Below are 45,463 nucleotides of genomic sequence, written 5' to 3'. Positions count from 1 at the left end.
CTCATCGTCGAATCCAACTGCCGCACCACAGCATCCAACGCACGCGTCGTCGACTCCGGCACCGAGAAACTTCGCGACAACCGCTCGGACGACACGCGCTCGGCCACGGCGTCGGCCCCGAGTGGATCGATGACCGTGGGTGTCTCGAAACCCGCGAACTTGTTCCGCCACACCATCTTCGAAGCGTCCGTGTCCTGATCGGAAAGCAATGCCAGATAGTTCCGATACGGCACCGGGGCGGCCATGCTTGCCCCGCGATACGCAAGCAGTATCTCCGCCAAGAGAATCGGCAGAGACCATCCATCGACAACAATGTGATGCATCGTGACGACGAAGCGATGTCGGCCGGGTGCCACTCGTACCAGGGAGGCCCGGAATGGGGGCTCCCGATCCAGATCACCGCAGGCGGCCCGATCCTCCCCCGCCAGTTCCCGTAACCGCGGCTCCCGCTCCGACTCCGGCACACCGACCATGTCCGCAAACCGCCACGGCACCTCGGGAACTCGCGACACAACCTGGACCGGCCGCGCGAACTGCCGGTAGACGAACCGCGCACTCAAGTGCGGATGCCGATGAACCACGGACCGCACCGCGGCACGAAAGCGGTCCACATCCAGCTCACCCGCGAGAATCAAATCCAACTGGGTGACATACAGATCCGCGCTGTCCTCGTACGCGACATGGAAGAGCAACCCTTCCTGAAGCGGAGCCAACGGCAGGATATCGGCGATATCGAACACCGACTCGAGCTCATCGATCTGCGATTGATCGAGCTCCCGCACCAGCAGATCAGCGGGAACCAGCGCGCTTCCCCCTGTCCGCGCGTATCGGCAAATCCCCCCGATCGCCTCGAGCCACAGTCGGGTGATGGACTCGATCTCGCTACGATCCAGCTTCGACGCCGCGTAGGTCATCGCGGCATGCAACTGGGGGCCTGCTCCGGTATCCACCATCGCGGCGTTGATCTCGATGGTGTGCAGCAACGCCATCTCCGGGGCCGCCGACAACTCCGAAGGCAACCGCGTCATGTGCCATGGGGTGGCGATTTCCGCCGAATGCGCGCCGTCACCCGTGCGACCGAGATAGTTGAACCCGACCTGCGGGTCGTCGACATTCAGCAGCGGTTCGTTTCGCACATAACGGAGCAAGCCGTACGTCACGCCGTCGGGTGTAACGCGCAGTTGTTGCTTCATATCCTTGATGACAGCACCCAGCGCTGCACCCGATCCCGTGACCTCATTCCAGCCGCACTTCGGAACACACAGCGACACAGGATATTTCGCCGTGAACCAGCCCACCGTCCGCGACAGATCCGCATCACCTCCGAATCGCTCCTCCCGGCCGTGCGACTCCACATCGATACCCACCGCGGACTCACATCCGGTGTGTTCGGCGAGCGCCAAAGCCAAAGCGGTCAGCAAGATCTCGTTCACACGCATACCCAGGCGAGCCGACGTGTCACCCAGCAGCGTCGCCGTCGTGTCGGCCTCGAGCGTAGCCACGTGGTGCTCGGCGGTGCGCACCACATCGACACCCGACTCAACCGGCGGCAAAATCGCAGGGGCCGAGGCGATTTCGCTCCACGCGGACAACTGAGCCGATACCTCATCCGAGAAGGCCGAGTCGTGCAGCCGCATCGACCATGTCCGGAACGACGTACCCGCCGAGGGCAGACGCACTTTCCGCCCGGAACGCAGCGCCTCCCAGGCCAGATTGAGGTCGTCACCGATAATCCGCCACGACACCACATCCACAGCCAGGTGATGAATGATCAACCCCAGTCTGCGCTCGACCGGCTCCCACACCGCCCGCAACACAGAACCACCGGCGATATCCAACATCCCGCGCGCGGCGATCAGATCCTCGACCGTGAACTCGGAAACCGTTGTCACACAATCCTGCGCACGCACCGAACCCGGCAACCCGACAGACAGCGACCAAGCACGCTCAAACTCGCCATGCCCATCGACCCGCAACCGCAACATCGGATGCGCATCCAACAACGCCTGCACAATCGCAAGCACATCCCGGAACCCCACACCCTCAGGACCGGTGAACATCAACGCCTGATTGAACTCACCAACCGGACCCCCAACACCCTCCAACCACGACACAATCGGCGTCGACAACACCCCACCCACTCCATCGTCGATCTCACCCACCGGTCCGGTGTGCCGAATCGCGACCCGCGCCACCGCGGCAACGGTCTTGTGGACCAGAATCTCCCGCGGCTTCACCAACACCCCGGCAGCACGGGCACGCGCCACCACCTGAATCGAAGAGATACTGTCGCCACCGATATTGAAGAACGAATCATCAACACCCACCCGCTCCAAACCCAACACCTGGCCGTATACCGCCGCCAGTACCTCCTCAACCGGCGTCGACGGCGCCCGATACCCCACACCCGCGTAGTCAGGTGCGGGCAGAGACCGCTTGTCCAACTTGCCATTCACCGTCAACGGCAAGCAGTCCAGGACCACCACCGCGGCGGGGACCATGTACTCCGGCAACCGCGTACGCACCGATTCCCGCACCACCGCGGGGTCAACTACACCGGTTACATACCCCACAAGCTGTCTACTGCCCGGCTGATCCTCGCGCACGACCACCACGGCCTGCTCGACCCCGGATACCGCGGACAACGCCGCACCGACCTCACCGAGCTCGATCCGGAAACCCCGAATCTTCACCTGATCATCACTACGACCCACATACTCCAACTCGCCCTCGGCATTCCACCGCACCAAATCACCCGTGCGATACATCCGAGAACCCGACAACCCGAACGGGCACGCCACAAACCGCGAGGCGGTCAGCCCCGGACGACGCAGATAACCGCGCGCCAAACCCCTTCCAGCGATATACAACTCGCCCACCACCCCGACCGGAACCTCGGACAAACCCGCATCCAAGACGAAGAACGCGAGATTGCTCAGCGGAACGCCGATCGGGCTGGCACCGCCGTTCGCATCCGCCTCATCGAGCTCGCGGAACGAGGCGTGCACCGTCGTCTCGGTCGTGCCGTACATATTGATCAACCGCGGTGCGTCCGAATACCGGCTCCACCATGAAGACAGCCGGTAGGGTTCCAGCGCCTCACCGGCAAAGACAACCGTGTCGAGCCGCAACAGTCGCCGGTCCGATTGCATCTCCTCGACCGCCTGCAGGGCATGGAACGCCGACGGCGTCTGACTCAATACCGTGACCTGCTCATCGACCAAGAGCGCGTGTAGATCCGTCGGCGATCGCACCACCGATTCCGGAACCACCACCAGCCGACCGCCATGCAGCAGCGCGCCCCACATCTCCCACACCGAGACGTCGAACGCGTAGGAATGGAACTGTGACCACACCTGCGGTGCCGCCGGGACAAACCCCGAACCGCGCACCGCCACGAACAACTGAGTCACGTTCTCATGCGTGACAGCGACACCCTTGGGAGTACCGGTCGTGCCGGATGTGTAGATGACGTATGCCAACGCCGAGGCCGGCGGAACCACCAGAGCCGTGTCGGATCGGCCGACAGGGGTATCGGATCGATCGGCCGGTACATGGTCGGCGACGTCGATCACGGCGAGGCAATGTCCGGTCACCCGGGACGCGTACTCATCGGTCGTGATCACCGCCCGCGGGGACGCGTCGGCGAGCATGAAACCGAGCCGCTCATGGGGATGACGCACATCGATCGGCAGGTACGCCGCCCCGGTCTGCAAAACCGCCACGATCGATATGACCGCCTCGGCCGATCGCGGTAGCAGCAGGGCAACAATGTCGCCGGCACCGATACCCCGCTCGATCAACACGCGCGCGAAGTATGAAGAGGCGTCATCGAGTTCGCGATAGGTCCACGACCGTCCTTCGAACACCATTGCCACCGCATCGGGCGTGCGCGTCACCTGCGCGGCGAATAGTGCCGGAATCGACACTGCCACAGTGTCTTCGGCCAGCGCGGCACGATTGGAGTAGCTCGCCAGCTGAGTCAGTTCCCGCTCATCGAACACCTCGATCGAGGACACCAGCCGCTCCGGGTCAGCGATGACCGCGACCAACACCCGCCGCAACCTGGCCACGAAATCAGCGAAGTCGCGGTTGTGGCAATACTCGAATGCGCTGGTCTGCCGAAGTGTTATATCGCCGGTGCCGTCGATAATCGCAAGACTGAAGGAATCTAGATCTCCGATATTCAGATAGTCGAATGTCCATTGCCCCCGCGCGCCAGTCAATGGCGGGAAACTCGGCATGACGTTGACAATCATGTCCAGCTTTGCGGACCCCAGGGTACGAACCGGGAATCGCTGATGGCGGGCACACTCCCGAATTCGATCGCTCACACCCTTGACGAATTCCGCGAAACCGAGATCGCTGTCCACGGTGATCCGCAAAGGTGCGACACCCGAGCACATTCCCGGAATGGCCTTCAATTCCGGAAGGGTCCTCCTGCCGACAGGTATACCCAGAATAATGTCGCGCCTACCCAGGTCGCGAGAAGAACACAAAGCCGACGAAGCAACCAGAATCGTGGTCCATCGCACACCGCATATCTCGGCAATGCGTTTGATGTCCTGAACAATCGATTCCGCCAACTTCATCGGCTGCGAATCGACGGGATCGGCGGGTGTCCGAATCGGTCGAGGAGTGGATGCATGGTCGGATTCCAGCAGTGCGAGTTCATTCAGCCAGAACTCGCGATCCCGGACGTACTCCTCCGATTTCTCGTACTCTTCTTCCAGACGAATCAAATCAGCGAGACCCAGGAAAGAACTCGGCGTCGGCTCGAGCCCCGCGAGGAATCGTTCATAGAGTTCGAATACTCGATATGTGAATATCGTGGCACCGAACCCGTCCAGAACAAGATGGTGCGAAGAAAAGAGAACGTATGTTTGATCGTCCCGCGTTCTGAAGTAGGCGAACCGATACAGCGGCCCAGCCAGCGGCATCGGCTTGTTCAACTCCGCATGAGCCAGTTCGAGCGCCTCGGCCTGCGGATTGTCGCTGAACCGAAGATCTACCAGCGGCCAACCCAGATCCTCGTCCACATCGCCCACCTGCTGACAGACGACACCATCCGATTCGAAGATGGATACACGCAGCGGATCCGACTCGAGCACCACCTGCCGAAGTGCACGATCCATCACCTGCGGGCTGAATTCGCCATCGACAATTACGAGCTGCCCGATAATCCATCCAGACCCCTCGCCTCCGACTATTTGTTGCCCCAGCCATACATCCAGCTGGGATCCGGTCAAGGGAAAAAGCTGAGATTGAATTGACATGTTAGACCCATAATCTACGCGGGACAGCACAATAGGCGGCAAGCCAGCAGCGCCCAGCAAGTCCTAATTCTTCATGACTGGCTACTCGACGAATAACCTGCGGTTTTCCTCAACCGTCGCCGAACACACCTCGGCTCATATAGATCCTCCCCAGCGGAGGCGTCAGCTCGACAGCAGCGATTCAAGGCGATGCTGCCGATGAATGCATCGCTTTTATGGACCAACCCAATGTTGATCCACGTACGCAATTCCATCCACCCTGGACAGGCCTTCGGCCTGAACGGTCCAGCCTTCCGGGACTGCCGAAAAATCGGGCCACAGCGAGTACTCGCCGAGATCATTACGGAGGACCTTGAAGATGCCATCTTCGTTATCGAACGGATTGGACACAATTTACCTTTCGAATTATTCGGATACGTGGGTTCAGGTCCCGACAACTCCCCGTCGATGGGACCGACCCAACCGCGAAAGACCATGGCACTGAGCCAATCGAATTTCGCTGCCCGAAGCAACTACCGTGAGGTTCTAACCGATACGCAGGACATCGAACCACCACAGATTGACCCATGCACAGGATCACCCCGCGCCGACCCGCTCCACAATGGTGAGTGCCGGTGCGTCGCTACATCGAGTCGTCGACTCGGCAATCGAACCGACTCATTGCCGCCATGGCGTCGGATAGCGCCGAACCAGGGCGAATGTTGTTGCCGCGGAGCTCAGTCCAGTCGAACTCAGGTCCGGGTCGCAAATATGGAACGTGCTGCGGGCACTCTACGATCGAGACACTCGCATGAACGGCTACTCAGCCTGCGCGGTCGCCCCGCGCGGTGTGTGTCGAACAACCACCCGCAACAGTTGATTTGAAATTACGGAACCCGCAAGCCCCGCCCCGGCGACAGTAACGTCGCAATCCATGTGGTCTCCCTTCCACCTGAGGAGAACTGTAACACGTTCTCGTTTCTCATGCTGGTCGAAGTCCACTGCGGCACAACAACTTCAGCTGAAGGATAGCGATACACTGCGCAATCCCAGCGTGGCTACGACCGGTCACAGCCGCCCGGCGCGTCATTCGACGTGGACCCGGGCGTACGCCGGGGCTGATTGCCCCGAATGCCCTGTGGCCCGGTCCTTCTCATGAAGGACCGGGCCACAGTCGTTGCTGCCGGATAATGGCTGTTCTTTTGTACCGCTCAGCCGAAACACGCTGTGCGGCAGCGTCAGACGGGTGTAACGGCTGTTGCGAGCCAGTGGCCGTCGTGCTTGACGAGCTCGACCCGCACGCGCGAGCTGGTGAGCGTGCCCTTGGGCAGGTCCGCACTGGTGGTCAGCTGGTTCGCGTAGACCAGCACGGTGGCGTGATCACGGGAGGCGTCGATCACGCCGGCCGCCTGCGAGGTGGCCTGTACGGTGATCCGCTTCTCCTTGGCGGCCGGGATCACCGATTTCGAGATCAGCGCCAGATAGGTGTTCCGGAAATCGCCGCTCAGATTGTCCGCGGCCTTGGGCAGTTCCTTGTCGACGGTGTTGTAGTCGTACGAGAACAACGACTCCACGGTGTGCTGCGCCGCGGCCACCGACTGGGCGCGCGCCTGCTCGCCCTGCCGGTCCGACCAGAACCGATATCCGGTCAACGAGGTCACGACAACGGCCGCGACGAAGAGCACGCCCGCGGCGGCGAACAGGATGGAACGCTTGTCGATCTTCTTCATGCCACGAACTCCAGTCCGGAGGCGGTCACGGTGTCGCCGTCCCGCTTGAGGGTGACCCGGAAGCGGTAGTCCTTCTGCTGCGGCTGATCGGTGCCCGCGTTCGACACGGTCTGCTGGGCCAGCACCAGGACGGTCGCCGAGTCGGCGTTATCGCTCTCGATCGCGGTCGCGAGCACCGTTCCGGTGGACTGCACCTTGATCTGCTCGAAGACCTTCTTGTACAGGTCCTTGTTCTGGGCGTACTCGGCCTTCAGCTCACCGGAGGCCACCGAGAGAATGCGGTCGATATCGGCGTCGACCGAACCGTCCTTCATCGTGGACAGATTGATGACGGCCTGCTTGGCGACCTGAACGTATTCCGCTCGCCGCTCCTGCAGCGCGTCGGCCCGATGCTGGTGGTAGAAGAACACACCGCCCGAGCCGATCAGCGCCAGGGTGGACACCAATGCGACCACCGCGGCCGCCCAGCCCAGCCGGTCGAGCGATCCGAAACGCTTGCGGGACTTGGGCTCGGCCTCGTCCTCGACATCCGATTCCGATGCCGCGGCGGCTGCGGGCCCCACGGTCTCGGTCTCGGCGATCGATTCCGCCGCTGCGGTCGCGTCCGACTTGGTCAGTGCGACGACCACGGCATCCTCGACCCGCGGCACTTCGACCGGCGCCGCCGCGGGCTCCGCGACGGCGGCCGGCTCATCGGCCTCGATCGGAGTTGATACCACGCTCGCGGCAGCCGCCGGTGCGGACGTGCGCACCTCGATGCCCGAGTGCTCGTCCTCGACGGGCGGACCCGCCTGTCGCAGAGCCCGCCGCCTGGGGCGGCCGCCGTTTGCTGTGGTATCGCTCATCGTTGTTGCTCCTCGAGCATTTCCTGCCAGGTTGACGGCACTGTACTGGACCCGTTGGCGTCGATATCCCCTCGCCGATAGGTGCGACCGTCAGGTCCGAGGAACGTGCCACTGCTCGGATCGTAATGACCTATGACGGCCGCCGGTTGGTTGCCCATCAGATTGCTGGTGGGCTTGCCGGTGTTGTCGATGGCGTTCGGCGCACCGAACGGCGGGTTATCACCCAGGGGGTAGTACCCGTTCGGATCGCGGCACAGCTCCGGGCTGGGAGCCCGCTTGCCCGGCACTTCCGCGCAGGGGGTGTTGCGGATACCGCGCACGGCTTCCTTGGCGTTCTGCGCCACCTTGCAGTACATATCGTCCGGGGTTTCGATCGGCGAGAGATCGGCCGGCGAGCGGCGCTGGTCCGCGGGCAGGAAGCCGGTGGTGCAGCCGGGCGGATCATTGAGCCCGAGCATGAAGTCCACCATGGCGCCGTAATCGGACGGCCCGCGAATGGCGGTGAGCAGCGCCGAGAGCAGCGGCGGGTAGACGACCAGAATCTGTTCCAGCCCAGCGTGATACGTGACGCCGACCTGTCCCACGCTGACCATGTTGGCGAGCAGGATCGGCAGCGTCGGCTTCAGGTCCTGGAAGGTCTGGTTCACCTTCTGCACGGCGGAGGGCGTGTGCTGCAACAGATTCCGCAGCGCCGGATCATGTTGGCGCAGTTGGTCGGTCAGCGTGGCCAGATCCTGGGTCCAGCTGCGGATGGAGTCCGCGGACTGGTTCTGGGTGTCCAGCAACGGGCCGATCTTGTCCAGCAGGTCCTTGGTCTGGTCGGTATTGGCCTTGGCCTCCTGCACCAGCAGTGACGCGGAGTCGATGAACCGCTGCAGATCCGGTCCCGCGCCGTTGAAGGCTACGAAGGCCGCGTTGATGACCTCGGCCAGTTTGGTGTCGGCCACGCTGGAGAGCAGCCGGTCGGCCTGGTTGAGCATATCGCCGACATCCTGCGGCAGCTTGCTTCGCTCCACCGGGATCACCGAACCGTCGTGCAGATTCCCGCCTTTGGGATCCTGGACCGGGACCAGATCGACGTACTGCTCGCCGATGGCGGAGACACTTTTGACGTAGGCGTCGACATCCGCCGGGATCTTGAAATCACTGTTGATGGAGAGTTTGGCGTCGACACCGTCCGGGGTCAGCGTGACCTCTTCGACCTTGCCGACATTGGTGCCTCGATAGGCCACATTGGCAGTCTGGTAGAGGCCGCCCGTGGCCGCCAATTTGACTGTGACGTCATACCTTCCGATACCGAACATGGCCGGGATCTTCACGTAGTTGCCGCCCATGACCGTCAGGCCGATCACCGTCAGGACCGAGAAGATGGCCAACTGCGCCTTGACGAACCTGGTGAGTTTCACTTGTCCGCACCCCCCTGCTGCGTATTGGGCACGGTGAGTCCCGGGATGGCGGGCAGGCCCGGAATCGGCGGCAGCCCAGCGATACTCGGTACCGGCGCGGTCGGCGGATTGATCGGATCCATCATTGGATCGCCCTTGCCGACAGCGGTCGGCGGCACCCCGGTGCCCAGGGTGGCCTGGGTGCCGCCGAGGCTGCCGCCCAGCGGTGTTCCCGTGAGGAAGTTCGAATCCAGCCGGGCCCCGGTGATATCCACCGTCATGAGCAGATTCATGTAGTCGCCCTTGATAACCCGGTCGATGTTCTTGATCGGGAAGGGGAAGGTCAGCAGCCATTGCAGCGAGTCGGCGAGCTTGCCGCCGGTATCGGCCAGGGTCTTGAGTACGGGCTGCAGATTGGCCAGATCGGCCTTCAGATTATCGCCGCCCTGATCGATGATGCGTTGCACGATATCGCTCAAACCACCGAGGGAGGTAATGGCTTTGGTGATGTTCTCGCGCCGATCGGCCAGCACCGTAAGCGCGGGATGGATATTGGTGATGGCGTTGGTGAGGTCGTCCTTCTGCCGGACGAGCGTTCCGCCGAGGCGGTCCAGCCCGCCCATCGCGGCGATGATGTCGCCGGTTTGCTGATCCAGGGTGGTGGTCAATTGGTTCAGCTGCGGCAACAGATCTCGGATGGCGTCAGTGCGGCCGTTGAAGGTGGCGTCGAGTTCCCGGGTGATGGTCTCCACCTGAGACATACCGCCGCCGTTGAGCACTACGGACAGCGAGGACAGCGTCTGTTCGGTAGTCGGGTACGCACCGGCCCGCTCCAGCGGAATGACGTCCCCGTCCTTCAGCGTTCCCTGTGCCGGTTGATCTTTCGGTACTGACAGTTCCAAATGATTACTGCCGAGCAGACTCGTCTGCCCGATTCTGGCGACGGCGTTGGCAGGCAGTTCCAGTCCCTTTTCGAGACCGACGGTCACCAGCGCATGCCAGCCCTCGACCTGGATATTGGTGACCGTACCGACGGATACGTCATTCACCTTGACAGGCGAATTACGGGTCAGCATGGTCACATTCGGCATCTGGATGCGCACTTGCCAGGAGCCGGCCCCAGTACCGATCGAATTGGGCATGGGCACCGAGTTCAGTCCGTCCCATTCGCAGCCACTCGCGCCGAGCAGCGCGACCAGCCCGACGGCGACACCGGCGAGACGAATGCGTCTGCGGCTCATCATCGTCCACCTCCGGGGATGGCCAGGTCGGTGAGGGACTTGGGCGCGGCGATCTGCTCGGGACCACCACCGGGCATCTGGTTGGCCAGATCCGGAGTGCTGTAGGTCAACTGGTTGGGGAAGGCGTTCTGCTGAGTCGCCGGGTTCACCAGCAGCGGCGGGTAATTCATCATCAGCGATTGAATGACCGGTGCCAGGTACTGCTTGCACAGGTCCGCGCTGTGGTCGGACTGGTTGTCCCCCTCGGCTTCGACCGCACCGCACAGGAAAGCGAACGGGTTAGCGAAGTTCGGCGCGACGACCGCACCGGTGAGGGTGCCCTGCGCGGGCTTGTACAGCTGGTAGAAATTCACCAGCGCGGTTGGACCGGAATGCATGATCTTCTCCAATTCCGGCCGCTTGTCGGCCAGAACTTGGGTGGCGTCGGCCAGTCGTTGCACGCTCTCGGTGAGCGCGCCGCCGCGGGAGTCCAGGAAGCGCTTCACATCGGTGACGGCACTGTCGAGGTTGTCCAGGCCGCTCCCGAGATCGTTGGAAACCCCGGCGAGTACGGAGGCCACCGAAGCCAACCGCCCACCGAACTGCACAATCTGATCATTGGACTTGGACAGCACATCGACGAACTGCTGCAGGTTACGAATGGTGCCGAATAGGTCGGTGCGACCGTCGGAGAGGGTGCCGATCGTGCTGGAGAGTTCCTTGAGCGTGTCCCGGAACGCCTGGGCATTGCCGTTTCCGAGATTCGCGTCCGCGGTGTCGATCACACGGCCGAACGAACCTTGCTTGTCCTCGCCGACCGGACCGAGCGCCTTCGAGAGCTTGGTCAGTTCGGCCTTGATGTCATCCCACTCCACCGGAATCGCGGTGCGCTCCAAAGGAATCGATGCACCGTCGCCCATTTTGGGCCCGCCCGTGTACGCGGGCGCGAGCTGGATGAACCGTGCCGACACGAGCGACGGCGAAATGATGACGGCCTTGGCGTCGGAAGGCAGATCGATACCCCGATCGACGGTCAGTTTCACCGTGGCCCGGTCCTTGCCTGGTTCGATCGAATCGATCCGGCCGATCTTCACTCCGAGCACCCGCACGTCGTCACCGGCGTAGAGACCCGTTGTCGACGGGAAGTACGCGGTGATGTGCTTCTTACCGATATCGGCGACCAATCCGTAGACCAGCCAACCGGCGAGTGCGACCACCGCCACTGCGGCGATGATCCGTGCCAGCCTGGGCACTCTGCGAATCGCGTTCATCGCGGCGGCTCCTGGATAGCGGGTCCGATTGACGGCGGTGCCGGGTTGAGGAACATGTTCTGCAGCGAGTCGGGGAGGTGATTCGGCCACACCATCGCGTCGACCAGAAGTTGCAAACCCTTACTCGTCGCGTTCGACACGTAGGCCTGGAAGTACGGACCACTGCCGACCTGCTCACCGAGCGCTGCCTCGAACGGCCCGAGCTCATCGAGCGCCTTGCCGATGTTGTCCTTGTTGTTCTGCAGCAACTGGAGCACCGAGTTCAGTTTGTCCAATGTCGGTTTCAGCTGCGCCTCATTGTCATTGACGAAGCCGGAAAGCTGCTTGGCCAACCCGTTGACGTAGACGATCAGCTGGCTCAGCGCCGTGCGACGGGCATCGAGCTCACCGAGCAGACTGTTGCCGTCCAACAGCAGGGCGTTGATCTGCCCCGCACGATCGCCGAGCACCTTCGTGACACTCTGTGCGTGCGAAAGCAATTCGGTGAGCGATTTATCGCGTGCGTTCAGGCTGCGCGACAGACCGGTGAGCCCGTCGAGCGCCGACCGCAGCGGGCCCGGGGTATCGGCGAACGCCTCGGACAGGGTGTCGAGGCTCTTGTTGAGCTGGTCGGTGTCGAGTCCCTGCACCGTGCTGGCCAGATCGCTGAGGGCGTCATTGAGCGAGTACGGAGAGATGGTGCGCTCGAGCGGGATCGACCCACCGGCACGGATCGTGCCGTCACCGGTCGGGGTCACCTCGAGCGACTTGCGACCGAGCATGGTGTTGGTCTTGATAGCGGCGGTTGTCTTGCCGCCCAGCACGATCGACTCGTTCAGGGAGAAGCGCACTCGCACTTTGGCGCCGTCCAACTTCACCTGTTCGACCTTGCCCGAACGCACGCCGGCGACCTGTACCGGATCTCCGGGCAGCAGACCACCCGCATCCGCGAAGTAGGCATTGAATTCGGCCCCGGACCGCATGAACGGCAACCGGTCCAGCTGCACGGTGGTCAAGCAGATCGCCACCACCAGCACGATGCCGACAATGCCCGCGTTGATAAGAGGAGAGCGTTGCTCTTTCATCAGTTGGCGCACCTTCCCGCGGTCTGCAGGCCGGGCAGTTTGACGAGCTGCTGCTTGCCGTCGGGTCCGTCTGTGAGGAAGTTCGTCCCACAGATGTACATATTGAGGAACGACCCGTACGAGCCGATGCGGATCAGCTTCTTGTAGGTCTCGGGCAGCAGGTTCATCACGTACTGCAGGTCGTCTTGGCGCTCATCCAGATTCTGCGAAAGCCGACCCAGATGTTCGATATCGCCCTTCAGGTCCGGGCGGGCCTCCTGCAGCAGCGAGGTGAGATCGCCGGTCACCCCGGCCAATCGGGGCAGCGCGTCACCGAGTGGATCTTTGTCTGCGGCCAGCCCGCTGACCAGACGTTGCAATTCGTTCAGCGTGGTCGCGAAGTCCGCGTCCTTCTGATCGATGGTCCCGAGCACGGTCTTCAGGTTCTCGATCACGCTGCCGATCAATGCATCCCGATCGGCGAGGGTCTTGGTGAAGGAGCCGCCGCTGTTCAGCAGCGAGACAAGCGTGCCGCCCTGCCCTTGGAACACCTGCAGCAGGGCTCCGGTCAGATCGTTCACCTGCTCCGGATTCAGGCCCCGCAGTAGCGGTTTGAATCCACCGAGCAGCATGTCCAGGTCGAGCGCGGGCTTGGTCTTGTCGACGCCGATGGTGGCGTTCTTCTTCAGCTCCTGCGCCGTGCCCGGTCCCTCCAGCAGCTCCATATAGCGGTCACCGACGAGGTTCTCGTATCGGATGGCCGCCTGGGTGCTCGCGTAAACGTGATACTGACGGTCGATGTCGAAGTCGACGTGGGCCATCCGGTCCTTGCCGACGGTCACCCGGCTGACCGAGCCAACCGGTACACCGGCGATGCGCACCTTCGCCCCGGGCAGGATCCCCGAGGAGCTGGTGAAGATGGCGTGATACCCGGTCGAGCGCGAGAAGCGCATCTCGCTGAAGATCACTCCAAGCCCGGCCAGGACCAGCACCATGACAAGCGCGAAGATCGAAAGCTTCACGGTGCTCGCGTGCGGTTTCATCCTCATGGGTTGGGCACCCCCGGCAATCCGGCGAACAACAGTTGGAATACCTTGGGCCCGTTGAGATGTGTGCTCAACGGTGGCGTCCACACCTCGCCCTCCGAGGTGTCGGTGACAAGGTAGTTGGAGTGGCTGCCCGGCACCCGGTCGAGAATGTTCTCGCAGTGCGGGCCACCCGTGGCGTTCACCTTCGGCAGATCCTTCGGATACTCGTAGGGGGTGCCGCCGGGCATGAAACTCGCGTTCAGTGTCACGTACGGTCCGTCGCCACCGAAGATGCGGTTGCCCAGCGGGAGCGCGTCGGCCGCTCCGACGACCAGGCAGTACAGGCCCGAACTGTATTCATTGAGCAGCTGGGTGGTGGGGCGCAACAGGTCCAGCGCGGTCACCAGCTGATGCTCGTTATCGCCGAGCACGCCACCGGTGGTGTCTGCCAGACCGATGAGATTGAGCAGCACACTGTCGAGGTTGTTCTTCTCGTCGACCAAAGTGTTTCCGGTAACCACGACATTGTCGGTAGTACGCAATAGATCCGGCACCGCGTCGGCATACAGATTGGTGACACCGACCGAGGTCTGTAGATCACGGCGCAGATCGGGCAGGCTCGGATTGATGTCCTTCAGGTACTGATCACTGTCGGTCAGCAGTTGTCCGAGCTTCTCGCCCCGCCCATCCAGCGCGGTACCCAGCGCGGTCAGCGTGGCGTTGAGCTTCGCCGGCTCGATTTTGTCGAGAACCTGATTGAGATGTTGGAACAGCGTATTGAACTCCACGGTGACTGCGTCGGCGTGCACGGTGGAGCCGGGCTTCAGCGACTGCGCCGAAGACTGTTGCGGCGCAACGAAGTTGATGTATTTCGCGCCGAACACGGTCGTGGAGCGAATATCCACGGTGGCATTGGCGGGAACCAGCTTCAGTTTCTCCGGATCGATCGCGAGCTCGATATTCGCACCATCCGCGGTATTCGTAATGCCTTTGACGACACCGATCTCCACACCGCGAATCTTTACTTTGGCGTCGTTGTCGAGCACCAGGCCGCTGCGCGGAGCGGAGACCGTCACCTTCACGGTGTTCTGGAAGCCGCCCGCGAAGCTGATCATGCAGATCGCGACCACGGCAACGATGCTCAGCACCAGTCCCGCCCCGCACAGGCGGATAACCCAGCCCTCTTCAAGATATCGCTTGGCTGTTGGTTTCTCGACGATGGGCGAGCCGATCGGGCCCGTCACCATCTCACGTGTTTGCGCCATGTCCGCCCTACCCGGAGAGATGGAAGTTGCCGGTGGTGCCGTAGATGGCGAGGGAGATCAGCAGCGTCACCATAACCACCGCGATCAGGGAGGCCCGCACCGCATTACCCACCGCGACACCGACGCCGACCGGACCGCCCGCGGCGTGATAGCCGTAGTAGGTGTGGATCAGCATGACGGCCATGGCCATGAAGATCGCCTGCGCGAACGACCAGAGGATGTCACTGGGAATCAGGAAGGTCGAGAAGTAGTGGTCGTATACACCGGCCGACTGCCCGTAGATCACCACTGTCGCAAAGCGGCTCGCGATGAACGAGGCGATGACCGCGAGCGAGTACAACGGAATGATCGCGATGATGCCCGCGAGAATCCTGGTACCCACCAGGAAGGGAACCGGCCGGATGGCCATCACCTCCAGGGCATCGATCTCCTCCGAGACGCGCATCGCTCCCAACTGCGCGGTGGTGCCCGCACCCAGCGTCGCCGCCAAACCGATACCCGAGATCACCGGCGCGGCGATACGCACATTGATGAAGGCGGAGAAGAAGCCGGTCAAGGCCTCGACACCGATATTGCCGAGCGAGTTGAAACCCTGCACGGCAATGGTGAAGCCGGCCGACAGGGTAAGGAACCCGACGATCACGACGGTACCGCCGATCACGGCCAAGGCACCTGTTCCCATGGAGATCTCGGCGATCAGGCGGATGGTTTCAGTGCGATAGTGAATCAGCGCCTTGGGGACCGAGCCGATGGACCGCCCATAGAACACCGCATGCTTACCGACCGAATCGAGGCTCTCGGTGAAGCGCCGAAAGCGATTGAACACCTTCGGAAAACGAGATTGGATCACGAACGCCATCTGATCACCGCGCCGTGAACTTGATGCCGGCGGCGGTTACAACCACGTTGATAACGAACAACGCCATGAAGGCGAAGACGACGGTCTGGTTCACGGCATCGCCGACGCTCTTGGGTCCGCCCTTGACATTCAGGCCCAGGTAGCAGGCGACCAGTCCGGCGACGAGCCCGAACAGCGCGGCCTTTATTTCGGAGAGCACGAGTTCCGGGAGGTGGGTCAGCAGGGTCAGCCCGTTGACGAACGCGCCCGGGTTCGCACCCTGCAGGTACACCGAGAACAGGAAGCCGCCCAGGATGCCGATCGTGGAGACCAGGCCGTTGAGCAGGAAGGCCACGAACATCGAGGCGAGCACGCGCGGTACGACCAGGCGCTGGATCGGGTCGATACCGAGCACCTTCATGGCGTCGATCTCTTCGCGAATGGTGCGCGCGCCGAGGTCCGCGCAGATGGCGGTCGCACCGGCCCCGGCCACGATGAGCACGGTGCACATGGGGCCGACCTGGGTGATCGTGCCGAACGCCGCGCCCGCGCCGGAAAGGTCCGCGGCGCCGATCTCGCGGAGCAGAATGTTGAGGGTGAAGCTGACGAGCACGGTGAACGGAATTGCCACCAATAGCGTCGGGATGATGGAAACCCTGGCGATGAACCAGGACTGGTCGATGAATTCCCGTCGTTGAAACGGTGGCCGCACCACGGCGCGGGCGACAGCGCCGGCGAGTTCGAAGAACCCTCCGACCGCCCGTAACGGTACGGCGAGGACATCATTCATTCCCGCGATTCCTCCTGCCCCTGCCTAGCTATAGCTTCCGAGATCTGAATGTGATCTCGGTCCCGTCCGAAGATTAGAACACGTTCCAGTACGGCTTCGGAAGGTTTCGATGGTTTTGAACTGGGAGTCTTTCTGAACTGATGTCCAGTTCCGAGAACATGTTCACCCCAGGTCTACCATCATGAACGTGGAACCTTTGTGAGGCGCCACACATAGTTGATTCCCATTCCTACCAACGATCGATCGCGTGATCAACCTGGAAACGGGGGAAGAAACCCCCCGCTACCGGTACAAAGGGTGGACTAACCGAGATCCATCAGCGCCGACGCGGAAAACGTGGCGCCCGAGGGGCGTTCGGCGAAATAGCCGCCGAGCGTGGCCGCCAGACCCTCGCGGGTCCACTCGCCTTCGGCATCGAAACGCCGCTCGACGATGGGGGCCGCCATCAGGGCCACCATCGGGCCGTAGACGACGAACAGCTGACCGCTGATCGCGGCGGCCGCGGGCGAGGCCAGGTAGGCCACCAGGCGGGCCACATGATCGGGCGAGAGCGGATCCGGACCCTCTTCGGGAGCGGCCGAGAAGACGTTCTCCGTCATGGAGGTACGCGCGCGCGGGGCGATGGCGTTGGCGCGCACACCGAAATTGGCGAGCGCGCGCGAGGCCGACAGGGTCAGCGCGGTGATACCCGCTTTGGCCGCACCGTAATTGGCCTGTCCGGCCGGGCCGAGCAGACCCGCCTCGGACGAGGTGTTGATGATGCTGCCGTAGACCGGCGCACCCGCTTCCTTGGACTTGGCCCGCCAGTACGCGCCCGCATTACGGGTCAAAAGGAAATGCCCGCGCAGATGAACCGCGACGACCGCGTCGAAATCCGCGTCGGACATGTTGAAAAGCATCTTGTCCCGGGTGATCCCGGCATTGTTCACCACGATGTCCAGGCCGCCGAAGGTCTCCTCGGCGGTGCTGATCAGGGCATCGGCGGTGGCCGATTCGGCGATGCTGCCGGCCACGAATTCGGCCTTGGCGCCGAGCGCGCGAATGTCCGCGAGGGTTGCGCTGACCGCGTCGTTTTCGGCAAGGTCGTTCACTATGACCGACGCGCCGGCCCGGGCCAGCTCCAAGGCTTCGGCCCGGCCCAGCCCGGCGCCCGCGCCGGTGACGATGGCCACTCGGCCGGCAAGACTCACATCAGTTTCGCTCACCGGGCCGACTCTAGAACGTGTTACACCCGGCGAGCAAGGCTGGGTTCAGAGCAGCTTCAGCGCGGCCTTGGGGCACTGCGCGACCGCGGTGCGCACATCTTCCTCATCACCGGCCGGAACCTCCGCGCCGACGATGTGCAGAACGTCGTCATCATCGAGTTCAAAGACGTCGGGGGCGATTCCGACACAGATACCGTTCGCCTCGCACTGGTCGAGATCAACAGTGACCTTCATAGCCAACTCCTTTGCCAAAACAGTGCGCCGAGCCTAACAACCCCTACCCCGGCCGGGGTAGGAAGTGCGTCCTTACACGACCTAATACTGGAACATGTTTCACCTGCTGTGCAATGATCGGCTCAACCCGGAAACGAAGCTAGAGGTATCGCTATGCGGATCGCATACACGCCGCAACAGGAACAGCTGCGCGCTGAACTGCGTGAGTATTTCGCCCGTCTGATCACTCCCGAACGCCGGGAGGCGCTCTCGGCCACGACCGGTGAGTACGGCGAGGGCAATGTCTACCGCGAGGTCGTCGAGGAGATGGGCCGCGACGGCTGGCTCGCCCTGGGCTGGCCCAAGCAGTACGGCGGCCAGGACCGCTCCACCATGGATCAGCTGATCTTCACCGATGAGGCCGCCATCGCGGGCGCCCCGGTGCCGTTCCTGACCATCAACTCCGTCGCGCCGACCATCATGCATTACGGCACCGAGGAGCAGAAGAAGTTCTTCCTGCCCAAGATCGCCGCCGGACAGCTGCACTTCGCCATCGGCTACTCCGAGCCCGGCGCGGGCACCGACCTGGCCTCGCTGCGCACCTCCGCCGTGCGCGACGGCGACGAGTGGATCGTCAACGGGCAGAAGATGTGGACCTCGCTCATCGCGTACGCCGACTACGTCTGGCTCGCGGCGCGCACCGATCCGAATGCCAAGAAGCACAAGGGCATTTCGATGTTCATCATGCCGACCACGGCCGAGGGCTTCTCCTGGACGCCGGTGCACACCATGGCCGGACCGGACACCTCCGCCACCTACTACCAGGATGTGCGGATCAAGCACTCCGATATGGTCGGCCCGGAGAACGGCGGCTGGTCGCTGGTCACCAATCAGCTCAATCACGAGCGCGTCGCGCTGACCTCCGCCGCGCCGCTGGCGCTCGCGGTCGCGCAGACCCTGGAATGGGCTCGGAACACCAAGACCGCCAACGGTTCCCGCGTCATCGACCAGGAGTGGGTGCAGATCGCGCTCGCCCGCATCCACTCCAAGGTGGAATACCTCAAGCTCACCAACTGGGAAATCGCCTCGCGCGCCGATCAGGGCGGCGATGCCGCGCCGCGGCCGTGGGACGCTTCCGCGACCAAGGTGTACGGCACCGAACTGGCCACCGAGGCCTACCGCGCGCTGATGGAGATCCTCGGCCCGCAGGCCTACCTGCGCCAGGACTCCGCCGGTTCGCAGCTGCGCGGCCGCCTGGAGCGCATGCACCGCGCCTGCCTGATCCTGACCTTCGGCGGCGGCACCAACGAGGTGCAGCGTGACATCATCGCCATGACCGCCCTCAAGCAGCCCGCCGCCGCGCGCTAATCGAAACCTAGGTAACCATCATGGATTTCACCCTTACCGAGGCGCAGCAGGATCTGGCCCGCCTCACCGCCGAGGTCACCGGCAAGCTCGTCACCGCCGACCGGCTGCGCGAGCTCGACAAGAACACCGACGCCGCCGGAAATCCGGTCGTGCGCTTCGATGACACGCTGTGGAGCTCACTCGCCGAGACCGGTGTGCTGGCCGCGGCGCTCCCGGAAACGGTGGGCGGCAGCGATTTCGGCGTACTGGAGCAGACCGCCATCCTGCGCGAGATCGGCAAATCCGTCGCGCCGGTGCCGTACCTGTGGTCGATCGTGCTGGGCGCGGGCGCGCTCGCCGCATTCGGCTCGGATGACCAGCGCGCGCTGGCCGCGCAGGCCGCGAGCGGCGAGGTCATCCTCACCGCCGCGCTGAGCGAAGAGCGCAACTGGGAACTGGCCAAGCCGGTCACCACGGCGGCCGACAATGACGGCTGGCAGCTCACCGGCTTCAAGACCACGGTGCCGTTCGCGCGCCAGGCGGCGCGAATCCTGGTGTCCGCCAGTGTCGACGGCTCCCCCGCCGTATTCCTGGTCGATCCCTCGCACGCCTCGGTGCGCATCGAGGATCAGATCGTCACCGACCGCTCCCCCGAGGCCGAGGTCGAATTCACCGCCACCCCGGCGGAATTGGTCGGCACCCTCGAGCAGGGCGCGGACATTCTGAACTGGCTGCTCGAGCGCGCCTGGCTCGGCCTGGCCGCCACCCAGCTCGGCGTCGTCGAGAAGGGCCTCGAGCTGGTCGCCGACTACGCCCGCGAGCGGGAGCAGTTCAACCGCAAGATCGGCAGCTTCCAGGCGGTGGCACAACGACTTTCCGATGCCTACATCGACATCCAGGGCGTGCGCCTCGCGGTCCAGCAGGCCGCTTGGCTGCTCGCCGAGGGCCTGCCCGCCACCGCCGAGATCCACACCGCCAAGTTCTGGGCCGCCGATGCGGGCCACCGCGTCGCCCACACCGTGGTGCACGTACACGGCGGCGTCGGCATCGACCGCGACCACATCGTGAACCAGTACTTCACCGCCGCCAAGCACAATGAATTCGCCCTCGGCGGCGCCACCGATCACCTGCGCGCCCTCGGCGGCATCCTCGCCGCACCGGCCAGCTGAGCAACCCGCGGTCCCACCCGCCCGCACCGAAACATCAAGTGCGGCGGCACCTTCCGGTGCCGCCGCACTTTTCTGTGAGCACCCCCGCTACACGGGTCAGGGCACGAGCGGTCCCGCGAGCACACGCTCGCCCGCGATGCGGTCGCCGCCCCAGGTCAGGGCCGGGTCGGACGCGGGCAGGCGCTGCCACAGCGAGAGCAGCAGATCCGAAGCGGGAGCGGCGATTTCGGCGACCGGTTCGCCCGGGCCGTAGATCCAGCTCTCGGCGATATCCGTCGCGCGCAGGCGCAGCGCCACTTCGGGTTCGGTGGCCAGGCCGCGCTGGATCATGCGCGGGGCGAAGAGTTCGAAGACCTCGTTGATGCCGTCCACGGCCAGATCGGTGTCGAAGGGAACCGCTTTGCCGAAGGCGTTCTGACCGTCCCACAGGTGCATCAGGGTTTCCAGGGCGCGGCGGCGACGCCAGAAGCCGACGGTGCGGGGCATGGAGCGGGTGAAGGTCCAGGCTTCGTTGTCCGGATCGGCGGCGAGCGACGCGGCGATGGCGTCGGCCGTTTCGTCATACCATTCGCGCAGCGCGACAGCGTCTTTCGGAGCCGGATCACCCTGGTGGTCACCGCGCAGTTCGGTCACGGCGGTCACCACCCAGAGATTGCCCTGGCCCAGATGATCGGCGAGGTCGTAGAACGTCCAGTCACCGCAGCTCGGCACCGGGGTGGCGAGGTCGGTGTCCGGCGTGATGAGATCGCCGAATTCGGTGAGCTTCGCGCAGAGCAGGGCCAGGTAATCCATGCCGATCACCGTAAACCGGATCAACCGCACATACCCGCCGGAAAACGCTCAGGATTCGAGTTCGTGGTTGGAGTCGGGGTGCCAGTGACCCGCCCGGGTGGACGCGCTCGCGGCGAAGATCGGGTCGGGGTGATCGGCCGCGGGTTCGAGTTCGTTCATCAGCAGATCGCTCATGGCGTCGCGGCGCAGCACCCGGCCGAGTTCGGCGGCGGCCCGATAGTGCGCCGGCGTGCGCAGCGCCTTGCGGACGGCGGTGGCGATCTGCTGCGCGGTCGCGGTGCGCGGCAACGTGATTCCGGCATGATGCGAGCGCACCCGGGCGGCATTGTCGGCGTGATCGCGGCCGTGCGGGAGCAGCACCACGGGTAGATCGGCGGCGAACGATTTGAGCAGCGTGCCGTGCCCGCCGTGTGTGATCACCAGGCTCGCGTGCCGCATGAGTTCGTGATGCGGGGCGCAGCCCAGCACGGTCACATTCGGCGGCGGGCTGATCGCGGTGACGGGGACGGCCGGGCCGACGGTCATGACACCGCGCACCGGCAGCTTCCCGAGCGCGTCGGCAATCCGCTGCAGACATTCGGTCTGCCCCTGATCGGTGCTGGACAGCGAGACCAGCACCAGCGGCTCACTGCCTTCGGGCACCGTCCATTCGGCGTCCCGCGCCCAGATCGGATCATCCAGAATGGCGCCGACATAGCGCACCGTATCCGGCCGCTGCGCCGCGAAATCGAATACCTCACTGGACAATACGAGCTGCCGATGCGCCAGCTGCACCTGATCCTGATAGTGCGCGAGCCGCTCCAGCCCGAAATCCGCGCGCAACGCATTCAATTGCGGCAGCAGTTCCTGATCCCAGCGCCGCTGCACCATGGATCCGACCAGTCGATCGCGCCAGCGCCCCACCGGTCCCCCGGCGCGGCCGAATCCGGTGCCGGGCGGCGGCCCGCCTTCCACCGGGAGCGGATAAATGCCCGGTATGAGTGCCATGAACGGTAATTCCCGCGCCTGCGCGGCCACCATGGCACCGAACGCGAAATAGGAGGCGAGTACCAGATCCGGTCGCTCGGAATCGATTTCGGCGGCGGTGTCGCGGGCGAATCCGCTGCCCGCGCGCGATCGCAGCCGCGCACCGGTGGCCGTCACCTCCGCGGCCAGCGATTCCTCGGCGAGCACGGTGACCCGATGCCCGCGCTCGACCAGCCTGCGCACCACGCCGAGCTCCGGCGGTACGGTTCCGCCGCTGCCGGTGAGGGCAACCAGGTAGCTGTGCTTCATCAGGCACCTCCTGTCCGCCACTCTGTCACGCTGGGCGGGTCGCCGACTTCCCGATCGACAAATGATGTGTCACAGACCACAGTGCCACCGCACCGATGAGTTTTCCACCCGCGTCTCGTCCTCACCAATGACCCCATTGGACCCGCAAGGCGTTTGCGGATGAGAGGACGAATCACCATGGCCAGCAAGATGATCTTCATCAATCTCCCCGTAGCCGACCTGGAGCGGTCCAAGAACTTCTACGAGGCGCTGGGCTGGAAGGTCAATCAGGACTTCACCGACGAGAACGCCGCCTGCATCGTCATCGACGACAATATCTGCGCCATGCTGCTGACCCGGGACTTCTTCACCACCTTCAGCACCCGGCCCGTCGGCGATCCCGGTGCCACCGTGAATGCCCTTTACGCCATCTCGCTCAACAGTCCGGAGGAAGTCGACACCCTGGTGGAGGCCGCCCTCGCCTCCGGCGGCACCGAAGAGGTCAATGCGGATAAGCGCGCCCAGGAAGCCCAGGTCGGCATGCACGGCCGCACCTTCCTCGATCCGGATGGCCACCAGTGGGAGCCCTTCCACATGGCCTACCCCGGCGCGCACTGATCTGCTCATTCCGAATGCGAACGGCCCGCCGGGATTTCTCCCAGCGGGCCGTTCACGCATGTCGTCGCGTTCACGCCGGACCACCCCGGCGCATCCACCTACGCGGCGACGGAGAACAGTTCTACCGCAGTTCCGGCGCAAGTCCGAAAAGCGGGAACAGGCGGTCGGTATCCAAGAAGAAGTTGAGCCCCGCGATGCGATCGCCGTCCAGTTCCAGGACCGTGATGGACCACGGCACCCAGACGCCAGGTTCGTCGGCACTGGGCTTGTAGTGCCCGAAGGCGGGCATGCCATTGGCCCCGAGCGGGATCATGCGGGAATCGCGGCACGCCGAACCGGTGGTGAGCATGAACTGCGCGACATTCTCGGGACCGGAGATCCACAGCGAGAACGGCGGCATGGACAGTGCCACATCGGCTTTGAGCAATTCGGTGAGCGCGGCCATGTCGTAGGACTCGAACGCGGCCACGAAATCGTCGACGAGTTTGCGCTGCCGTTCATCGGATTCGTCGAAGACGTCCGAGACGGTGGACACCTCCTGCGCCTTGGTCATGGTGGCGCGGGCGCGCTGCAGTGCGCTGTTCACCGAGGCCGGGGAGACATTGAGCATGTCCGCGGTTTCATTGGCGGAGAAGCGCAATACCTCGCGCATGATCAGAATCGCGCGCTGGGTGGCGGGCAGATGCTGCACCGCGGCCACGAACGCCAGGCGCAGCGTGTCCTTGGCGCTGGCGGCCTCGGCCGGGTCCGCGCCGAAGGCGAGACCGTTCGGAATCGGTTCCACCCAAACGTAATCCGGCTCCGGCGGGGGCAGCGGGGTGTCGGGGGTGCTGGCGCCGGTGAGGTCCATCGGCCGGGCGCGGCGCTGCGGACCGTCGAGCATGTCCAGACAGACATTGGTGGTGATCTTGTAGAGCCAGGAGCGCACGCTCGAACGACCCTCGAACGAGTCGTACGACTTCCACGCCCTGGTGAAGGTTTCCTGTACCGCGTCCTCGGCCTCGAACGACGACCCGAGCATTCGATAGGCGTAGGCGCACAACTCACGCCGATGACCTTCGAAGGACCGCAGTACATCGTCGGTGATCGTGGTGGATCCGCCGCCTGTCTCGCTCATGACCATCACTCTGGCACAGGGCACCGACAAGAAGAACACCCCGAAATTGCCTGCGCCCGCCTGTTTCGCAACAGGCGGGCGCAGGAACCTCAGCAGTAACTCACGGTTACCGCGGCGGCGCGATTACTTGGTGCTCGGGGCGTGCGAGTGGTTATCCGCCTCGCGGGCCTCGGTCTGCGCCTGCGCCCACTTGTAATCGGGCTTGCCCGCGGGCGAGCGCTTGATCTCGTCCACGTACCACAGGCTGCGCGGCATCTTGTAGGAGGAGATCTCCTGCGTCAGCACCGGGCGCAGATCCTCCAGGGTGGGCCGATTCTCGCCGCGGCACTGCACGACCGCCACGACGCGCTGTCCCCAGCGCTCATCCGGCACGCCGACCACGAGCGCGTCGAAGATCTCCGGATGCGCCTTGAGCGCGCCCTCGACCTCTTCGGGGTAGATCTTCTCGCCGCCGGAGTTGATGCTGACCGACCCGCGGCCGAGCATGGTGACGCTGCCGTCCTCCTCCACGCGGGCGAAGTCGCCCGGGATGGAGTAGCGAATCCCGTTGAACTCCTTGAACGTGGCCGCGGTCTTGACCGGATCGTTGTAGTAGCCGAGCGGGATGTGCCCGGTGCGCGCGATCAGGCCGGTCTTACCCGAACCCGCCTCGATCTCATTGCCCTCTTCGTCGATGACCTTGGTGGAGGCGTCGATCTTCACGCGCGGGCCGCCGGTGTGGGTGGCGCCCTTGGTGGCCACCGACAGACCGCCGAAACCGGTCTCCGAGGAGCCGATGGAGTCGGTGATCATGGTGGTGGTGAGCAGTTCGATGTACTCGTCCTTGAGCGCGGGCGAGAACAGCGCGGCACTGGAGGCCATCGCCCACAGGGCCGAATGCTTGTACGGCTCACCGGTTTCCGGGTTGCCGGCCTTCAACGCGTCCAGCATCGGGCGCGCCATGGCGTCACCGGTGATGAAGATCAGGTTGATGGTGTGCTTGTCGATGGCCTGCCACACGCCATGCCCGCTGAACTCGGGCAGCATGATGGCCTTGCCGCCGTCGAACAGACTGTGGAACACCGCGGTCTGCGAGCCGCCGTGGATCAGCGGCGGGATCGGGAAGCGCACCAGCTGGCCGTTGCCCGCGCCGACCTTGGCCTGCTGCCATTCGTCCTCGATGCGGTCGCCGGTGACGAAGTTGATGCCGCCGCCGAGCACGCGCCACCAGTCCTCGTGCCGCCACATGACGCCCTTGGGCAGGCCGGTGGTGCCGCCGGTGTAGAGCATGAAGATGTCATCGGCCGAGCGATCGCCGAAGTCGCGCACATCCGAGCTGCCCGCCAGGGCCGTCTCGTATTCGACCGCACCCGCGGGGGCGGGCAGATCGGTGCCGTCCTCGATGGTCAGCACGGTCTTGATGGCCGGAACCTTGGGCAGCACATTGCCGATGCGCTCGCTGTAGCGGCGTTCGGCGATGAGCGCGACCATGTCCGAGTTCTCGAAGATGTACTGCAACTCGTTCTCGACGTACCGGTAGTTCACGTTGATGACCACCGCGCGGATCTTGAAGATCGCCACCATGGCCTCGACGGCCTCAATGGTGTTACGCGCGTAGATGCCTACCTTGTCACCGGGCTGCACGCCCTGTTCCTGCAGGTAATGGCCCAGCTGGTTGCAACGCTTCTCGAACTCGGCGTAGGTGAATTCCCTATCGTTGTCGACCAGAGCTACTCGCTCCGGCATCAGATCGATGGCGTGCTCGACAAGGTCCGCTATGTTGTAGCTCACAGGATGAAAATAGAACGTGTTCTCGCGAGTTGCAAGGTGCGATTTCCCGCTGACTGGACAAATGCCCTGTGGCCCCCGCCACAGCCTACCGACCTGGGATGCCTAAAAGGAATAGGACAAAAGGGAACCCGCCCGCCGATGCCCCGCGAGATGCCGCGACGAGCGGGCGGCCGATCTAGAACGCGTTCTACGACTCGATGAACGGCTTCAGACGCTCGAACTGCGCCACGCTCTGCACGCCGACGAGCAGCATGGTGACGCCCGCCTTCTCCCACACCTTCAGCTGTTCGCGCACATGCGCCTCATCGCCGATGATCGTGGTGTCCAGGATCAGCTCGTCCGGAACCGCCGCCGCCGCTTCGTCTTTGCGGCCGGTGCGGAACAGCCGGGTGATCTCCTCGACCTGTTCGCCGTAGCCCATGCGGCGGTACACCTCGGCGTGGAAGTTCATATCCTCCGCGCCCATACCACCGATGTACAGCGCCAGGAACGGCCGCAGCCGATCCAGTTCCGCCTTGGTGTCATCGGTCAGGATGACCTGCGCGGTCGCGGCGATCTCGAAGTCCTCCCGCGAACGCCGGGCACCCGCGCGCGCGAAACCCTCGTCCAGCCACTCGTTGTACATATCGGCCAGCCGCGGGGTGTAGTAGATGGCCAGCCAGCCGTCCGCGATCTCGGCGGTCAGCGCGACGTTCTTCGGACCTTCCGCACCCAGCCAGATGGGCAGATCCTTGCGCAGCGGATGCGTGATCGACTTGAGCGGTTTGCCGAAGCCGGTGGCGTTCGCGCCGTTGTACGGCAGCGGGTAGCTCGGACCGTCATTGGTCACCTTGCCCTCGCGCTCGAGCACCCGGCGGATCACCGAGACGTATTCGCGGGTGCGCTGCAATGGCTTGGCAAACGACTGCCCGTACCAGCCCTCGACGACCTGCGGACCGGAGACGCCGAGCCCGAGGATGTGCCGTCCGCCGCTGAGGTGGTCCAGGGTCAGCGCGGCCATGGCGGTCGCGGTCGGGGTGCGCGCGGACATCTGCACGACCGAGGTGCCCAGGCGGACGCGGCTGGTGCTCGGGCCGAGCCAGGCGAGCGGGGTGTAGGCGTCCGAACCCCAGGATTCGGCGGTGAAGACGGCGTCGAATCCGGTCTCCTCGGCGGCCGCCACCAACTCCGCGGTATTGGCGGGCGGCTGCGCGCCCCAGTATCCGAGTTGCAACCCAAAGCGCATGTCCCGTTCCCTTCCCATGTGGGCTCTTGCCACCATCATTAGAACCTGTTCTACTCGATCGCGTGACTCTGGGGAACACCGAAGTACTCGCAGCACCGCTGGTGATGAAGTTCGACTACACCCGCTCCACCGGACCGACCATCGGACGCTTCCTCACCGGATTGCGTGCCGGACGGGTCGTCGGGGTGCGCGGTTCCGATGGGCGCGTCCTCGTGCCGCCCGCGGAATTCGATCCGATCACCGCGGATGCCCTGACCGAATTCGTCGACGTGGCCGATGTGGGCACCGTGCAGTCGTGGAGCTGGGTGGCCGAACCGCTGCCCGGTCAGCCCTTCGACCGCCCGTTCGCCTACGCGCTCATCAAGCTGGACGGCGCGGACACCGCCCTGCTGCACGCCGTGGACGTGGCCTCGCCGGCCGATATCTCCACCGGCCTGCGGGTGCGGGCGCGCTGGGCCGCCGAGCGCACCGGCGACATCCACGACATCGTGGCCTTCGAGCCGGGTGAAACCTCCACCGCGCCTGCGGATTCCGAGGACTCCGCCGAGCCGGTGACCGGCATCATCACGCCGATCGACCTGTCGTTCAAGCACACCGCCGCACCGCAGGAAGCGGTCTTCCTGAAAGCGCTCACCGAGGGCAAGCTGATCGGCGCGCGCGCCAAGATGGACGGCAAGGTGTACTTCCCGCCGCGCGGCGCGGACCCGCGCACCGGTGAGCCGACCGACGATTATGTCGAGGTGTCCGATAAGGGCATCGTCACCACGTTCTGCATCGTGAACGTGCCGTTCATGGGCCAGCGCCTCAAGCCCCCGTATGTGGCCGCGTACGTGCTGCTCGACGGCACCGATATCCCGTTCCTGCACCTGGTGCTGGGCGTGGACGCGAGCGAGGTCCGGATGGGCATGAAGGTCGAGGCCGTGTGGAAGCCGCGCGAGGAGTGGGGCCTGTCGATGGCCAATATCGATCACTTCCGGCCCACCGGCGAACCCGACGCCGAATACGACTCGTTCGCGCACCACCTGTAGAGAGGCGCTGAATTACTTTGAGCGGCAACGTTACTGACATCGCGGTGGTGGGGTTCGCCCACGCGCCGCACGTGCCGGAGACCTTCGGCACCACCAATGGCGTGGAAATGCTCGCGCCGTGCTTCACCGAGCTGTACGCCCAGCTCGGCATCACCAAGTCCGATATCGATTTCTGGTGCTCGGGCTCCTCGGATTACCTTGCGGGACGGGCCTTCTCGTTCATCTCCGCGATCGACTCCATCGGCGCGGTGCCGCCGATCAACGAATCGCACGTCGAGATGGACGCGGCCTGGGCGCTGTACGAGGCATGGGTGAAACTGCGCACCGGACAGGCCGAGACCGCCCTGGTGTACGGCTTCGGCAAGGCGTCGGCGGGCACGCTGCGCCAGGTGCTGACGCTGCAGACCGATCCGTACCTGGTCGCGCCGCTGGGCCCGGACGCGGTATCGATGGCCGGTTTGCAGGCCCGCGCCGGTATCGACGCCGGTCGCTGGTCCGAGCGCGATATGGCCGAGGTCGCCGCCCGTAGCGCCGTGCACGCGGCCGCCAAGGGCGGCAGCGCCACCGCGCGCACCGAATCCGACGTCGAAAAGCTTTTGGCCGCCGAGTATGTGGCGAATCCGTTCCGCGCCCACGACATCGCGCCCATCACCGATGGCGCGGCCGCGGTGGTGCTGGCCGTCGGTGACAAGGCACGGGAACTGCGGGAGCGTCCGGCCTGGCTCACCGGTATCGCGCATTACATCGACACCCCCATCCTGGGTGCGCGCGATCTTACTGTCTCGCAATCGACTTCGCGTGCCGCCAAGGCCGCGATCGGCAGCGGCTCCGCCGACTTCGATATCGCCGAACTGCACGCGCAGTTCAGCCACGAGGAGCTCATCCTCGCGCAGGCGCTGGGCCTGAACGGCAATACCCGGATCAATCCGTCCGGCGGCCCGCTGTCCGGCAATCCGATGTTCGCGGCCGGGCTGGAGCGCATCGGTTTCGCCGCCACCGAAATCTTCAACGGCAACGCGAATCGCGCACTGGCGCATGCCAGTAGCGGTCCCGCGCTGCAGCAGAACCTCGTCGCCACCCTGGAGGCACGCTCATGACGAACCCCGCTGCCGTACTCGGCACCGGCCAGACGCATCACGTGACCAAGCGTTCGGATGTGTCCATGGCGGGCATGCTGCGCGAGGCCATCGACCGCGCGCTGATCGACTCCGATCTGACCATGGCCGATATCGACGCCGTCGTCATCGGTAAGGCCCCCGACTTCTTCGAGGGCTCCATGATGCCGGAGCTGTTCCTCTCCGATGCCTTGGGCGCCACCGGAAAACCGCTGCTGCGCGTGCACACCGCCGGTTCGGTCGGCGGCTCCACCGGCGTCGTGGCGGCCAGCCACGTGCAGGCGGGCGTGCACGGCAAGGTGCTCGCGCTGTCGTGGGAGAAGCAGTCCGAATCCAATGCCATGTGGGCGCTGTCGAATCCGGTTCCGTTCACCATGCCGGTCGGCGCGGGCGCGGGCGGCTACTTCGCACCGCACGTGCGCGCCTACATCCGCCGCGCCAACGCGCCGCTGCACATCGGCGCCATGGTCGCGGTGAAGGATCGCCGCAATGGCGCGAAGAATCCGTTCGCGCATCTCAAGCAGGCCGATATCACCATGGAATCGGTGATGGCGTCCCAAATGCTTTGGGACCCCATCCGTTTCGACGAGACCTGCCCGTCCTCGGACGGCGCGTGCGCCATCGTCATCGGTGACGAGGCCTCGGCCAAGGCCGTCGAAGCCCGCGGCAAGAAGGTCGCCTGGATTCACGGCACCGCCATGCGCACCGAACCGCTCGCCTACGCCGGGCGCGATCAGGTGAATCCGAAGGCCGGTCAGGCCGCGGCCGCCGCGCTGTGGAAGCAGGCCGGAATCACCAACCCGCTCGAGGAGATCGACGCGGCCGAAATCTACGTCCCCTTCTCATGGTTCGAGCCCATGTGGCTGGAGAACCTGGGCTTCATGCCCGAGGGCGAGGGTTGGAAGCTCACCGATGCGGGCGAAACCGCCATCGGCGGAAAGCTTCCGGTGAATCCGTCCGGCGGCGTGCTGTCCTCCAACCCGATCGGTGCGTCCGGCATGATCCGCTTCGCCGAGGCCGCCAAGCAGGTCATGGGCCGGGCCGGGGACTACCAGGTGGAGAATGCCCGCAAGGCCTTCGGCCACGCGTACGGCGGTGGCTCGCAGTACTTCTCGATGTGGGTGGTCGGAAGTGAGCAGCCGTGACCGATGAGGATCATCCCGCCCGGGTAGCCGGGCGGGCATCGCAGGCCGCGGTGCGCGCCAAGGACAAGGACGCCTGGGTCGCGCTGTTCGCGCCCGACGGCATCGTGGAGGATCCGGTCGGACCGTCCTTCTTCGATCCCGAGGGCAAGGGCCATCGCGGACCGGAAGCCATCGCGGCGTTCTGGGACAAGGCGATCGCGCAGACCGACTCCATCGAATTCCTCTTCGATGATTCGTTCGCCTGCGGCAGCGAGGTGGTCTACACCGGCCGCATCCGCACCACGCTGGGCGGCCAGACCATCGATGCCGAAGGCGTTTTCACCTATCGGGTGGAGCCGGACGGCAAGATCGCCGCGCTGCGCGCGTTCTGGGAGACCGAGCGCGCCATGCAGACCATGAAACCCGTTTAGGGACAACAGGCCCCGTCAGAAATCACAAAGGAGCGGGAGACTGGATTCCAGTCTCCCGCTCCTTTCCTTACTACCCTGAGTTGTGAGAGGCAGGGCAGGTCAGCGTTTTTCGCGCTAGTGCGCTACCGGGCAACCGCCGCCGGGCTTGGTGCCGTAGTCGACCTGGAATTCCTTGACACCGTTCAGCCAGCCCGAGCGCAGGCGCTGCGGATCGCCGAGGCGGGAGATGTCCGGCATATAGTCGGCGATGGCGTTGAAGATGATCTCGATCTCCAGCCGCGCCAGGTTCGCGCCGACGCAGTAGTGCGCGCCGGTGCCACCGAAGGACAGGTGCGGGTTCGGATCACGCAGGATATTGAAGGTGTTCGGATCGTCGAACACCTCCTCGTCGAAGTTGGCCGAGCGGTAGGACAGCACCACGCGCTGCCCCTTCTTGATCTGCACGCCACCGACTTCCACATCCTCGAGCGCGGTGCGCTGGAAGCTGCTGACCGGGGTGGCCCAGCGGATGATCTCGTCGACGGCGGTGCGCGGGCGCTCCTTCTTGAAGAGTTCCCACTGCTCCGGGTTCTCCAGGAACGCGATCATCCCGTGCGTGGTGGCATTGCGGGTGGTCTCGTTGCCGGCCACGGCCAGCACCATGACGAAGAAGCCGAATTCCTCGGGCAGCAGCGCGTCACCGTCGACATCGGCGTTGATGAGTTCGGTGACGATATCGTCGGCCGGGCAGGCCCGGCGGGCTTCGGCCATTTGGTACGAGTAGCCCAGGATCTCGGTGGAGGCGACCACCGGATCGGCATCGCTGTCCGGATCGTCGTAGCTGGTCATATCGTTGGACCACTTGAAGAGCTTCATGCGGTCTTCCTGTGGCACGCCGATCAATTCGGCGATGGCCTGCAGCGGCAGTTCGGCCGCCACCTGCTCCACGAAGTCACCGGCGCCGGTCGCCACCGCGGCCTGCACGATGGATTCGGCGCGCGCGGTCAGCTCGGCGCGCAGGCCGTTGATGACGCGCGGGGTGAAGCCCTTGGAGATGATCTTGCGGAGCTTGGTGTGCTCTGGGGCGTCCTTGTTCAGCAGGACGAAGCGCTGCAGTTCGATCTGCTCGCGGGTGATGCTGTCCTGGAAGCGCGGGATGGCGGTGTTCTCGAAGGTGGAGAACACGTCATCACGCCGCGAGACGGTTTTCACGTCGGCATGCTTGCTGATCACCCAGAAGCCGTCGTCCTGGAAGCCGCCGGTCTCGGGAGACTTGGGATTCCACCAGATCGGCGCGGCCTCGCGGAGTTCGGCGAGTTCCTCCGCCGGGACTCGCTGCTGCCACATCTCCGGGTCGGTGATGTCGAACCCGTCCGGCACGTTGGGCCGGGCTTGGGCGTCTGCGGTATTGGCTGCCACCACCAGCTGTCTCCTTTGACTAACTGAAACACGTTCTACCGATATTCAAGCACAGGCGGTAAGACTAGGGAAGGAACCGAAACTGACTTACATTACTTGTAGAGAACTTGTTCCAGTTCTGATCCGGAAGGAAGACCATCGTGGGTACACCCGTCATCGTCGAAGCCGCGCGCACACCCATCGGCAAGCGCAACGGCTGGCTGGCCGGACTGCATGCCGCCGAACTCCTGGGAGCGGCGCAGAAGGGCCTGCTGGAGCGGGCCGAGCTGGATCCGGCTCTGGTGGAGCAGGTCATCGGCGGCTGCGTGATGCAGGTGGGCGAACAGTCCAACAATGTCACCAGAACCGCTTGGCTGCACGCCGGATTGCCCTGGCAGTCCGGTGCGGTCACCATCGACAATCAGTGCGGCTCCGCACAGCAGGCCACCGGCCTGGTCGCGGGCCTGATCGCCACCGGCGCGATCGATGTCGGCATGGCCTGCGGCCTGGAGTCCATGAGCCATGTTCCGTTGGGCGCCAACGTCGGAACGCACGCGGGCCCGCGCCGTCCGGCGTCGTGGGATATCGATATGCCGGACCAGTTCACCGCCGCGGAGCGAATTGCCAAGCGGCGCGGCATCACTCGCGACGACACCGACGAATGGGGCGAGCGCTCACAGCGTCTGGCCGCGCAGGCGTGGGAGCAGGGCCGGTTCGACCGCGAGGTGCTCACCATTGTCGGTGCGCCGCAGGTCGATAAGGAAGGCAACCTCACCGGCGAGACCGCCGATATCAGCCGCGATCAGGGTCTGCGCGCCACCACCCGCGAGGGCCTGGCGAAGCTGAAGCCGGTGCTGGAGGGCGGAATTCACACCGCGGGCTCCTCCTCGCAGATCTCCGACGGCGCCTCCGCGGTGCTGCTGATGGACGAAAAGGCCGCTGAGCGAGCGGGTTTGCGCCCCCGCGCGCGGATCATTTCGCAGTGTCTGGTGGGCGGCGAGCCCGAATTCCACCTGGACGGACCGGTTCAGGCGTGCGAGCGCCTGCTGGAGCGCAGCGGGATGAGCATCGGCGATATCGATCTGTTCGAAATCAACGAGGCGTTCGCGTCCGTGGTGCTGTCGTGGGCCTCGGTGCACAAGCCGGATCTGGATCGGGTGAACGTCAACGGTGGCGCGATCGCCATCGGACATCCGGTCGGCAGCACCGGAACCCGGCTCATCACAACGGCTTTGCACGAGTTGGAACGGTCCGACAAGCAGACCGCGATGATCCTCATGTGCTGCGGTGGCGCGCTCGCGACGGGCACGATCATCGAGCGGATCTAGTCACTTAGTCGTCACTTCAATCATTTTCGGGCGAGGTTGAACGTTCATCCCACTTGTCGTGAAACGTGGCGTACGCCACACAAACTCGGGTACAGACAAGAAGATGAGACGTCAGCTATCTTAGGGTTACCGACGGCCCGTCGTGGAAGACCTTCGCGACGGGCCAGAACCGGGACTCTTAAGCCCTCCGCAAGAACGGTGGCGCTGGCCCGCAAACACCCAAGCCACAGCCGGTTCACCGGATCACCGCCTAGAAGCTTCAAGGAAATCGCGGATCAGGCGTAGGTTTTCAGTTACTGAGCCGCTAATATCAATGATACGTATCCGAGATAACGACTGTTAGTACAGCGAAGGGAATTGGGCGGCTCACAATGGCTGATTTCGCGGCGCGGCTGAACAAGCTGTTCGAAACCGTGCATCCCCCGGGGCGTAAGCCGCACACCAATGCAGAGGTGGCGGCGGCGCTCACGGCCTCCGGCCATCCGATCTCGAAACCGTATCTCTCGCAGTTGCGGTCGGGACAGCGGACCAACCCCTCAGATGAGACGGTGGCCGCGCTGGCGAAGTTCTTCAAGGTGAAACCGGACTACTTCTTCAACGACATCTACGCGGCCAAGATCGATCACGATCTCGAACTGCTGTCCCAGCTGCAGGGCTATGGACTTCGTCGTTTGTCGAGTAGGGCGTTCGACCTCTCCGAAGAATCTCAGAACCTCCTCACCTCCATGGCGGAGAAGTTGCGGGCCAGCGAAGGGCTGCCCGAAATTCCTCCGGACGGTACGGAATAGGTTCTCTACCGGGGCAACTCGGCGCGGCCGTCTCGGAGGTCGCACCGGGGTGGCCCGGTAGGGAACTGCTCCGCGCCCGATCAGGTACTGCAGGGTGCCTGAACACGGTGTGATGACGGCGCTGCTTGCAGGGCAGCGCCGTTCATCGTGGAGCCATTCGGCCGGCTGAAGAGTGTTGCACCGGTCCCATTGCGCTTGGGGCCAAGTGGCGTAGGTCTCTGCGCTGGTGCGTTATGCACAATCCTGGCATTTCCCTGCCCACATCACGGGGGCCGAGATAGTGCCGAGCGACTTGTGCAGTATGTCGTTTTGTGTGATGTGAGCGTTTCGCCCCCAATGCACCAACTGCGACAAGCGCCCTATTGTGCTGTGTGCATAAATTCTTATGTGCTGATGCACAAACTCTTTGTGCTCTGTGCACAGAAAAGCGACAATTCGGTCGCCCCCCAACCCCGCCCCGCAGCAATTCCATGACGCCGATATGACATTGGCGCAACTAAGACAACAGACAACACAGAACGGCCTCCCGCGCATGGCACGGGGGGCCGTTTCTATTCGGAAGGATTACGGAAGTCCGGCGGTCCGGGAGAACGGTCGATCGAACTCAGCGCTTGGCGGCGGCCCGGCTCACCGTCGACGTGGTGGCGCCCGCCTCATAGGCGCGAGCAATCGCCTGCACCCAGCCGCGCGGACCGACGCCCTCCGGCGGTGCGATCCAGCGACCGTCGATCAGTACGTCGCCGAAGGGGTTTCGGGCCCACTCCGCCACCCGGGCCGCGCGTTCGGTGACCTCTTCGGGCGGAATGCCCGCCGCGGGCAGCTCCATACCGCCGCCGGATTGCAGGTACAGCGCGTCCATCACCTGCGCGACCTGGTCCGATGCCTTCAACTGGGTGGCCGAACCGGTCTGATCCTTGGCGACCACCTCGGGGAAGCGCGCGATCAGCACCCGATGCAGGGTGCGAATCTGCTTCAGCAGCAGGCGCGCTCGCGCCCACAGCTCGATCACGATCCAGACCGCACCGACCGCGATGAGCAGGCTCGCCAGCTGCCACACCGGCCAGAACCAGTCGCCCGCCGCCGGTTTGGCCATCGGCTGATGCATGAGTTCGCGCCGCACCGCCAGCGCGGCCAGCACGCCGACCACCAGGGTGCCCACGCAGTAGAGCGCGATACCGCGGCCGAGCGCGGTCCAATCCAGATTGCGCACACCGGTGATCACGATGAACAGGCATTCCAGCGCCACGATCACCCAGCCGAAGGTGATCGACCACAGCAGTGTCAGCGTCATGGCCAGCACGCCGCCCGCGTAGATGATCCAGGCGATCTGCCGCAGATTCACCCGCGACACCACCGGCCACGCGGCGGCCGCCACCACCGAGGTGGCGGTGCCGAACAGAATCCAGGCCGCGGTGGTGAGCCGATCGGAGAACCAGCTGCCGTGCACGCCATTGGGCAGCAGATGATCAACCGCCACACCGATTTCCGGGACGGAGACGGTCGCCGCCAGCGCCACCGAGGCCACCGCGATGATGATGGCCACCCGCGCCGTGGTGGCGGGTTTGACGAGCACCCGCCCAACTCTCGCGCCCGCCGCCATCCAAATGAGGAGCGCTGTCAACCAGAAGGTCATCCGAGTGCCTCATCGAATCGAAGGACCGAGACGCCTGCGCCTCGGCTGTTGAACACGCGCAGGCGAGTCATGAGCATGGAGGCGAAGGTCTCGGCCTCCCATTCGCACTGCTCGTCCTCGCCGAGTTCCACGATCTTCTGATGTGCGCGCTGGCTGAGCATGTACGCGATGAGATCGTCGCTCGCCTCCAGCACCACCTCGGTGGCCGCCTCGCCGGGATGGTCGAAGACGATATGCCCGAGTTCATGCGCGAGGGTGTGCTCGCGGCTGGGCAGCGCCTCGGCCAGCACGATCACATCCTTGTCCGGATAGCTGCGGCGCTGACCGCAGACGCCCGGACCCAGTTGGGCACTGGCGATTTCGATCATGCGGCGGCGTTCGGCGGAGATGGCCAGCACCACCTCGTCCAGATTGGTGGCGTCGAAATCGGCGGCCACCGCGCACACCGCGTCCACCGCCGCCGCCACCCGGCGGTAGGACCCGATGCTATGCGCCCGGCTCTCGGTCATGCCCTCACACCCTCGGTCCGAAGAACGCGGCCCGCGCGGCATCGACCCGCGCCTGTGCCGCCGAAGCGCTCTGGAAACTCACCGCACCCGAACCCGCGCCCGCCAAACCGAGCGCGATCAGGCCGCCGATCACCGACAGCAGTTTCACCGGCGGCAGCGGTGCGTTCGCCGACGTCGGCTTCACGTCCGGATTCGGTTGCGCCAGTACGGGAGCCGGGGCCGGAGCCGGTGGGGGTGGTGGTGGCGCCGGTGCGGGCGCGGCCTCCGGTGCGGGGAGGGCGGGCGCGAGCACCGGTGCGACGAGCTGCGGCGCGGGCACGCTCGGCGCGGACGGAATCTCCAGTGGCACAGCCGGAGCCGCCGGAGCGGGCGGCGGCGGGAGCAGCAACAACAACAGCGGCGAGGCGCAGACGGCCGCCGAACCCACCGCGGCGGAACCCAATGCGGCAGAACCGGCACCGGCCGAACCCGCTCCGACGGCGGCCGAACCGACACCCGAACCCGCGGCGGCGGAACCGACACCCGCCGAACCGACGCCCGAACCACCACCGGCCGCCGAACCCACTGCGGCGGAACCGATTCCGGCGGAACCCACCGCCGCCGAACCGGTGCAGAGCGCACCGATACCGGCGGAGCCGACGGCCGCCGAGCCCACCGCCGCCGAGCCGACCGCGGCGGAACCGGTGCCGAGCAGCGTCGCGAGCAGGCCCGCGCCCGCGGAGCCCACCGCGGCGGAGCCGAGACCGAGTGCGGAACCGGTGCCGACACCGGCGGAACCCACTGCGGCAGAACCTGTTCCAGCGGCGGCGGAACCCGAGGCGCCGAGGCCCAGAGCGGCCGAACCGGTGCCGGCGGCCGCCGAACCGACCGCCGCCGAACCCGTTGCTCCGAGCCCGAGAGCGGCCGAACCCGTACCCGCACCGGCGGAGCCGACCGCCGCCGAACCGGTGCCGCCCAGCGCCGATCCGGTGCCGCCGAGCAGCACGCCCAATCCGGTGGATCCGGTGCCCGCCGAGCCGACCGCGGCCGAACCGGCCCCCGCGGAGCCCAGCGCGGCGGAACCGGTTCCGAGGCCGAGTATTACGGCGAGCAAATCCTGCGGTCCGGCAACCGGATTGGCCGGAACCGCGACATTCTGGGGATCGGAGCCGCCGCCCGCGACCGGGCCATTGCCCGCCCCCGGCGCGGGCTCCAGGTCGATGCCCGGTTGCGCTCCTGCGGGCACCGGCCCGAGCAGCGCGGACCCGGCGACAGCGGCGATCACTGCCACCAAGCGCAATGCACGACCAATGATCATGCGAGAGCCATCCCCTCATCAATACTGCGCAGTCGGCTTGCTCCAGTACTGCGGAGCGGTGCACCTCTGTCCGGCTAACCCCGATTGCCGGACCTTTGCGGAACGCGGCCATCGTACAAGCCGGCGCGCTTCCCCGCACAACTCCCGGACCCATTAGGGGCCCGTCCAAACCGTACGCCTGCCTTTGCCCCGATGTCCCGAATATCAGCAAGCGCCCCAGCACAATTGGCTGGTAACACGGTCCTCAGGTCTGCTCTCACACCCCACCGACACCGCTGGAAGCGCAGTTACCGATGGCAGACAAGGACATTCCAGACCAACCCGACAGCAACTGTTCCGATACCGCAACCAGCGATAACGGGGCGGATGATGCCTCCCCGCCCGGTTGAGAGACATGTCACAGTGGCTCATTCCGAACCCTCTGAAAACGGCCATCGCCGGTACCCCATTCGGGGCACCGGCGATGAAAGCTGGTGGAGCTGTACGCGACTACGCGCCGTAGACGGGCTCCGGGGTGGTGGCCTTGGAGAGCAGATCACGGACGGCGGGCCCGAGCTCGGCGGGCTCCCAGCGCGCGCCACGATCGACCGAGACGCCGTGCCGCCAGCCGTCGGCGACGGTCACCTTGCCCGCCTCGACCTCGAACATGCGGCCGGTGACACCGGCGGAATCGGCACTGCCCAGCCAAACCACCAGCGGGGAAACGTTTTCCGGGGCCATGGCGTCGAAACCGCCGTCCTCGGGCGCGGCCATGGTCTCGGCGAAAACGGTCTCGGTCATGCGGGTACGCGCGGCCGGGGCGATCGCGTTCACGGTGATGCCGTAGCGCGCGAATTCGGCGGCGGCGGTGATGGTCAGACCGGCGATGCCCGCCTTGGCAGCGGAATAGTTGCCCTGGCCGACCGAGCCGAGCAGACCCGCACCGGAACTGGTGTTGATCACGCGGGCCTCGGGCTGACGACCGGCCTTGGACTCATTGCGCCAGTACTCCGCGGCATGCCGCATCGGGGCGAAATGGCCCTTGAGGTGCACCTTGATGACGGCGTCCCATTCGTCCTCGCCGAGGTTGACCAGCATGCGGTCGCGCACGATACCGGCATTGTTGACCAGTACGTCCAGGCCGCCGAAGGTTTCGATGGCGGTGGCGACCAGGCGGCGCGCGCCCTCCCAATCGGAGACGTCGTCACCGTTCACCACGGCCTCGCCGCCGAGCGCCTTGATCTCCTCGACCACCTTGGCCGCACCGGAATCCGGCTTGGGGGTGCCGTCGAGCTCCGCGCCCAGATCGTTCACCACGACCTTGGCTCCGGCGGCGGCGAACGCCAGCGCGTGCGCCCGGCCGATGCCCTGGCCCGCACCGGTCACGATGACGACGCGGCCGTCGCAGATTTTGTCGGTCATATCGAAATACCTCGCTGAGAGTGGAAGGGGTCAGTGACCGGAGACGGCAGGGACGTCTGCGGTGGATGCGGTCAGGAAGGCGGGCTTCTCGCCGCCGCCGTGTACGAGCAGGGCGCTGCCGGTGACGTAGCCGGCCAGCGGGGAGGCCAGGAAGGCGGCGGTGCGGCCGATGTCCTCGGGGCTTGCCATGCGCTGCATGGGGACCGTGCCGCTGACCGCGGCGATACCGTCCTCATCGCCGTAGTGCAGATGCGAGGATTCGGTATTGACCAGGCCGCAGACGACCGAGTTCATCCGCACCTTCGGAGCCCATTCCACCGCGAGCGAGGAAACCAGGCTGTCCACACCGGCTTTGGCGGCGCCGTAGGCGGCGGTGCCGGGTGATGGGCGGTGGCCGGAGACGCTGGAGATCATGACGATGGAGCCGCCGGTCTGCTGCCGCTGCATCACATCATTGGCGACCTGCGAGACCAGTAGCGGCGCAAGCAGATTCAGCTGAATGATCTTGGAGTGGAAATTCGGGCTGGCATCGGCGGCCAGGGCGAACGGCGCACCGCCCGCGTTATTGACCACGGTGTCCAGCCGCCCGTATTTCGCCACGATCGCGTCGACGAGTTCGCGCACCGAATCCGGATCGCGCACATCGCAGGGCAGGAAGTCGATGCCCCGCCCATTGCTCTCGACGGGGATGTCGGCGGGCCGCCGCGCACAGGCCACCACGGTCGCGCCGGCGTCCAGGAATACCCGGCTGATGCCGGCCCCGACTCCTCGCACGCCGCCGGTGACCAAGACGACGGAGCCGGAGAGGTTCACTTCGATTGCCACCGTGCTAACCTACCAAGCACTTGCTTGTTTTGCCAACGATGGGACTTGCGATGGGGATCATCCGTCACACCGAAACCGAAGGCGTCGAGGTCGTCACTGTCGACTACGCCCCGGTCAACGCCCTGCCTTCCGACGGCTGGTTCGCACTTGCCGACGCCGTCCGCGAGGCGGGCCGCAACCCGGAAACCCGGGTCGTGGTGCTGCGCGCCGAGGGCCGCGGCTTCAACGCGGGCGTCGATATCAAGGAGATGAACGCGGACACCGGGCATACCGCCCTCATCCGCGCCAACCACGGCTGCTTCGCCGCGTTCGCCGCCATCTACGACTGTGAAGTTCCGGTCGTCACCGCGGTCAACGGCTTCTGCCTCGGCGGCGGCATCGGCCTGGTCGGCAATTCCGATGTCATCATCGCCTCCGACGACGCGACCTTCGGCCTCCCCGAGGTCGACCGCGGCGCGCTCGGTGCGGCCACCCACCTCTCGCGCCTGGTCCCCCAGCACCTGATGCGCACCATGTTCTACACCGCGGGCACGCTCACCGCGCAGCAGCTGCACCACTACGGTTCGGTGTTCAAGGTGGTGCCGCGCGCCGAACTCGACGCCGCCGCAATGGAAGTCGCCAAGAACATCGCCAATAAGGACGGCCGCGTCATTCGCGCCGCCAAGAAGGCGCTGAACGGTATCGACGTACAGGACGTGCACAAGTCCTACCGGTTCGAGCAGGGCTTCACCATGGAGCTCAACCTCGCCGGTGTCGCCGATGAGATTCGTGCCCGGTTCGACGACGACCTGGCCGCCCAAAAGAATTCAGCACAGAAGAAGGGGGCGTAAGAACCCATGCGCGACAAGAGGATGAGCCTCGACGAGGTCGTGGGCGAGCTCCGCAGCGGGATGACCATCGGCATCGGCGGCTGGGGTTCCCGGCGCAAGCCGCTGGCCTTCGTCCGCGCGATTCTGCGTTCGGACATAACGGATTTGACGGTCGTCACCTACGGCGGACCGGATCTGGGCCTGCTCTGCTCGGCCGGAAAGGTCCGAAAGGCGTACTACGGCTTCGTATCTCTCGACTCCGCGCCCTTCTACGATCCGTGGTTCGCCAAGGCACGCACCGGTGGCGAGATCACCGTCCGTGAAATGGACGAGGGCATGGTCAAGTGCGGCCTGCAAGCTGCCGCCGCGCGCCTGCCGTTCCTGCCGATTCGCGCCGGACTCGGTTCGGCCGTCGTCGACTTCTGGGAGGGCGAGCTGAAGACCGTGCAGTCCCCCTACGCCGATGCCGACGGACGCAGCGAAACCCTCATCGCCATGCCCGCTTTGAACCTGGATGCCTCTTTCGTGCACCTGGATCTGGGCGATAAGCACGGCAATGCCGCGTACACCGGCGTCGACCCGTACTTCGACGATCTGTACTCCCTCGCGGCCGAGCGTCGCTACCTGTCGGTGGATCGCCTCGTCGAGACCGATGAACTGGTGAAAGCCGTTCCGCAGCAGTCGATCATCCTCAACCGCATGATGGTCGACGGCGTGGTCGAGGCCCCCGGTGGCGCGCACTTCACCTTCTCCGGCAGCTACGGCCGCGATGAGAAGTTCCAGCGTCACTATGTCGAGGCCGCCAAGACGCCCGAATCGTGGGCGGAGTTCAAGGCGACCTACCTGGATGTGTCCGAGGACGAATACCAGGCCGCCGTCCGTGCTTTCGCCGAGGAGCAGAAGTAATGAGCGAGAACATCACTGCATCGCGTAGCGATTCCACCGGGGGCGGTGGTCGGGAGACGGGTGGGCCCATCACTCGGGCCGAGGTCTGCGTCGTCGCCTCCGCCGAAATCTTCCGCGGCGCGGGCGAGATCATGGCCAGCCCGATGTCCACCGTCACCACCATCGGCGCGCGGCTGGCGCGGCTCACCTTCGAGCCGGATCTGCTGCTGTCCGACGGTGAGGCGCTGTTCTTCGCCGAGGTTCCGGCCATCGGCGGCAAGGCCCCGATCGAGGGCTGGATTCCGTTCTCGAAGGTCTTCGACGTCGTCGCCTCCGGCCGTCGTCACGTGGTGATGGGCGCGAACCAGATCGACAGGCACGGCAATCAGAACCTGTCGGCTTTCGGTCCGCTGCAACAGCCTTCGCGGCAGATGTTCGGTGTGCGCGGCGCGCCGGGCAACACCATCAACCACGCCACCAGCTATTTCGTGCCCAAGCACAATAAGCGGGTGTTCGTGGACGCCGTCGACATCGTCTCCGGAATCGGTTACGACAAGATCGATCCCGAGAATCCGGCCTACCGGTTCCACCACCTGCACCGCGTGGTCTCGAACCTGGGCGTCTTCGATTTCAACGGTCCGGACCACACCCTGCGCGCGCTCTCGCTGCACCCCGGCGTCACCGCCGACGAGGTCGCCGAGAACACCTCGTTCGAGATCGCGGGCCTGGCCGAGGCGGGCGAAACCCGCCTGCCCACCGAGGAAGAGCTGCGGATCATCCGAACCGTGCTGGACCCCAAGGGCTTCCGCGAGAAGGAAGTGACGGCATGACCGCTCGGTTGAAGACGCCGCTGACCGAGTTGGTCGGCATCGAGCATCCGATCGTGCAGACCGGTATGGGCTGGGTCGCCGGACCCAGCCTGGTCTCGGCCACCGCCAACGCGGGCGGCCTGGGCATTCTGGCCTCGGCCACCATGACCTTCGAAGAACTCGAAGTGGCCATCGCCAAGACCAAATCGCAGACCGATAAACCGTTCGGCGTGAACATCCGCGCCGACGGCTTCGACGCCGCCGAGCGCTGCGAGCTGATGATCCGCGAGGGCGTGAAGGTCGCCTCCTTCGCGCTCGCGCCCAAGAAGGAACTCATCGCGCGGCTGAAAGACAATGGCGTGGTGGTGGTTCCGTCCATCGGCGCGGCCAAGCACGCGGTGAAGGTCGCCTCCTGGGGCGCGGACGCGGTGATCGTGCAGGGCGGTGAGGGCGGTGGCCACACCGGCTCCGTCGCGACCACGCTGCTGCTGCCGTCCGTGCTGGACGCGGTGGACATCCCGGTCATCGCCGGTGGCGGTTTCTTCGACGGCCGCGGTCTGGCCGCCGCGCTGTCCTACGGAGCCGCCGGTGTCGCCATGGGCACCCGCTTCCTGCTCACCCAGGAGAGCAGCGTGCCGGAGGCGGTCAAGCGCGAGTACCTGACCCGCGGCCTCCAGGACACCGTCGTCTCCACCAAGGTCGACGGCATGCCGCACCGCGTGCTGAACACCGAGCTGGTGCAGAAGCTGGAGCACTCCGGCAAGGCCCGCGGTTTCGCCGCCGCCGCGTCGAACGCGCTCAAGTTCAAGGGTATGACCGGCATGAAGTGGTCGACCATCGTCAAGGACGGTCTGGCCATGCGCAAGCACAAGGACCTCACCTGGTCCCAGGTGATCATGGCCGCCAATACCCCCATGCTGCTCAAAGCCGGTCTGGTGGAAGGCAATACCCAGGCGGGCGTGCTGGCCTCCGGTCAGGTGGCGGGCATCATCGAGGATCTGCCCACGGTCCAGGAGCTGATCGATCGCATCGTCGCCGACGCGATCACCCGGATCGACGCCCTCTCCGCCTACCGCGTCACCGAGGCGGAAACCCCCGCCTGATCCCACTCCCCCGATCAGCGCCGCGGACTCTCACCCGCGGCGCCCCATACTGCGCGGCCCGACACGATCGGCCGCGCATCTCGCGGATCCGATCGACCTCGGATCCGTAGCGCGGTCTTCCCACCGCGCGCACGGGCCGTCCCTGGAACCTCTCGCCCAGGGGCGGCCTCGTTGCGTTCGGGCGGCGCGCGGGGAAATGGGAGTGCCGGAAGCGGGGTGGGCTGGGACCATGGGGCGATGGGGAACGTCCTGATTGTCGGCGATTTACACGGGAATACGGCGCATGCGCTGACGGTGGTGCGGGTTGCGGTGGAGCTCGGGTGCTCGCGGGTGTTCGGGGTCGGGGATTTCGGGGCCTGGGAGCATATGCCGTCGGGGCGGCGGTATTTCGATGTGGTGAACAAGGCCGCCAAGCGGGCGGGGGTGACCGTCTATTTCCTCGACGGGAATCACGACAAGTCGTCGCTGGTACTGGAGTTGTACGGGGACAAGCGGGATGAGGAGGGGTTCCTGGAGTGCCGCAGACATGTGCGGTTCGCACCCCGGGGGCACCGATGGGTGTGGGAGGACACCGTTTTCGCGGCGTTCGGCGGGGCCCGATCCACCGATAAGGGGTGGCGGCTGGCCCGGGAGGGGCGCAAGGAGGAACAGGCGGCCAAACGACGGGCCTACGGGTCGAGCCGGCGGCCGCTCACGGCCGGATCGCTGTGGTTCCCGGAGGAGGAGATGACCGATGACGAATTGGAAGCGCTTCTCGCCGAACATGATTCACCCGTGGATGTACTGCTGACGCACGATAAGCCGCGGGCGACGCAGCCGAAGTTCAATCGCAAGAACAAGCCGGAGTGCTTTCCCAATCAGGACCGGATTCAGCAGGTGGTGGAGCGGTTGCGGCCCGCCGTGCACTATCACGGTCATCTGCACTACCGGTACACCGAGATCATTCCGGCCGGGTCCGGACAGCTGACCCGGGTCGAGGGGCTGGCCGCCGATCCGGAGGCCTCGCACCATCCCGCCTACACCCCGGACGATTCCTGGAGTGTGCTGCGGCTGCCGCAGGCCGCCGCGCGACTGCTGCCCGAGTCCGCCGCCGGATAATCCGGTCCCCGAATACACCTGATGACGGCGGGTATCGCCGAAGTTGGAGATCGTTAACCTTGCATACATAGCGATGCGTGCATATGATCGCCTGCGGTCAGGATGAAAGGGAGATCGACATGGGTGCAGGGCACGACCACGGGCACGGCCATTCCCATGGCGCCGGGCATACCCACGGAGCCACCGCGGACAGTGACAAACGCTGGCTCGCGGGCGCGCTCGCGCTGATCGTCGCCTATATGGCCGGTGAGGTCGTGGTCGGCGTGATCTCCGGATCGCTGGCCCTGCTCTCGGACGCGGCGCATATGCTCACCGATGCCGCCGCGATCGTGCTGGCGCTCTGGGCGATTCAACTCGCCGCCCGGCCCGCCGCCGGGCGCATGACCTTCGGCTGGAAACGGGTCGAGATCCTGTCCGCCATGGCCAATGGCGCGACGCTGCTGGTGCTGGCGGCCTGGCTCACCTTCGAGGCGATCCGGCGACTGCTCGATCCGCCCGAGGTCACCGGCGGGCTGGTGCTGGT

The 45,463-nt window shown here is 65.1% G+C and carries 40 protein-coding genes (1 of these 40 running past the window's edge); 15 read left to right on the top strand and 25 right to left on the bottom strand.

All coding sequences use genetic code 11. The features are described from left to right. The 14 genes from AB0L82_RS20105 to AB0L82_RS20040 all read right to left on the bottom strand — a co-directional run. On the bottom strand, nucleotides 1-5,249 hold a 5,249-nt coding region (locus tag AB0L82_RS20105; protein WP_364637886.1), incomplete at its 3' end, for an amino acid adenylation domain-containing protein. A 240-nt stretch (nucleotides 5,250-5,489) separates the two neighbouring features. Next, nucleotides 5,490-5,666, bottom strand: a complete 177-nt coding sequence (locus AB0L82_RS20100) for an MbtH family protein (RefSeq protein WP_364637884.1) — start codon at nucleotides 5,664-5,666, stop codon at nucleotides 5,490-5,492. Between the two features lie 827 nt (nucleotides 5,667-6,493). Beyond that, entirely contained in the window at nucleotides 6,494-6,985 is a 492-nt protein-coding gene (locus tag AB0L82_RS20095; RefSeq protein ID WP_364637882.1) for a h domain protein, read from the bottom strand. Beyond that, nucleotides 6,982-7,830, bottom strand: coding sequence for a hypothetical protein (locus AB0L82_RS20090; protein WP_364637880.1), 849 nt, complete (start codon nucleotides 7,828-7,830; stop codon nucleotides 6,982-6,984). The genes AB0L82_RS20095 and AB0L82_RS20090 overlap by 4 nt, the downstream gene beginning before the upstream one ends. After that, nucleotides 7,827-9,236, bottom strand: a complete 1,410-nt coding sequence (locus AB0L82_RS20085; protein WP_364637878.1) for an MlaD family protein — start codon at nucleotides 9,234-9,236, stop codon at nucleotides 7,827-7,829. Before AB0L82_RS20085 ends, AB0L82_RS20090 begins: the two co-directional genes overlap by 4 nt. Next, nucleotides 9,233-10,459: an MCE family protein gene (locus AB0L82_RS20080; RefSeq protein WP_364637876.1), complete on the bottom strand. Its 1,227-nt coding sequence runs from the start codon at nucleotides 10,457-10,459 to the stop codon at nucleotides 9,233-9,235. Before AB0L82_RS20080 ends, AB0L82_RS20085 begins: the two co-directional genes overlap by 4 nt. Further along, nucleotides 10,456-11,706 carry an MCE family protein gene (locus tag AB0L82_RS20075; protein WP_364637874.1) on the bottom strand — a complete coding sequence of 417 codons (1,251 nt, stop codon included), beginning with the start codon at nucleotides 11,704-11,706 and terminating at the stop codon, nucleotides 10,456-10,458. The genes AB0L82_RS20080 and AB0L82_RS20075 overlap by 4 nt, the downstream gene beginning before the upstream one ends. Beyond that, complete coding sequence (locus AB0L82_RS20070) at nucleotides 11,703-12,770, bottom strand: MCE family protein (RefSeq protein WP_364637872.1); 1,068 nt, start codon at nucleotides 12,768-12,770, stop codon at nucleotides 11,703-11,705. The genes AB0L82_RS20075 and AB0L82_RS20070 overlap by 4 nt, the downstream gene beginning before the upstream one ends. Further along, nucleotides 12,770-13,792, bottom strand: a complete 1,023-nt coding sequence (locus AB0L82_RS20065; protein WP_364638047.1) for an MCE family protein — start codon at nucleotides 13,790-13,792, stop codon at nucleotides 12,770-12,772. The genes AB0L82_RS20070 and AB0L82_RS20065 overlap by 1 nt, the downstream gene beginning before the upstream one ends. A 2-nt stretch (nucleotides 13,793-13,794) precedes the next feature. After that, nucleotides 13,795-15,042 carry an MCE family protein gene (locus AB0L82_RS20060; RefSeq protein WP_364637870.1) on the bottom strand — a complete coding sequence of 416 codons (1,248 nt, stop codon included), beginning with the start codon at nucleotides 15,040-15,042 and terminating at the stop codon, nucleotides 13,795-13,797. 7 nt (nucleotides 15,043-15,049) lie between these two features. Next, nucleotides 15,050-15,901, bottom strand: coding sequence for an ABC transporter permease (locus tag AB0L82_RS20055; RefSeq protein WP_364637868.1), 852 nt, complete (start codon nucleotides 15,899-15,901; stop codon nucleotides 15,050-15,052). A gap of 4 nt (nucleotides 15,902-15,905) precedes the next feature. Continuing rightward, entirely contained in the window at nucleotides 15,906-16,670 is a 765-nt protein-coding gene (locus tag AB0L82_RS20050; protein ID WP_364637866.1) for an ABC transporter permease, read from the bottom strand. Between the two features lie 302 nt (nucleotides 16,671-16,972). Then, nucleotides 16,973-17,875, bottom strand: coding sequence for a 3-oxoacyl-ACP reductase (locus AB0L82_RS20045; protein WP_364637864.1), 903 nt, complete (start codon nucleotides 17,873-17,875; stop codon nucleotides 16,973-16,975). A gap of 45 nt (nucleotides 17,876-17,920) precedes the next feature. Continuing rightward, nucleotides 17,921-18,109 carry a ferredoxin gene (locus AB0L82_RS20040; RefSeq protein WP_364637862.1) on the bottom strand — a complete coding sequence of 63 codons (189 nt, stop codon included), beginning with the start codon at nucleotides 18,107-18,109 and terminating at the stop codon, nucleotides 17,921-17,923. 153 nt (nucleotides 18,110-18,262) lie between these two features. Between AB0L82_RS20040 and AB0L82_RS20035 the strand changes: the two genes are divergently transcribed. Together AB0L82_RS20035 and AB0L82_RS20030 are read left to right on the top strand one after the other, a co-directional pair. Next, nucleotides 18,263-19,456 (top strand): acyl-CoA dehydrogenase family protein, encoded by a 1,194-nt coding sequence (locus AB0L82_RS20035; RefSeq protein WP_364637860.1) that lies wholly within the window; start codon nucleotides 18,263-18,265, stop codon nucleotides 19,454-19,456. 20 nt (nucleotides 19,457-19,476) lie between these two features. Then, nucleotides 19,477-20,604, top strand: a complete 1,128-nt coding sequence (locus AB0L82_RS20030; RefSeq protein ID WP_364637858.1) for an acyl-CoA dehydrogenase family protein — start codon at nucleotides 19,477-19,479, stop codon at nucleotides 20,602-20,604. A gap of 96 nt (nucleotides 20,605-20,700) precedes the next feature. Here the strand turns inward: AB0L82_RS20030 and AB0L82_RS20025 are convergent, their stop codons facing one another. Next, nucleotides 20,701-21,396: a maleylpyruvate isomerase family mycothiol-dependent enzyme gene (locus AB0L82_RS20025; protein ID WP_364637856.1), complete on the bottom strand. Its 696-nt coding sequence runs from the start codon at nucleotides 21,394-21,396 to the stop codon at nucleotides 20,701-20,703. A gap of 48 nt (nucleotides 21,397-21,444) precedes the next feature. Beyond that, a complete protein-coding gene (locus AB0L82_RS20020) occupies nucleotides 21,445-22,671 on the bottom strand; it encodes a glycosyltransferase (RefSeq protein WP_364637854.1) in 1,227 nt (408 codons plus the stop codon). Between the two features lie 177 nt (nucleotides 22,672-22,848). On the opposite strand from AB0L82_RS20020, the gene AB0L82_RS20015 reads away from it, so the two are divergent. Then, a complete protein-coding gene (locus tag AB0L82_RS20015; RefSeq protein WP_364638044.1) occupies nucleotides 22,849-23,268 on the top strand; it encodes a VOC family protein in 420 nt (139 codons plus the stop codon). Between the two features lie 121 nt (nucleotides 23,269-23,389). Here AB0L82_RS20015 and AB0L82_RS20010 read toward each other — a convergent pair whose 3' ends face one another. The 3 genes from AB0L82_RS20010 to AB0L82_RS20000 all read right to left on the bottom strand — a co-directional run bounded on the left by AB0L82_RS20010 (nucleotide 23,390) and on the right by AB0L82_RS20000 (nucleotide 27,380). Continuing rightward, on the bottom strand, nucleotides 23,390-24,385 hold the full coding sequence (locus tag AB0L82_RS20010; RefSeq protein ID WP_364637852.1) for a sigma-70 family RNA polymerase sigma factor: 996 nt from the start codon (nucleotides 24,383-24,385) through the stop codon (nucleotides 23,390-23,392). A 123-nt stretch (nucleotides 24,386-24,508) separates the two neighbouring features. Next, nucleotides 24,509-26,155, bottom strand: a complete 1,647-nt coding sequence (locus AB0L82_RS20005) for an acyl-CoA synthetase (protein WP_364637850.1) — start codon at nucleotides 26,153-26,155, stop codon at nucleotides 24,509-24,511. Between the two features lie 187 nt (nucleotides 26,156-26,342). Continuing rightward, complete coding sequence (locus AB0L82_RS20000; RefSeq protein ID WP_364637848.1) at nucleotides 26,343-27,380, bottom strand: LLM class F420-dependent oxidoreductase; 1,038 nt, start codon at nucleotides 27,378-27,380, stop codon at nucleotides 26,343-26,345. Nucleotides 27,381-27,442: 62 nt separating this feature from the next. On the opposite strand from AB0L82_RS20000, the gene AB0L82_RS19995 reads away from it, so the two are divergent. Genes AB0L82_RS19995 through AB0L82_RS19980 form a run of 4 tightly spaced genes read left to right on the top strand, consistent with a single transcriptional unit; the run spans nucleotide 27,443 to nucleotide 31,078 of the window. Next, nucleotides 27,443-28,408, top strand: a complete 966-nt coding sequence (locus tag AB0L82_RS19995) for an OB-fold domain-containing protein (RefSeq protein ID WP_364637846.1) — start codon at nucleotides 27,443-27,445, stop codon at nucleotides 28,406-28,408. Between the two features lie 17 nt (nucleotides 28,409-28,425). Further along, the gene (locus AB0L82_RS19990; RefSeq protein ID WP_364637844.1) at nucleotides 28,426-29,505 is read left to right on the top strand and encodes a thiolase domain-containing protein; all 1,080 of its coding nucleotides are present in this window, start codon (nucleotides 28,426-28,428) and stop codon (nucleotides 29,503-29,505) included. Continuing rightward, nucleotides 29,502-30,668: a thiolase domain-containing protein gene (locus tag AB0L82_RS19985; protein WP_364637842.1), complete on the top strand. Its 1,167-nt coding sequence runs from the start codon at nucleotides 29,502-29,504 to the stop codon at nucleotides 30,666-30,668. The genes AB0L82_RS19990 and AB0L82_RS19985 overlap by 4 nt, the downstream gene beginning before the upstream one ends. Further along, a complete protein-coding gene (locus tag AB0L82_RS19980) occupies nucleotides 30,665-31,078 on the top strand; it encodes a nuclear transport factor 2 family protein (RefSeq protein WP_364637840.1) in 414 nt (137 codons plus the stop codon). Before AB0L82_RS19985 ends, AB0L82_RS19980 begins: the two co-directional genes overlap by 4 nt. 114 nt (nucleotides 31,079-31,192) lie before the next feature. Here the strand turns inward: AB0L82_RS19980 and AB0L82_RS19975 are convergent, their stop codons facing one another. Continuing rightward, nucleotides 31,193-32,404 carry a cytochrome P450 gene (locus AB0L82_RS19975; protein ID WP_364638040.1) on the bottom strand — a complete coding sequence of 404 codons (1,212 nt, stop codon included), beginning with the start codon at nucleotides 32,402-32,404 and terminating at the stop codon, nucleotides 31,193-31,195. A 212-nt stretch (nucleotides 32,405-32,616) separates the two neighbouring features. Between AB0L82_RS19975 and AB0L82_RS19970 the strand changes: the two genes are divergently transcribed. Together AB0L82_RS19970 and AB0L82_RS19965 are read left to right on the top strand one after the other, a co-directional pair. After that, on the top strand, nucleotides 32,617-33,783 hold the full coding sequence (locus AB0L82_RS19970) for a steroid 3-ketoacyl-CoA thiolase (RefSeq protein ID WP_364637838.1): 1,167 nt from the start codon (nucleotides 32,617-32,619) through the stop codon (nucleotides 33,781-33,783). Nucleotides 33,784-34,154: 371 nt separating this feature from the next. Next, complete coding sequence (locus tag AB0L82_RS19965) at nucleotides 34,155-34,571, top strand: helix-turn-helix domain-containing protein (protein WP_011207048.1); 417 nt, start codon at nucleotides 34,155-34,157, stop codon at nucleotides 34,569-34,571. 604 nt (nucleotides 34,572-35,175) lie between these two features. Here the strand turns inward: AB0L82_RS19965 and AB0L82_RS19960 are convergent. From AB0L82_RS19960 to AB0L82_RS19940, 5 genes are all read right to left on the bottom strand, one after another. Further along, nucleotides 35,176-36,144, bottom strand: coding sequence for a hypothetical protein (locus AB0L82_RS19960; RefSeq protein ID WP_364637836.1), 969 nt, complete (start codon nucleotides 36,142-36,144; stop codon nucleotides 35,176-35,178). 56 nt (nucleotides 36,145-36,200) lie between these two features. Next, nucleotides 36,201-36,713, bottom strand: a complete 513-nt coding sequence (locus AB0L82_RS19955; RefSeq protein WP_364637834.1) for an ImmA/IrrE family metallo-endopeptidase — start codon at nucleotides 36,711-36,713, stop codon at nucleotides 36,201-36,203. Between the two features lie 4 nt (nucleotides 36,714-36,717). Then, a complete protein-coding gene (locus AB0L82_RS19950) occupies nucleotides 36,718-38,010 on the bottom strand; it encodes a hypothetical protein (RefSeq protein ID WP_364637832.1) in 1,293 nt (430 codons plus the stop codon). A 489-nt stretch (nucleotides 38,011-38,499) separates the two neighbouring features. Further along, entirely contained in the window at nucleotides 38,500-39,411 is a 912-nt protein-coding gene (locus tag AB0L82_RS19945; protein WP_364637830.1) for an SDR family oxidoreductase, read from the bottom strand. A 30-nt stretch (nucleotides 39,412-39,441) separates the two neighbouring features. Continuing rightward, on the bottom strand, nucleotides 39,442-40,230 hold the full coding sequence (locus AB0L82_RS19940; protein ID WP_364638037.1) for an SDR family oxidoreductase: 789 nt from the start codon (nucleotides 40,228-40,230) through the stop codon (nucleotides 39,442-39,444). Nucleotides 40,231-40,286: 56 nt separating this feature from the next. Between AB0L82_RS19940 and AB0L82_RS19935 the strand changes: the two genes are divergently transcribed. The 6 genes from AB0L82_RS19935 to AB0L82_RS19910 all read left to right on the top strand — a co-directional run. Then, nucleotides 40,287-41,066 (top strand): enoyl-CoA hydratase family protein, encoded by a 780-nt coding sequence (locus tag AB0L82_RS19935; protein ID WP_364637828.1) that lies wholly within the window; start codon nucleotides 40,287-40,289, stop codon nucleotides 41,064-41,066. Nucleotides 41,067-41,072: 6 nt separating this feature from the next. Beyond that, complete coding sequence (locus AB0L82_RS19930) at nucleotides 41,073-41,951, top strand: CoA-transferase (protein ID WP_364637826.1); 879 nt, start codon at nucleotides 41,073-41,075, stop codon at nucleotides 41,949-41,951. Then, complete coding sequence (locus tag AB0L82_RS19925; protein ID WP_364637824.1) at nucleotides 41,951-42,760, top strand: CoA-transferase; 810 nt, start codon at nucleotides 41,951-41,953, stop codon at nucleotides 42,758-42,760. The genes AB0L82_RS19930 and AB0L82_RS19925 overlap by 1 nt, the downstream gene beginning before the upstream one ends. Then, nucleotides 42,757-43,842, top strand: coding sequence for a nitronate monooxygenase (locus tag AB0L82_RS19920; protein WP_364637822.1), 1,086 nt, complete (start codon nucleotides 42,757-42,759; stop codon nucleotides 43,840-43,842). The genes AB0L82_RS19925 and AB0L82_RS19920 overlap by 4 nt, the downstream gene beginning before the upstream one ends. Nucleotides 43,843-44,079: 237 nt before the next feature. Then, on the top strand, nucleotides 44,080-44,940 hold the full coding sequence (locus tag AB0L82_RS19915) for a metallophosphoesterase (RefSeq protein WP_364637820.1): 861 nt from the start codon (nucleotides 44,080-44,082) through the stop codon (nucleotides 44,938-44,940). Between the two features lie 119 nt (nucleotides 44,941-45,059). After that, nucleotides 45,060-45,463 carry the start of a cation diffusion facilitator family transporter gene (locus AB0L82_RS19910; RefSeq protein WP_364637818.1) on the top strand. 580 nt of this gene lie beyond the right edge of the window, so the window shows 404 of its 984 coding nt (coding positions 1-404); its start codon is at nucleotides 45,060-45,062; the stop codon falls past the right edge of the window.

Source organism: Nocardia sp. NPDC052001, assembly GCF_040680615.1.
Taxonomy (GTDB): Bacteria; Actinomycetota; Actinomycetes; order Mycobacteriales; family Mycobacteriaceae; genus Nocardia.
This window is presented reverse-complemented; position numbering and strand designations above follow the sequence as displayed.

Excerpts from the sequence above, each read along its gene's own strand:
- AB0L82_RS20070 (WP_364637872.1), bottom strand. The coding sequence starts at position 12,770 with ATGAAAGAGCAACGCTCTCCTCTTATCAACGCGGGCATTGTCGGCATC.
- AB0L82_RS20095 (WP_364637882.1), bottom strand. The coding sequence starts at position 6,985 with ATGAAGAAGATCGACAAGCGTTCCATCCTGTTCGCCGCCGCGGGCGTG.
- AB0L82_RS20010 (WP_364637852.1), bottom strand. The coding sequence starts at position 24,385 with ATGAGCGAGACAGGCGGCGGATCCACCACGATCACCGACGATGTACTG.
- AB0L82_RS19955 (WP_364637834.1), bottom strand. The coding sequence starts at position 36,713 with ATGACCGAGAGCCGGGCGCATAGCATCGGGTCCTACCGCCGGGTGGCG.
- AB0L82_RS20075 (WP_364637874.1), bottom strand. The coding sequence starts at position 11,706 with ATGAACGCGATTCGCAGAGTGCCCAGGCTGGCACGGATCATCGCCGCA.
- AB0L82_RS20080 (WP_364637876.1), bottom strand. The coding sequence starts at position 10,459 with ATGATGAGCCGCAGACGCATTCGTCTCGCCGGTGTCGCCGTCGGGCTG.
- AB0L82_RS20040 (WP_364637862.1), bottom strand. The coding sequence starts at position 18,109 with ATGAAGGTCACTGTTGATCTCGACCAGTGCGAGGCGAACGGTATCTGT.
- AB0L82_RS20035 (WP_364637860.1), top strand. The coding sequence starts at position 18,263 with ATGCGGATCGCATACACGCCGCAACAGGAACAGCTGCGCGCTGAACTG.
- AB0L82_RS20060 (WP_364637870.1), bottom strand. The coding sequence starts at position 15,042 with ATGGCGCAAACACGTGAGATGGTGACGGGCCCGATCGGCTCGCCCATC.
- AB0L82_RS19975 (WP_364638040.1), bottom strand. The coding sequence starts at position 32,404 with ATGTGGCAGCAGCGAGTCCCGGCGGAGGAACTCGCCGAACTCCGCGAG.
- AB0L82_RS20065 (WP_364638047.1), bottom strand. The coding sequence starts at position 13,792 with ATGAAACCGCACGCGAGCACCGTGAAGCTTTCGATCTTCGCGCTTGTC.
- AB0L82_RS19920 (WP_364637822.1), top strand. The coding sequence starts at position 42,757 with ATGACCGCTCGGTTGAAGACGCCGCTGACCGAGTTGGTCGGCATCGAG.
- AB0L82_RS20090 (WP_364637880.1), bottom strand. The coding sequence starts at position 7,830 with ATGAGCGATACCACAGCAAACGGCGGCCGCCCCAGGCGGCGGGCTCTG.
- AB0L82_RS19965 (WP_011207048.1), top strand. The coding sequence starts at position 34,155 with ATGGCTGATTTCGCGGCGCGGCTGAACAAGCTGTTCGAAACCGTGCAT.
- AB0L82_RS19985 (WP_364637842.1), top strand. The coding sequence starts at position 29,502 with ATGACGAACCCCGCTGCCGTACTCGGCACCGGCCAGACGCATCACGTG.
- AB0L82_RS19915 (WP_364637820.1), top strand. The coding sequence starts at position 44,080 with ATGGGGAACGTCCTGATTGTCGGCGATTTACACGGGAATACGGCGCAT.
- AB0L82_RS20025 (WP_364637856.1), bottom strand. The coding sequence starts at position 21,396 with ATGGATTACCTGGCCCTGCTCTGCGCGAAGCTCACCGAATTCGGCGAT.
- AB0L82_RS20000 (WP_364637848.1), bottom strand. The coding sequence starts at position 27,380 with ATGCGCTTTGGGTTGCAACTCGGATACTGGGGCGCGCAGCCGCCCGCC.
- AB0L82_RS19945 (WP_364637830.1), bottom strand. The coding sequence starts at position 39,411 with ATGACCGACAAAATCTGCGACGGCCGCGTCGTCATCGTGACCGGTGCG.
- AB0L82_RS19935 (WP_364637828.1), top strand. The coding sequence starts at position 40,287 with ATGGGGATCATCCGTCACACCGAAACCGAAGGCGTCGAGGTCGTCACT.
- AB0L82_RS19925 (WP_364637824.1), top strand. The coding sequence starts at position 41,951 with ATGAGCGAGAACATCACTGCATCGCGTAGCGATTCCACCGGGGGCGGT.
- AB0L82_RS20050 (WP_364637866.1), bottom strand. The coding sequence starts at position 16,670 with ATGAATGATGTCCTCGCCGTACCGTTACGGGCGGTCGGAGGGTTCTTC.
- AB0L82_RS19950 (WP_364637832.1), bottom strand. The coding sequence starts at position 38,010 with ATGATCATTGGTCGTGCATTGCGCTTGGTGGCAGTGATCGCCGCTGTC.
- AB0L82_RS19930 (WP_364637826.1), top strand. The coding sequence starts at position 41,073 with ATGCGCGACAAGAGGATGAGCCTCGACGAGGTCGTGGGCGAGCTCCGC.
- AB0L82_RS20055 (WP_364637868.1), bottom strand. The coding sequence starts at position 15,901 with ATGGCGTTCGTGATCCAATCTCGTTTTCCGAAGGTGTTCAATCGCTTT.
- AB0L82_RS20030 (WP_364637858.1), top strand. The coding sequence starts at position 19,477 with ATGGATTTCACCCTTACCGAGGCGCAGCAGGATCTGGCCCGCCTCACC.
- AB0L82_RS20015 (WP_364638044.1), top strand. The coding sequence starts at position 22,849 with ATGGCCAGCAAGATGATCTTCATCAATCTCCCCGTAGCCGACCTGGAG.
- AB0L82_RS20020 (WP_364637854.1), bottom strand. The coding sequence starts at position 22,671 with ATGAAGCACAGCTACCTGGTTGCCCTCACCGGCAGCGGCGGAACCGTA.